Raw genomic sequence first — 45,392 nt, 5'->3', positions numbered from 1 at the left:
GGCTACGGCCCTCCGGGGCAGCAGCCCCCGTACGGTCAACCCCCCTACGGCTACCCGCAGCCCATCCCGCCCCAGCAGCCGCAGGCAGGCGGCGGCCCGGGTGGGCGGAAGGTCAACTCCCAGCTGGTCATCATCGTCGCGGCCGTCGCCGCCATCGCGCTGATCATCGGCGGTGGAGTCTGGTACGCCTCCTCCAGCGGCAAGGACGACGACAACAAGAACAACTCCGCCGACTCCGGCGGCACCGACGGCGGCGGCAACGGCACCGGCGGCACGTCCGGCGGCGGGGACACCGACGCCCAGGAGAAGGTGCCGTCCAGCACCGGCGCCGAGGTCCTGTTCCAGCTGCCCGCGCCGGACGTCAAGGAACGGACGCAGGTCGACAGCATCAAGGGCTCCTGGCTCACCGATTCGGTGTACGCCAAGGGCGGTGTCTACAAGATCGTGGGCTACGACCCCGACAGCGGCAAGGCCAAGTGGACGCTCCCGCTGGACGGTCAGACCTGCGCGGCCTCCCGTGAGGTCAGCGACGACGGGGTCGCCGTGATCGTGCACGAGGAGAAGAAGCGGGGCAGCAAGGCCGCCGCCGTCCAGCCCTGCAACAAGGTCACCGCCTTCCGGGTCGACGACGGCAAGAAGCTGTGGACGAAGAGCGCGGAGATCAGCGGCTCGGCCGTGACCTTCACCCAGGTGACCATCTCCGGCTCCACGGTGGCCGTGGGCGGCGTCTACGGAGGCGCCGCCTTCGACGCGGACACCGGCAAGTCCCTGTGGGCGCCGAAGGCGGGCGAGTGCGTGGACGTCGGCTACGCCGGCGGCTCCCAGCTGGTCGCGGTCCGCAAGTGCGGACAGTTCGGCGACGAGAAGTACGAGGTCCAGCTCCTCGACCCGAAGACGGGCTCCAGCAAGTGGAGCTACAAGCTGCCCGCCGGTATCGACAACGCCAAGCTGATCTCCACCAAGCCGGTCGTCTTCGGTGTGGACTCGGGCGAGATCACCGCCACCGGCTTCACCGACGTCTTCTCACTCGACGACAACGGCAAGCTCCGTACGAAGATCACGACGCCTAAGGGCAAGTACAAGTCCGACTGCGAGGTCAACGACGTCTGGAACTGCAAGGGCGTCACGGTCGGCAACGACAAGCTGTACGTGCCGACCGAGGAGCACGACGGCAGCGGGTACGCCCAGACCAACGAGATCGTGTCCTTCTCGCTGGCCACCGGCAAGCCCACCGGTGAGCGCGTCGACGCGGGCGACGGCTACGCGCTGTTCCCGATCCGCATGGACGGGCCGAACATCATCGCCTTCAAGGACGGCCCGTACAACAAGGGCGCCCAGGTCGTCTCCGTCGACACCTCCACGCTGAAGACCACCAAGCTCCTGGAGACCCCGGCCACCCGGGACGTGCTCACCGCGATCAGCAGCATGGTCCCGGACTCGGCCGAGATGCTCTACGCCGACGGGCGGCTCTTCATGAGCAAACAACTGGTCGGCAAGGCGTACTCACCCGACGAGAAGAGGTACGCGGCGCTCGCCTTCGGCGCGAAGTGATCCTCATTCGGCGCCGAGTAACCCCATGCGCCCCCGGGCCCCCTCAAAACGGCCCCGTCCCTGCTCAGGGGCGGGGCCGTGCACTTACCCCTCATCACTCTCGAATGGGAGGGATTTCGGTAATCCGGGGCACTTCTCCCGCAGAGGGGAAGCGCAACGTCGAACAAGCGTGTAGCTTCCGGGGGCATGAAGAGCGGGGGCGTCAAGGGGGATCTGTCCGTGGGGACCAATGGGCAGCCATAGTGGTGCATCCATTGGGGGGACTGGGGGGTTGGCTCGATGGGAGTGCGGCTCATGGTGGTCGACGACCACCGTTTGCTCGCCGAGGCACTGGCCTCGGCACTCAAGCTGCGCGGGCACAGGGTGCTCGCCGCGGCGGCGCCCGCCGCGGGGGCGGCGGAGCTGGTGATCACCCGGGCACCGGAGGTGTGCCTGTTCGGTACGGCGGCACCCGCCGAGCCGGGAATCTTCGATCCGGTGGTGCGGATCAAGCGGGAGCGTCCACAGGTGGCGGTCCTGGTCCTCGGGCCGGTGCCGAACCCGCGCGGCATCGCGGCCGCGTTCGCCTCGGGCGCGTCGGGCTACGTACGGCACGACGAGCGCATCGAGGGTGTCGAGCGCGCGATCATGAAGGCGAGGGCGGGTGAGTCCGCGGTGGCTCCCGCCCTCCTCCAGGGCGCCTTCAGCGAACTGCTCAACCCGGCGGCCCAGCCCGACGACGAGGGCCAGCGCCTGCTCCAGATGCTGACCCCGCGTGAGGTCGAGGTCCTGGTCCGGGTGGCCGACGGCGAGGACACCCGCCTGATCGCCGCCGGCATGGGCATCGCCCCGTCCACGGCCCGCACCCACGTCCAGCGCGTCCTGATGAAGCTCGGCGTCGGCTCCCGCCTGGAAGCGGCGGCCCTGGCGGCCCGCACGGGGTTGCTGGACAGGGCGGGCCCGCTGGCGCGCGCGACGGAGGGCCTGGAGGCGAGCCCCGATAGGGGCGCGGGGAACTGCGCGACCAGCCACAACAAACCCGCAGCCGACCAACAACAGAAAGTCCCGAGCTCTACGACCTCACCCGAACGTCAGCTTCGTCGTAGCCCACTCACTAGCCGCACTGATCACAGCGGTCCCCGCACCCAACGTCGCCGCCCCACCCTTGTGGAACTTGACGGTGCCGTCACTCGCCAGAGCCCAGATGTCGGGAATCCCGTCACCCGTGACGTCGGGCGAGCCGAAGACGTGGGTCGCGGGCACCGTGGCCGCGGGCCACCCCTCGGCGTACACCTCGTCCGCACCCGTCTTCGAGTTCGCCGCGGCCGACAGGGAGGCGAGGGTCGAGCCGCCAGCGCTGTCCTCGACACCGAAGCGGATGTAGAGCCGGCTGGAGGCACCGGAGCGCCACACCAGGTCGGGCGCGTCGTCCGTGTCGTGGGTGCCGACGGAGACCAGGTCACGCTCCGTCCACGCCGCCGAGGCCATCTTGGTGGCGGAGAGGAAGGTGACGCCCGTGTAGCCCTCGAAGGCCCACAGGGCGCCCGAGGCGTCGGTGGCGAACAGGTCCGCGCGGCCGTCGGAGTCGTAGTCGCCGACGATGATCTGGGTGAGGGTCGACGGGTCGGGTGCGCCCGAGGGCATCCTGACCTTCATACGGCCGGAGATGTCCACGCTGCCGTAGCCGTCGCCCGGGTACACGTACAGCTCGCCGTCCGGCATACGGGCGAACAGGTCACCGACCCCGTCCGCACCCGTCGCGTCGCCGCCGTGCGCGATCAGCGCCGGTTTGCCGTCCGCGCCCATCCAGTAGCCCGGCTTGTGGTCCTCGCCGTCCTCGTCGGGGTCGGCGAGAAGCGCGGTGCCGTTGTCGTGGGCGGCCTCCATGCCGGCGTGCAGGTCGCCGCTCGCGACCGCCGGGTACAGGTTCAGGTTGCCCGCGGACGTGATCGCGAACAGGTCCGGTACGGCGTCACCCGTGACGTCGCCCGGCTTGTCACCGGTGTCGCGGGGCGTGACGTAGAAGAGGTACTTCGTGCCGAGCGAGGGATTGCCCGCGCTGTCCACCGCCCGGACGTACAGCACGTTCGGGCCCGCGTTGGGCGTCTTCAGGGACAGCGTCAGGGAGGCACCCGCGGCGACCGCCTTGTTGCTCGCGTACGTCGTGGTGTTGAACGACCACTCGAACTTCGTGATGTCGGTGTCCTCGTCCGGCGCGAACGTGAAGTTCCCGGCCGTGCCGAACTTCACCTTCGACCACACCGAGCCGTCCTCGTCCGCCGCCGGGTAGTCGGTGGAGGCGACGATCGGTTCGTTCGGGACGCTGCTGTCGAAGATGAAGCGGCAGACGCCCGGATCGGCGGTGGGCGCGTAAGGGGAGGCCGCGCCGCTGGAGTCGATGGCGCGCACCCGCCAGGAGTACTGGTGGCCGTTGGTGAACTTGGACTTGGCGATGGTGGCGGAGGCCTTGCCCGCGCTGGTCACGGTGACGTTCTTGTCGAGGATCTTGTCGTCGCCGTACCCCGTGCGCCACAGCTCGAAGTCCAGGTACTCCAGGTCCTTCCGGGTGGAGGTGTCGTCCGCGTCGGAGGAGGCGGCCGACAGCGTCAGGTCGCGCTTGCCGACGTGGATGTACGGCGAGGTGCGGTCGCAGCCGCCGCCCGGCGCCTGGGCGAGCGAACTCGGCGTCTTCGGCTTGCGGTTGTAGACCAGGGTCAGCTTCGGCGCGCTCTCGCCCTCCGCCCGGAACTTCTTCCACGAGTACGCCGAGTCCTCGGTGCTGGCCTGCAGCCCGATCGTGAACTCCTTCCAGCCGCCGTCGGCCGCGTCCTGGGCGACCGACTTCGCGTCGTAGGTCACGTACGCGTCGGGGCAGGACGAGTTGTAGCCGTGCGAGAAGGACTTGGCGCCGATCTCCGCCTTCTTGTCGGGCTGGTTGTTCCAGGTGGTCTTTGAGGAGATGCCGCCGGTGTGGAACAGCTTCATCTCACGGGCCTGGCAGGACCAGGAGTACGTCTCGCGCAGCCGGATGGACGCGGACGACACATGGGCGCCCTTGATGCTGGTGGACCAGCCGAGCCGGAAGTAGGAGCGGGACAGGCCCCAACTGGTGGACTCGTAGCCGACCCGCGCCTCGGTGGTGCCGCTGTTGTAGTTGGCGCCGTCGTAGAAGCTGGAGTTCGGGTACTTCTTGTACGCCGTGGTCCAGTTCTTGGACTTGCCGTAGATCGTGGGGTCGATGAAGACCGGGTAGACCGTGTCCTTGTCCCCCAGGAGGTCGGCGTCGGGGACGAGGGACAGGCCGGTGGAGCCGGTGCCGGGCGCGCTCAGCTCGGCGTCGGCGAGGGCCAGATGGGTGCCGGGGTCGGCGCCCGCGAGACCGGGGAGGTCGAAGACCTCGTCGTCGGTCAGGGCGGTGGTCAGGGCGGTGGTCAGGCCGGTCCGCACCGCGCGGGTGCCCGCGTGCGCGGCCCGGGCGAGAGAGCCGTTCCCCTTCGACACGCTGCGGTACGCGGCCGGGTCGGCGGACGCCTCGGCGGGCGCGTCGGTGTCCAGCCCGTCCTCGGGCGCCGCGCTCTCCTCACCGGGCTCCGCGCCGGGCTCCTCGGAGTACGACGGCGCGGGCTCGGCGTCCTCCTCGGTCGGCTCCGGATCGTCGCCCTCGGTGACCGCGAACTTCCCGGCCGAGTCCCACAGGTAGGGGGTGGGGGAGACGGCGATGTCCTCGCCGTCGCGGTTCCGGCCGGTGACGACCTTCGTCACCGGGTCGAGGCGGAAGGTCAGATCCGGTGAGGACAGTCCGTACGACAGCTTCGTGAGCGCCGGGTCCGCCGCGGCCTCGGCGCTGTGCACGATCAGTACGTGGCTGAAGCCGCTGGCCTGCGCCGTCAGCAGCAGGTCGACGCCGTCGAACACGTTCCGGTACAGGGCGCTCGCCCCGCTGATCACCGGCTCGGGCAGCTCTCCCGGCCAGCTCAGCGTGACCTCGTGGCCGCCGCTGTTGAGGACGGCCAGTTCGGTGTAGTCCTCGGCGTCCGCGGCGGTCCGCACCGTACGCCCGTCGTTCGCGACGGTGTACACGGCGCTTCGGACACCACCCGTGTCGGTGGTGCCGGTGGACGCCTTGCGCGCCGAGGAACCTCCGCCGATCGCGCCGTCCCCGCCCTCCGAGAAGACCACGGGATCCGCGGCCGCCTTCGGGGCCCAGCCGCCGTCGACCTCGACGAGCTCGGTGTCGATGGGCTTCCAGGCGCCGTTCACCTTCGCCCGCACGGGAGCGCCGTACGCGACCAGCTCGAAGCGGCCGTCCGGGCGGGCGTACGTCGTGGAGGTCTCGTCGTGCAGCGCGGTCACCGCGACGCGCTTGCCGGAGGAGACCGCCCGCTCCAGCGCCGTGTCCTGGTCCACCGGCCGTGAGGCGGACTTCTTCGTGTCGGCCCGGGGGTCGGAGGGATCCGGATCGGCGAGGAGGGGAACGGTGAGCAGCCCGAGGCCCAGTGCGCCCGCGATGAGGGCGGCGACCCCCGCCCGGGCGCGTCTGGACGCGGGCATGCCGAAGCGACTTCGTTGCATGGTGCTGGGTCCCCTCCCCCTGAATCCCCGAGAACCGAGAATTCTGTGCATCCCCTTGAAATCTCTGCGCGGCCGGGCGTGGCGTGGCGTGGCCCGGGAAGGCGCGGACCAGAGCATGACCCATGCATGGGGATTGCGCCAGAGATTCCGGACTCTTTACCCGGCCCGGCCCGGTGAACGGATTGCCTGGCTCCGTTCGTACATCTATCTGTGCGCGGCCGCGGACGGGAGAGCTGCAGGAGTGAGCCGGGAGGTGCGAAGTGGGTACAGAGCGTCAAATCCCCCTCATTCGCGTCGACTTGACGGGCGTTTGACTCCCCTTTGACTTGATCGGCCAGAAATGATCATGTCTGACTGTCCTGTGGAAATAGCCTCCCAATAAACCCTGAACCCCGCTTCGCAGCAGAATTGCGCAATTGGCGAAGTGAGGTAAATCACCACCCTTTGGTGGCTTGTTGACTTTCCGTGAAGACGTGCCGGAGAGTTCGTGCTCGTCAAATGCAGAGAGCGGGGGGCCGCGCTATGTGGGGAACGCTGTCGTGGTGCGGCCGGGGACGGCTCGCGGGGAAACGTGCCGAGCGCCGGAGACGGGCGCGGCTGCGCGCCGGAGTGGTCGGCGCCGTCGCCGTCGCGCTCCTGGTCGGCGTCGTACCCGGTGCCTCCGCGCTGCCGCCCGACGACGACCGCAGCGGTGTCGACCTGGTCGACCTGCCCGCCTCCGACAAGGCCGAGGGCGAGAACGGCGGAAAGCTCGCCGAACTGACCACGGCCGAGGCCGAGGACCCGGCGGAGTACGACCCGGCCAAGGTCACCGCCCCCGCCGGCGGCACGGTGACGGAGAACCTCTCCGGTCTCACCCCCGGCGAGCTGGTGCCGGTCAGCCAGGACGGTGTGGACCTCCCCGTCGAGGTCGGCGCCCCCGAGGACGCCACCGCCACCGAGGCCGCCGCACTGGAGGGCGAGTGGCAGGTCTCCCTCGCGGGCCAGGACGAGCTCGCCGACACCGCCATCGAGGGCATGGCGCTCACGGTCACCCCGCCCGCCGAGGCAACCGGCGACGCCGTGATCGCCCTCGACTACACCGACTTCTCGGAGCTGTACGGCGCCAACTGGGCCGACCGGCTGTCCTTCGCCCAGTACCCGTCCTGCTTCCTGACCACCCCGGACACCGAGGGCTGCTCCGAGCCCACCGAGGTCAGCACCGACAACGTGGTCGACCAGACCGGCACCGACAGCGACGGCAAGCCGGTGTACGAGCGCCGCATCCTCGCCACCATGGACGTCGAGGCCCTGGCGGCCGGCGGCACCTCCACCGAGTCCTCCACGGATGCCTCCACCGCCTCCGCCTCTGACAAGGGCACGGTCAGCGACGCCGTGTACCGCGACGAACCCCAGGCACGCCTGGCCACCCTGGCCGCCGCCACCGCCGACGGCTCGGGCTCCTCCGTCCTGCTCGCCACCGACTCCGGCAGCGGCTCGAAGGGTGACTTCGGCGCGACCCCGCTGGTCAGCGCCGGTTCATGGTCGGCCGGCGGCAACTCGGGCGGCTTCACGTACTCGTACACGCTGCAGACCCCGACCGTCCCCGGCGGCCCCTCACCGTCCGTCTCCTTCGGCTACAACTCGCAGGGTGTGGACGGCCGTACGTCCGCCTCCAACAACCAGCCCTCCTGGATCGGCGACGGCTGGGAGTACAACGCGGGCTCCATCACCCGCACGTACAAGTCCTGCCGCGACGACCGGACGGACGGCAACAACACCAAGAAGACCAGCGACCAGTGCTGGGGCTCGTACAACGCGGTCATGACCCTCGGTGGCCAGACGACCGAACTGGTCCTGCCCGACGGCGCCGACCCCACGAGCGACAAGTGGGTCACCGCCAACGGCGACGGCTCCCGCGTCGAACTGCTGAAGAACACCGACCTCGGCAACGGTGACGCCGACGGCGAGTACTGGCGTGTCACCACCCGCGACGGCACCCAGTACTACTTCGGCCGCCACAAGCTGCCCGGCTGGGCGAGCGGCGACCCGACGACGAACTCCGTCCTCGCCGCCCCCGTCGCCGGCAACCAGAGCGGCGAACCCTGCTACAAGTCCGGTGACTTCGCCGGTTCCTTCTGCGACCAGGCATGGCGCTGGAACCTCGACTACGTCGTCGACACCGACGGCAACGCGATGACGCTGTGGTGGGAGAAGGAGACCAACTACTACGCCAAGAACGAGAAGTTCAAGGCGTCCGTCGCCTACGACCGCGGCGGCTACCTGACGAAGATCGAGTACGGCCTGCGCACCGGCGCCCTGTTCGCCGCCCCCATCGCCAAGGTCACCTTCGACGTCGACGAGCGCTGCTTCAAGGAGGGCGAACTCGCCTGCACCGAGGACAACTTCACCTCGGGCGACTTCGGCAAGAACCGCATCTGGTACGACACGCCGGCCGACCTGTACTGCGCCAAGGGCAAGGAGTGCTACGTCCCCGTCCCCACCTTCTGGTCGCGCAAGCGCCTCTCCCAGGTGACGACGTGGGCACAGCGCACCCAGGGCTCGACGGCCCTGGCCAAGGTGGACAGCTTCAAGCTCCAGCAGTCCCTGCCCGCCGACCTCACCGACGAGGGTGTGGCGCTGTGGCTGGAGTCGATCACCCGTACCGGCTACGACACCGAGAGCGAGGCGATCGCTCTCAACCCGGTCCGCTTCCTCGCCAACAGCCAGCCGATGCCGAACCGCGTCAAGGAGGGCTCGAACGACCCGAACCCCGCCTTCGACCGCCTGCGCATCACCCGGATCGTCAGCGAGTACGGCGGCGAGACCGACATCACGTACAAGTCGCCGGAGGGCGCCTGCAAGACGGGCAGCGGCTTCCCGGACGTCGAGGACAACAAGGGCCTCTGCTACCCGGTTTACTGGAACCCGGACCCCGACAAGGAGACCATCGACTGGTTCCACAAGTACGTCGTCGAGAAGGTCCAGGAACTGCCGGCCCTCACCGGGGTCGACGCGGTCACGACCGAGTACGACTACCTGGACGGCGCGGCCTGGGCGCTGAACCAGGCGGAGTTCAGCAAGAAGAAGACGCGCACGTACGACCAGTGGCGCGGCTTCTCCCGGGTCCGGACCTACACGGGCGCGGACTCCTCCACCGCCTACATGTCCACCGAGCGCGGCATGACGGAGACCCGCTACTTCCGCGGTATGCACGGCGACAAGCTGCCGGGCGACCAGGGCACCCGCGAGGTCACGGTCACCGACTCCAACGGCTCGACGATCGCGCTCGACAAGGAGCCCTTCGCGGGCCGGGTCGCCGAGACGATGACGTACACGAAGAAGGGCGGCTCCCTTCTGACCCGTGACGTCGACTACCCGACGGCCACGGTCCTCGCCACCCGTACCCGCTCCGGCGGCATCCCGGCCCTCAAGGCCTACCGCGTCCTGGACGGCCACAGCATCTCGGTGACCAACTCCTCGGGCACGGGAGACGACAAGCGCACCTGGCGCGTGCTGAAGACGTCCACCACGTACGAGGACACGTACGGCCTGCCCGTCAAGGTCGAGTCGCTCGGCGACACCGACAAGGGCGGGGACGAGACGTGCACCGAGATGAGCTACGTCCACAACACGGACAAGCACCTGATCGGCCTGCCCAAGCAGACGCTGACCACCGCCGGTGACTGTGGGGAGACCCCCACGGCCGAGGACTGGATGGACGGCTCGCGGGTCGCCTACGACAACGGCGCGTACGGCGACACCCCGGCCTCGGGCTCGGCGACGACGACCTGGGCGGTCAGCGGCAACGGCGGCAGCTGGACGCAGGACGGGAAGGTCGCGTACGACGACTACGGCCGCACCACGTCCACGACGGACGCGGCGGGCAACGTCGACAAGACCGCCTACACCCCCTCCACCGGCCAGGTGTACGAGGTCAGGACGACCAACGCGCTCGACCAGAGCGAGACGACCGTCCTGGAGCCGGCCCGCGGCGTGTCCCTGAAGGAGACGGACGCCAACGGCAAGACGACCACCTTCACCTACGACGCGCTCGGCCGCACCATGCAGGCCTGGGCCCCGACCCGGTCCACGTCCAAGTCCCCGTCGGCGAAGTTCACGTACGACACCACGATCGGCCAGCCGGTCTCGGTGACGACGGAGGCGCTGACCAAGGAGGGCGACTACGAGACCTCCACCGTCATCTACGACGGCCTGGGCCGCGAACGCCAGAAGCAGGAACCGGCGGTCGGCAAGGGCCGCCTGATCACGGACGTCCTCTACAGCGCCAACGGCACGATCGCCCAGACGAACAACGCGTACTACGCCACGGGCGACGCCTCGACGACGCTGTTCGAGCTGGACTCGGACTACCAGGTCCCCAACGCCACGCTGTACTCGTACGACGGCCTGGGCCGCACCCTGACGGAGACGCCGTACCTGCACGGCACCGAGAGCACGGCCAAGCAGACGCGTTACGCGTACGGGGACGACTACTCCACGGTGATCCCGCCGTCGGGTGGCGCGGTGCAGCGCAGCTACTCGGACGCGCAGGGCCGCACGACCCGGGTGGACACCTTCACGAACGCTGCCCGCACCGAGTACCGGTCGACGCGCTACACGTACGACTGGCGCGGGGACCGCGTGAAGGCGGAGGACTCCGAGGGGAACGAGTGGACCTGGCAGTACGACGCGCGCGGCCGTGAGGTCGAGGCGGTCGACCCGGACACGGGGACGACGTCCACGACGTACGACGTCCTGAACCGGCCGGAGACGGTCACCGACGAGAACGCCACGGTGTGGACGAAGTACGACAAGCTGTCCCGCCCGGTCGAGCAGCGCGAGAACTCCTCGACCGGCACGCTCCTGGCGTCCACGGAGTACGACACGCTGATCGGCGGCACGGGCCTGCCCACGTCGCAGACCCGCTACACGGACGGGCTGGCGTTCACGACGTCGGTGACGGGCTACACGGCGGACTACCAGCCGCTGGGCAAGCGCATCACGATCCCCGAGTCCGTCGCGACCGCGACCGGCCTGCAGAAGGAGTACGCCTACAGCTTCGACTACTCGGACTCGGGCCAACTGGAGTCGGTGAACCTGCCGTCGGTGGGCACCCTGCCCTCCGAGAAGCTGGTCATCCGCTACAACGAGGACGGTCTGCCGGTCTCGACGTCGGGCCTGGAGTGGTACACGGCGCAGACCTCGTACTCCCCGTACGGTCAGGTGCTGCGCACGGCCAGCGGTGAGCACCCCAACCGGGTTTGGACGACGAACCTGTTCGACGAGGCGACGGGTGAGCTGCAGCGGAGCATCGTCGACCGCGAGTCGACCAGCGACACGACGGCGGTGACGGGCCACCGGGTCAACTCCCGTGCGTACGCCTACGACCCGGCCGGCAACGTCACGTCGATCGCGGACACCTCGAACTCGGTGACGGACCGCCAGTGCTTCACGTACGACGCGCTGGGCCAGCTGACGGAGGCATGGACGGCGCCGTCGGCCTGCACGGCTTCCGGCAAGTCGACGGCGGCCCCGAAGTACGACGACGGCACGACCAACGTCACGGCGGCGAACGCGGGTTACTGGCAGACGTACGAGTACGACGCGCTGGGCAACCGCAAGAAGCTGGTCGAGCACGACCCGGGTCTGGACACGTCGAAGGACGCGACGACGACGTACACGTACGGGGCGTCGGACGGCACCCAGCCGCACACCCTCACGGGCATGTCCTCGACGTACAAGGCGGATTCGGGGGCGCAGGTCACCAAGGCGACGACGCTGGAGTACGACGACGCGGGCAACACGACGAAGCGGACGTACGACGGCGACGAGCAGGCGCTGACGTGGACGTGGGACGGCCAGGTCGACAAGGTCACGGGCTTCGGTGAGAACGGTTCGGGCGCGTGGAAGGGCCTGGCGAACAAGTGCCTGGACCTGGCGGGCGGTCTGACGACGGCGGGTACGGCGCTGCAGCTGTACACCTGCAACGGCACGAAGGCGCAGAAGCTGCGGATCGACGCGCCGGCGGGGGCGTCGGACCGTTCGACGGGCGCGCTGAAGATCATGGGCAAGTGCGCGGTGCCGTCGGCCGGCGCCACGGCGAACGGCACGCCGGTGGTGATCGCGGACTGCACGGGCGCGGACGCCCAGAAGTGGACGACGACCTCGACGGGCGCCCTGAAGCACGTGTCGTCGGGCAAGTGCCTGAATGTTCCGTCCGCGAACTCGGCGGACGGTACGGACCTTCAGCTGTACACGTGTGACGGTTCGGCGGGTCAGTCGTGGGTGCCGGACACGGTGACGCGGTACATCTACGGCGGTGACGGCACCCGTCTGATGGCCCTGTCGGCGACTGAGCGCACCCTGTATCTGGGTGAGGCGACGATCTCGCTGAACGCCAACAAGACGCCCGCGTTCACGGAGCGGTACTACTCGCAGCCGGGCGCGCCGACCGTGATGCGGCATGCGATCGGTTCGGGTGCGGCGGAGCTGTCGGCGCAGGTGTCGGACCAGAACGGCACGGCGTACGTCAACGTGAAGCTCGGCTCGGGCAACAACGTGAAGTTCTCCAAGACCGACCCGTTCGGTGTGGAGCGCTCGGAGAGTACGAGTTGGCGTTCGCACCGCAGTTATGTGGGCGGCGACGACGACGCGGCCGGCGGCCTGGTGCACCTGGGCGCGAGGGAGTACGACCCGACGACGGGCCGCTTCCTGTCCGCGGACCCGGTCCTGGACCTGGCCGACCCGGTCCAGATGAACGGCTACGTGTACTGCGAGAACAACCCGGTGACGTTCGCGGACCCTTCGGGTCTGGCGTCGGAGGGCGGCAACGGCGGCGGCTACGGCGGCCCGTCGGCCTCGGCGGAGTCGTGGGCGAAGAAGACGCTGAACACGTCCATCGCGGACGTCATCATGTCGGTCGGCTGGGCGGCCCTGAAGGACTTCGTCGGCTGGAACGACCTGGTCGGCTGCTTCTCCCGGGGCGACCTGTGGGCCTGCGGCAGCATGGTCGTCGGCGCGATCCCGTGGACGAAGCTGGGCAAGATCCCGGGTGTCCTGAAGGCGGCGGCGAAGATCGCGAGCGCGGTCAGCGCCCTGATGAAGGCCAAGGAAAAGGCCCGCAAGATCATCGAAATGGCCAAGAAGGCGCGGGAGTTGGCGCGCAAGGCCAAGGAGGCGAAGAAGCGAGCGGCGGCGAAGGCCGCGCAACTGAGGAAGAAGGCCCAGGAAGCAGCCACCCGGAAGGCGAAACGGGCGGCACAGAAGACCGGCAACACGGTCCAGAAGACTCAGAAGGCGGCAGCGAAGAAGGCGGAGCCGAAGCCGCGGCAAGCCAGGGCGAAGGAGGAGTCGTCGTCAGGAGGAGGTGGCGGCGGTAGCTGCTCCAAGGACGAGGCCAACAGCTTCACCCCCGGCACCCCGGTCTTGATGGCGGATGGCACCACCAAGCCGATCGAGAAGGTCAAGAACGGCGACAAGGTCCTGGCCACCGACCCGAAGACGGGTGAGACCAGCGTCGAGACGGTCACGGCGGAGATCAAGGGCGAGGGCGTCAAGCACCTGGTCAAGGTCACCATCGCGGTCGGCGACGACGAGAAGAGCGACAAGACCGCTGAGGTGACGGCCACCGATGGACACCCCTTCTGGGTCCCGGAGCTCGGCGAGTGGATCGATGCCAAGGACCTGAAGGCGGGCCAGTGGCTGCGCACCAGCGCCGGCACCTACGTCCAGGTCACGGCGATCGAGCGCTGGACAGCAGCTTCGACCACGGTCCACAACCTCACCGTCAGCGACCTCCACACGTACTATGTGCTGGCGGGAGCCACGCCGGTCCTCGTCCACAACTGCGGCGAGGTGGCAGTCGACACGAATGCTGTGACGGATGCGCTGTCTGGCGCCAGGACTGCTGAAGTGGACACTGCCTTGGCAGGGCGTGCACCCGTCCTTTCCCCGACGGCTCATCGCGAACTGCTCGAAGGCGGCCACTCGGCTGAGGACATCGGTGCCTGGCTGTCTGCGCGAGGAGGGCGAATGGGACCTGCTGCCACTAGCGAGGGTGTTGCTTCCCTGCAAGCTCGCCTCAAGGCCATGTGGAAGGGCAAGTCCTTCAATCCAATGATCGCTGATGATGATGCCGCGGTCTTGCATTCAGCGATACAGGACGGATTGTCTATCATCACCAACGACAAGAGGTTCTACAAGAATATCGAGAGGCTTGGGTATTCGAGTGAGCGATATTAGTAGGGCGTGAAGTGAGGGTGGCGCATTGATCGCTCGTGTGTCACCCTCAAGTGAGTAAGTGCGCCAGTAGAAGGTGGCTGTTGTATGCGTGAAGATGAGCTTGAAGAAATCCAGGATCTCTGCTCTGCAGCTACTCCGGGGCCTTGGTTCGTCAGGGCCTTGGATGATGACTCTGCCATGAATCTCGTCGCGGTAAGTGTCACTCCCGATACTGGTCGAGCCGAGAGGTGGCCGGAATTCGATCACCGGGAAATGGTGGCTGCGACGCTGGTGCAACATCCGCGCTATGTCGACTCTGGCGATGAGCGTTGGGATGAAAACGCAGCCTTCATTGCAATGGCGCGAGAGGCTGTACCGCGCCTCGTGGCTGAGGTTAGGCATCTTCGGGCTTTGTTGGCGGACCGGTGATGCGTTCGAGAATCCTGAAACCGTCGATCTTCTGTCGGCAGTCCGGCTTGCCATGAACCAGGGCCTCGAAGCGCGCTGAGTAATTTCTCCATGTACAGGTGATATCGGAGTCGCAGCCAGAAGGCTCCGCGTGAACCTGGGGTTGCTGGACGGGGAACACGTCGAATAGGTGCCCCGGAATCGGTAGGCGGGAATGGCCACAGATCTTGGGATGAGACACGGCAGGCGAGGAGCAAGCGTGCGTCGGCTGTGGGTGCAAGCGGCGGTCGCTTCATGCGTGTTGGTGTCCGCGTGCGATGTGACGAGCGGTGGTGGGGGTGGCGGCGACGGGCTGAACCTGAAGTCGCCGCAGCAGGCGAGTGCCAGCCCGGGTGCTGAAGCCGCGGGGCTGGGTGAGGCGGCTCTCGGGGGCGGGGATGCGAAGGGTTTTTCCGTGGCCGTACCCGCTGCCGGTGATGCGCTTGGGCAGCGGGACGTGCGGGTCACGGAGAACACCTGTGCGCCGGTGGCCTACGTCCTGTCGGGCACGGTTGTCGGGGGGCTGACGTCCATGGTGGTGCGTGAGGCGTCCGGCGAGGACGCTGCCGTGACCGTCGTGCTCGCGCAGTACGAGGGGGAGCGGGCACAGAGCGCGATGGACGACCTCAGCACGGCCGTCGCCGAGTGCGCCGGCGGCTTCACCGTGACCGTGGACGGTGACGAGCGGACGGTCGGGAAAGTCGCCCCGGAGATCGCGCCGCCGGGCGCCGATCAGGCGATGGCGCTGGGAGCGGTCGTCGAGTCGGGTGGGGTGAAGGCGCCGGTGAAGGTGGTCGTGTTCCGCAAGGGCGCCACGGTCGGCTACATCAGCGCCGTGCCGACGGGCAAGGCCGGCAAGGACTTCGCTGTTCCTCACGCCGTGGTCGATGCCCAGCTCGCCAAGCTCCAGTGATCTGACTTGGCTGTCTTCCTGTCAGTCTTGGCTCCGGGATGCCCGGAGCCGACTCCGTTTGAAGGCAAGTATCGAGGACCATCCTTGCCCAGAAGCACCCTCCACATCGTCGTGTCGGGCCTCCTGGCCCTGTCGTCTCCTTCCGCGTCGCGGCGGATGATGCTCACTGCAGCCGGAGCAGCCATGTCGCCACCGACCTGGTCGAGCAGCACATGGCTTCCTATGAACTCCAGATCACGGCAGGTCAACGACGTCACCGGTCACCGCCCCATGTGCTGTTCGCCGAAGGTGATGCGGCACGTGGATCGGGGCCAGTACGCCCGAGCTGTGGGCGCAGGTGTCGGATGGGTGAAAGGATGTTCAGTTCGTGATTGATATCAATGAGGCTGTCGAGCGGGCATCTGTACGAGAGACGGATGACCTTCAACGCGTGGGCGCATTGCTCCTGGTGAGGTACTGCAGCTTCTACCAGGACCCCAAGTTTTCCCCGTGGTTCGAACAGAGCCGCATGGCTCTGGCGAGCGTGGTGGAGGCGGCGAGGTCCATTCTCAGCCAGGGCGGCGGCAGCATCGACCTGGAGGAGATCAAGGATTCTCTGAGCGAGGTCCTTGAGGGCAGCGACCCTGACGGTCCGCCCTTCGAGACTGAAATCTTCGATCACCTGGTGTTCGCCGACGAGGTGCTTGAGTTCCTCCAGACACCGAACCGACCAGCACTTTTGTCCCGCGCCTTCGAGCACGCGGAAGAACTTGCCGAGGCGCACGAGGAGATGGGGCGAGCAGAGTACCCGTCCTCTGACTGGGAGCCCGCGGAGCTCGCAGCCATGGAGGCGGACGCTCGGACGCGCGATATGCAGGAAGACTTTGGCGGAGCCGTCGCCCTGACCAGAAGCGAGGAATTCGCGCAGGCTTACGCCGAGGTGATCGAGAAGTGCTATACGGCGGAGGACGCGGGTTCGGGAGCATGACGCTCGCTCCTGCAGGTAGTTCCTGCGAGAGCCTCTCCGATGGCTCCCCGGAGCCGGTCACCAGGGGCAAGAAGATCACCCTTCCGGGAAGATCACCCGAGCCAACTGGAACACCCGCAAGTGTGCCGGTTACAGCGGTCGCACGGTGAGCCTTCAGTTCCGTGAGAAGGGGGCGAGTTCCTTCACGACCGTCAAGAAGATCACCTCCAGCAGCACCGGCGGCCTCAAGACCACGGTCACCGCCTCCAAGGACGGTGACTGGCGCTGGGCGTACTACGGCAACTCGACCACCGGCAGTGCGAAGAGCGCCACCGACTTCGTCGACGTGCAGTAGTGGTCACGCCTCCGCCGGACACGGTTGGCCGCCGGGGGCACGACGCGGGTGGACAACAAGAACCATCCGCTTCAACCCCGCACAAGAGATGTGGGCGCTGAGTCTCCCGGCGGCTTTGGAAACGCGTGGTCGGCGCGGGCTTCCGTGGGACTCAGCGGACACTTGCTGTCACTGGCCGTGTGTCACGTCATGCGGAGGGTGCGGCGAGCCTGCCGAGTTTTATGCCCAGGAGGAGGCAGGCAAGGGGAGCGGGAGCGGTGGTGACTTCGGTGTGCGGGGTGTCGCTTTCGCGGAGGTGGATGATGCCGGGGGCAGCCGCCAGTTCGACGCAGGTGTTGCCTTCGCCACCACCTGAGAACGAGGACCTTTGCCAGTGCAGGGCGTGGTTCATGGGGCGCCTCACAGCTCCTTCGTCAAGCGGTGGATGAAGTCCCGTGACGCCGTGGGTTCCAGCGACGCTTTCTCCACTTTACGAAAGAGTGTTCGGAGTCGCTCCAACTGTGTTTCTGCATCGATGAACATGGTCCCTGTGGGGGCATCGCGGAGCCCGGTGTCCAGTTGGGGAACGGGACCGCCCATGTACATCATTGAGGCGTCGGACCCAGCGAAGCCGTCCTGGTCGGTCGGGATGACACGTACGGTGACGTGGCCCCGTTCGATCTGATCGAGGATGAGGCGGAGTTGAGTAAGGGATGCCCTGCGGTCGGCCACGCGGACGCGCAAAGCGAACTCATGGATGACCGTCTCGTACGGAGTTGGGCTGTCGCCCTCGATGACGGCGCGACGCTTCATCCGATGTTCGACCCTGGGAGCCAATTCGCTCTCAGGTAGCTCCGGACGCATGTACCTGAAGACCGCGCGCGCATAGTCCGGCGTCTGGAGGAGCCCGGGAACGTGGGTGATGACGACTTCCCGCAGGAACGTCGCATGGTGCTCTGCCTCGGCCACATCCAGGTTCACCTGGGGCAGGGCACCTCGGTACTCGTCCCACCAGCCACGCGTGCGATCGCCCGCCATTGCGACCAGCGCGTCGATCAACGCCTCGTTTGAACAGGCGTAATGGGCGGCGAGACGACGGATACGTTCCGCGCTGACGGCTGCGATGCCCGCTTCCACCTGACTCATCTGGCCCGACGTCGAGTTCAGAAACGCTGCCACCTCACGTGCCTTCAGCCCTGCGGCCTCGCGCAGCTTGCGCAGCTCGGTCCCCAGCCGCATCTGTCGCGCAGTCGGATGACTCCTTGGTGCCATGTGTCTCCCGTCCTCAACACCTCTGCTCCCGTGCCACGTTCGGGTGTCAGATTACGGCAGCAGGTTGCTGAGGCATAAATTGCTGCCCTACTGTCGGTGATGCGACGCACACACTGCGGAACGCCGGGATCCCGGAAGCGCACCACTCCGTCCTGCCATGACGGCTGCGGCAATGCCACCGCCCACGACCGCCGTACTCGACATCCGAGATCCCTCTTCCTGAACGGAGCTGCCCCATGCCCGAAACCGAGTCCCCCCAGCTGACCGGCGCCCCCTGGGAGTACTGGCTGCACATCCCCAACGACCCCCGTGCTGTCACCATCAGCCGCCGCACGCTTCGCCTGATCCTGACCATGCACGGCCTCATCCGCCTCGTCGACACCGCCGAACTGCTCGCCACTGAGCTGGTTTCCAACGCCGTACGCCACACCAAAGGCCCCGCAGCCCTCCGCGTGCTCTGGGCGGACGGCGTCCTGCGGATCGGCGCCTGGGACACGGACCCCGAACCGCCAGAACCTCCCTGCCGGGTGGATCAGCTCGCCGACCTGGATCTGGAGGATGGGCGCGGACTGGCTCTCGTCCGCTCCTGCGCCGACCTGTGGGGCTGGGAGCTTCTGTCCAGAGGCGGCAGCCGGGGCAAGTACGTGTGGTGTGACCTGGCAGCCGTAGCGAGCTGATCACGTCGGAGCCGGTCACGACTCGGTTCTGGACGCGCCGAGGAATGCGATGACGAGGCACTCGTACGGTCAGGAGGACGGCTCCAGACCCCACGTGCTGACGGGGGCGTGGGACGTCCAGGTCGAGAAGATCATGGGCTTGGTCCAGATGGCCCGGCATGTGTTCGCGGCCTGTGGGCTCCCTGCCACTGACCGGAACGGCGCCGTTCGCCCGGGTCGGATCGTCTGCCTGGCCAGCCTGTACGCGTCGACGGTTCCGCTGGACCCTGGCGGATCTGTCCGGTTGGATCTCGCGCGGGGAAGAGCGGGGGCGCTGGCGGATGACTGGGGAGTTCCTGGCGGAGTACGAGCATGAGCTCCTGGGAGAACGACACTATGCTGGTAGCCGTGACTGAGAGACGCAGTGGGACGACTGTCCCGGCTTCAGGTATAGGAGACACCTGTAGCCCCGGACGTACTGGTCACCCGGGTGCTTGCCTACGTCGTGCGGAGGCCCGGACCCAAAACGATGAGCATGACTCTGCGGGTCTCCGCTGGGCTCCGGCCCGCGAGCAGTTGCCGTGTGGTCTTGTTGAGCTGCGAGGGCCGGTCGCGGGCACGGTTGAGCTGCCGTTGCATGTGGCATGGTCGGGCCTGCGCAGCTTTGATCTCGCGGACGAGAAGTTGCTGCTGGGGATGTACCGGCTGGTCCTCGCCAACGGCCGCCATGACGACTTCGTCCAGTACCTCAATGGGGAGCTGCTGGCCTCGTACTGGCCGGTCCTGCGCAGGATGCTCGGTCGTGGCGTACGCACTGTCTGGGAAGACGCTCTACCCGAGCTGCGGAGCAGCGCCGCGTAATGCCGCTGCGGATGCCTGAGTACCATCGCCGTCTGCTGGAGGACGCGCTCGCCGTTGGGCGTCCCTTTGGACTCGCGCTGATGGGAGGATACGCGGTTCAGGCGCACGGCATCGTCAGCCGTCCCAGCCAGGATCTCGACTTCGCCACCGAGCACCGGGCGACGCTGGAGGAGATCATTGGCTCTCTGACAGGCGGGCTCAGCGCTCGTGGCTGGCAGATCACCCTCATCGACGTGACACCGCTGAAGGCCCGGTTCATCGCCGCGGACTCAGCAACCGGTGAGGCCTGTGAGGTGGATGTGTTGAAAGAAGTGTTGTGGCGTCCGCCGGTAGCGCTCCTGGACATCGGTCCAGTACTCGATCTCGAAGACTTGGTGGGTACCAAGGTGTGCGCGCTCGGCGACCGGGGGCTTGCACGGGACGCTGTGGATGTCCACGCGGCACGACACCTGTACAGCACTGCGGATATGGAGCGGCTGGGCGCCCGTCGCCCTGACGGGTTCGACTTGCAGGAGCTTCACGACCGTCTGGAGAGTATCGAGTGGATCAGCGACGCCGAGTTCGAGGCATACGGACTCGATGCCACGCGAATCCGCGAGCTGCGTTCCTGGGCCCAGGAATGGCTCGACGACCTTGCCCAGCGTCTGGCTGCGCAGTACGAGGAGCCGGACCCGGACTGATCACTTTCAGCGGTCATCCCCGGCACGGCGCAGAAGTTCCGTATCGATGCGGCAGTGGGCTCGGGTAGTGCGGTGACGGTTGCGGGTGAGTGCGTGCTCTTGGCCGACGGTGGCGCGGTCCGGGACCTCCGCCGCTTCCCGTGAGAGCAGCGCAGCTTCTCGGACGCGCTCGGCCGTACGGTCCGGGTGGACACGTTCACGAACGCGGCCCGTACGGAGTGCCGCTCGCCGCGCTACTCGTACGACTGGCGCGAGGACCGTGTAAGGACGGAGGACTCCGGGGGCAACGAGTGGACGTGGCAGTTCGACGCGCGCGGCCGTGAGGTCGAGGCGGTCTACCCGGAGAACGGGGCGACGACCACGAGTACGCGTACAGCTTCGAATACTCGGAGTCGGGCCAACTGCCGTCGGTGGACACGTTGTCGGCCGAGAAGCTGGTCGAGCACGACCCGGGCCTGGACACGTCGAAGGACGCGACGACGACGTACACGTACGGGGCGTCGGACGGCACCCAGCCGCACACCCTCACGGGCATGTCGTCGACGTACAAGGCGGATTCGGGGGCGCAGGTCACCAAGGCGACGACGCTGGAGTACGACGACGCGGGCAACACGACGAAGCGCGTGTACGACGGTGACGAGCAGGCGCTGACGTGGACGTGGGACGGCCAGGTCGACAAGGTCACGGGCTTCGGTGAGAACGGTTCGGGCGCGTGGAAGGGCCTGGCGAACAAGTGCCTGGACCTGGCGGGCGGTCTGACGACGGCGGGTACGGCGCTGCAGCTGTACACCTGCAACGGCACGAAGGCGCAGAAGCTGCGGATCGACGCGCCGGCGGGGGCGTCGGACCGTTCGACGGGCGCGCTGAAGATCATGGGCAAGTGCGCGGTGCCGTCGGGCGGCGCCACGGCGAACGGCACGGCGGTGGTGATCGCGGACTGCACGGGCGCGGATGCCCAGAAGTGGACGACGACCTCGACGGGCGCCCTGAAGCACGTGTCGTCGGGCAAGTGCCTGAATGTTCCGTCCGCGAACTCGGCGGACGGTACGGACCTTCAGCTGTACACGTGTGACGGTTCGGCGGGTCAGTCGTGGGTGCCGGACACGGTGACGCGGTACATCTACGGCGGTGACGGCACCCGTCTGATGGCCCTGTCGGCGACCGAGCGCACCCTGTATCTGGGTGAGGCGACGATCTCGCTGAACGCCAACAAGACGCCCGCGTTCACGGAGCGGTACTACTCGCAGCCGGGCGCGCCGACGGTGATGCGGCATGCGATCGGTTCGGGTGCGGCGGAGCTGTCGGCGCAGGTGTCGGACCAGAACGGCACGGCGTACGTCAACGTCAAGCTGGGCTCGGGCAACAACGTGAAGTTCTCCAAGACCGACCCGTTCGGTGTGGAGCGCTCGGAGAGTACGAGTTGGCGTTCGCACCGCAGTTATGTGGGCGGCGACGACGACGCGGCCGGCGGCCTGGTGCACCTGGGCGCGAGGGAGTACGACCCGACGACGGGCCGCTTCCTGTCCGCGGACCCGGTCCTGGACCTGGCCGACCCGGTCCAGATGAACGGCTACGTGTACTGCGAGAACAACCCGGTGACGTTCGCGGACCCGTCGGGTCTGGCGTCGGAGGGCGGCAACGGCGGCGGCTACGGCGGCCCGTCGGCCTCGGCGGAGTCGTGGGCGAAGAAGACGCTGAACACGTCCATCGCGGACGTCATCATGTCGGTCGGCTGGGCGGCCCTGAAGGACTTCGTCGGCTGGAACGACCTGGTCGGCTGCTTCTCCCGGGGCGACCTGTGGGCCTGCGGCAGCATGGTCGTCGGCGCGATCCCGTGGACGAAGCTGGGCAAGATCCCGGGTGTCCTGAAGGCGGCGGCGAAGATCGCGAGCGCGGTCAGCGCCCTGATGAAGGCCAAGGAAAAGGCCCGCAAGATCATCGAAATGGCCAAGAAGGCGCGGGAGTTGGCGCGCAAGGCCAAGGAGGCGAAGAAGCGAGCGGCTGAACGGGCGGCCCAGCTGAAGAAGAAGGCCAAGGAAGCAGCCACCCGACAGGCGAAACGGGCGGCACAGAAGACCGGCAATACGGTCCAGAAGACTCAGAAGGCCGCAGCGAAGAAGGCGGAGGCCCCCAGACCGCAGACAAAACAGTCCAAGGCGAAGTCGTCCAGCGGCAATGGTGGCCAGGGGAAGGTTGACCCGGAGTGCAATAGCTTCGCCTCAGGCACCATGGTCCTGATGGCTGACGGCACCACCAAGCCGATCGAGGACGTCAAGAACGGCGACAAGGTTAGGGCCACCGACCCGAAGACGGGCGAGACCGCGGTCGAGACGGTCACCGCCGAGATCAAGGGTGAGGGCGTCAAGCACCTGGTCAAGGTCACCATCAGCACCGGTGACGACAAGGACGCGAAGATGGCAACGGTCACCGCGACCGACGGGCACCCGTTCTGGGTACCGGAGTTGGGTGAGTGGATCGACGCCACCGACCTGAAGTCGGGCCAGTGGCTGCGCACCAGCGCCGGCACCTACGTCCAGATCACGGCGATCGAACGCTGGACGGCCACCTCGGCCACGGTCCACAACCTCACCGTCAGCGACCTTCACACGTACTACGTGCTGGCTGGGGCAGCACCTGTCCTGGTTCACAACTGCACGACGAGTAATCCGCAGGACGGTTCCGGGCTCTCGGACGATGAACTTCTGGCAGCGGCGCAGGGCGAAAGGGACCGTTTTGCCAGGGAAGTCGGAGCAATGCCTACCAATAAGCGGCCTGCAGTAGTGACAGCTGGCTACAATACGGAAACACGGCAGTTCGCGGCCGCCGCCAACGCATGGAATGGGGCATGTGCCGAGGCGTGCGTCGTGAGTGCGCTTGGAGGCGACCCGAGCAAGATTGTCTTCACTTCTGCGGTGCGCCCAAGGAAGGCGCCGACGCTCCTCAAGCAGGTGAAAATCTGCACCTCGTGTGAAATCAGATACGGGCGTGACGCGTTCCCGGAGGCCGGTACAGAGTTCAAAACCGACACCCTTAGACTCTTCGACTGACCAGAGAGGAAGAGAGCGTGAAAGTCGAGATCGCAAGGCATGCTTGGGGTTCGCTGAAGAGCCTGGGTGGCGAGGATTCGCTAATCCTGCGTGCGGCGCTCTGTGACCTGTGTGAAGCAGCCTCCGACGGTGATGTGGACCTGGCCATTCAGCGGATCGAGGATGAGGCTGTCACACAGGGACTCCTGTCGGAATCATCGGCTGCCGCGGCTCGGTGTCTCGTTCATGGGCTGTATACCCTCACCGGTTATGCCTTGGCCAGGTCCTTGGAGACGTTGGCCGCCATCGCGTCGGGAAGCCCTGCGCCAGCTCAAACGGCGGCGCGAACGATTTCCGAGAGGTGCCTGAAGGAGGCATCCCTAGGGTTTCCCGCATATTGCGAGATATTGGAAACCTCAAGGGATATCGATTGCCGGAGTGCGGCCATTGATCTGATCCTCATGTGCGGATTGTATGATCCTTATTTGAGGCCCGCTGCCAGGTTTGCTCTGCAGTCTGCGATCTCCTCCGGAAGCCTGACGGAGCTGGATGACCTGATGGCTGCCTCACTAGCGGAGCTGGATCAGGTATAGCTGAAGGCTGCAAAAATTGAGAGCGCATCCGGAGTGACGATGGTCTCTCCTGCGCAATCCAGGGGGTTCGAATTGAAGGAAGCCGGTGTGGTGTGCCGTCTTTCGCTTGGCGGGGTGGCCGTACTGTGCGCCTTGGTGTCCGCGTGTGACGTGGCGAGCGGCGGTGGCGGCAGCGGCGACGGGCTGAACCTGAAGGCGGCGCCGCAGGCGAGCGCGAGCGCGGCGGCCGGAGCCGGAGGGCTGAGCAAGGCGGCCCTTGAGGGCGGGAACGCGAAGGGTTTCTCCGTTGCTGTACCCGCCGTTGGCGATGCCGTGGGCCAGGAGGACGTGCGCGTCACGGAGAACGCCTGCATGCCGGTGGCCTACGTCCTGTCGGGCACGGCTGTCGGGAGTCCGGCGTCCACGGTGGTGCGGGAGGCGTCAGGCGAGGACACTGTCGTGACCGTCGTGCTCGCGGAGTACGACGGGGAGCGGGCACAGCGCGTGATGGACGACCTCAGCACGGCCGTCGGCGAGTGCAGCGGCGGGTTTGCTGTGACGGTGGACGGTGACGAGCGGACGGTGGGGAAGGTCGCCCCGGAGATCGCTCCGCAAGGTGCGGATCAGGCGATGGCGCTGGGTGCCGTCGTCGAGTCGGGTGGGGTGAAGGCGCCGGTGAAGGTGGTCGTGTTCCGCAAGGGTGCCACGGTCGGTTACCTGAGCGCCGTACCCACGGGCAGGGCCGACAAGGACTTCGCTGTTCCGTCCGCTGTGGTCGATGCCCAGCTCGCCAAGCTCAGCTGACGAGGAAGCGTATGCCTCTTCAGTGCGAGGTAGCGGATCTGGTCGCCGCGGGTCCCTTTCCTGCCGAGGATGCCGAGGTCGAGGCGATCGAGGAAACACAGCGGCTGCTCGAACGTGTTCCGAAACCGGTGACGGATGAGGAGGCGCGGGCGCTGGCCACTCTCTTCGGGCCTGACAACTGCTTCGGGCTTGCGTGGACATTGCTGCACCTGATCGAGACCGCACCCGGCGCCGGCACCGCGCGGTATACGGAGCGTCTCGACAACGAGTGGGTGCAGATGCTCAACGCGCGAATTGAGGTCGGCCGTCAGAGTCACGGCGGAGATCAAGGGCGACGGTGTCAAGCACCTGGTCAAGGTCACCATCGCTCTTGGTGAGGGCGAAGAGACCGCCCAGGTCACGGAGACCGAGGGCCATCCGTCAGGCCACGGTCCACACCGTCAGCGATCTCCACACCTAGTGGAATCGAACCTCGAAGCCTTGGACGGCAAGGGGGACATCATCGAGGGATGCTTTGGAAGACGTAGCCGTGTCACATGAATCGCTCAGTCGTCTGCTCTCCGAGGCGGATGAGGACGCGGCGCTCATTTCTGGCGGGATGTGCGTCTACCGGGTGTTGCCGGTCCTGTCCTGGGACGCGCCACCTGAGCTGTACGGCTCTCTGACGGAGCCCAGCGAATGGAACCCCGAGACGTTGCCGCGCAGGCTGCGAGAAATCCTCGAAGGGCTGCGCGACGGGATCGATGCGGAGCGCTTCGAGGAGGCTCCCGAGGAGATCGCCGAACTGTATGCGATGGCCTCGGAGATGGTCCTCAGATTCTTTGGTGATGATGGAGCCGAGATCGCCGAGTGGTCTGATTGGTGCTCCTCACTTGCTCTCGACATCCACCAACAACTGGATGGCTTCCTGGAGGACGATGACGCGAGTTCCGGACCTGTGTTCATTACCGCGGGTACCCAGCCCGCACTGACCCCCTTGGAAGAGGCGGAACTCGGGGACCAGATCTCGACACTGGTGCGGCTCGGCAGCTCTGATCACATCGTGCGACGTTCCGTTGTCGAGATTGCGGAGCAGGGAAACGCACGTACGCGTTCGACACTGGAGCGGGTCGCCGCGTCCTTGTGAGGCCGACCGCAAAGGGTGGGTGAGCGCCGACAAGGCGTACGCCTCCCGCAAGAACCGCGCCACAAGCTCGCGGTCCGCTACGAGGCAACCGTACTCGCAACGGCCATCAACGAGTGGCTGTGACCAGCCCATTCGGCACACGCCCTCATGCGAACGCCTGATGGCCCCCGCACCCATCCTGCCCCGGTGCCGGGGCCTGACGGTTCATGAGTGACTACACCGACGGGATTGGGACTGCCGTGGCGGAGGAATCACTCCATACGCTGGTTGTGTATCAGAAGCGTGCCCAACAGCGCTTCGGCGCAGGGGGATGTTGGTGAGACAGTGGACAAGCCTTTTCCCGTTCCACCCGGAGACGCACATCGGTCGGCATGGTCCGTACTCGACGAGTATCTGTGGCACACCTGCGACATCCTCGCCGACTTCGTCGAGGGCCGACTCGACCAGCGCCCTCTGGTCGCCACCTCCGCGAAGCTGGAACCCGGCGATCGCGCGCTCGCCTCGGGGCCTGCCCAGCGCCTGACCTGGCGGGCCTTGGGAGACGGTACGTTCACACAGAGCGATCTCGTCGCGTTCGGTGACACCACGTTCGTGCTCAGCAGCATGGTCGGCAATGCCCTCGGCAACGCGGCCCGTCGCAGGAGCGCCGCGCTGAACGCCCAGCCGCGATGGGTCCCCGACGGGACCGGCGAGATCGCGCTCACCCTGCGGAAGATCCACTTCGTCCATCCGGTCTGCGGGATCGAACTCGGTTGGACCAGCCTGGAAACGATCGACCTCGTCGCCCCGGACATCTTTCAGGCCAGCTTTCCCAATGACCGCACCGAGAACGGCGTCCCGCACATCATCATGCAGTTCCAGACACCGTGGGCATCGCTGCTGTTCGTCCTCGCGGCCCTCGCCGGGTTCCCCGCCCATCCGCGGCTGCTCGGCCGCGGCTGGCTCCCTTCCGACTTCGAACAGCGATGCGTCATCCTGGGCCGACCATTACGCCCGACGACCCAACTCGTGCTGAACATGGGGACCGGTGGACCCGGTTCCGGGCAGCACAACCCATCCTGATCCTTCGCAATTGCCCACCAGCCGTCGAGTGGGGCGGGAAGCGCCGCCACTGCTGCTGTGAAGGGCGGCCCCACGGCCTGTACTCCTCGGGCATGTTCCGCCACGGATTCCCGCTACGGGATGCCGGCACGGGATGCCGCCACGGACCCGGAACCGTTCCGAGATCCACTTCCGAGGCACGCCCTAGTCGCCGCACCTCATCTCCTCCACCTTGGAGTCCTCCAGCTCCCGGCACGGGAGGAAGCCCTGGCCCTCCAGGAGTTTGGACACTCCTCGGCTGCGCAGGAAGTCGAGGAAGTCGCGGGTCAGGCCGGAGGCGCCCTCGCGGGTGTAGAGGATCTCGGAGGCCCAGAAGGGGTAGTCGCCATCGAGGACGTTCTCCTTGGTCGGGGCGGTGCCGTTGATCGGTACGGTCCGTACGTTGGGGAAGAAGGGCAGGGCGTCGGCCTCCGCGTAACCGATGGCGTTCGTCGTACGGTTCACGTAGTCGAGCAGTTCCATGGTGGACGTCACGGAGCAGACTCCGGTCGAGCCGGTGGTGCAGGGAGGGGCGGATGTCGTGCCCTTTCCGCCGGTCACCCTCTTCTCGAAGGCGTCCCTGGTGCCCGATCCGTCGGCGCGGACCACCGCCACAGGTGTTTCGGCGAGGCGCCCGTCCTCGTTGCGGAAGCCGCCTCCGGTGAAGATCTGGCCCAGCTGGTCCTGGGTCAGGCCCCGGTCCCAGAGCGTCTGGCCGGGGCCCAGGTCCTTCGCGAGCGACTGGTTGGCCACGACGGCGAAGACGATCACGCCGACGTGGTGGGCGTCGAGGCCCTTCTCCGGCTCCTGTCCCGCCACGGTGTCCACCATGGCGATGGTCTCCGCGGCCGTGTTCGAGCGGAGTTGCTCCAGTCCCTTGCGGCTGCCGGTCGCCTCCAGTACCACGTCGGTCTCGGGGCACTGCTCCTCGTACGACTCCTTGACCTGGTGGGCGAGGGGGGAGAAGGCGGTCGAGCCCGTCACCGTGAGCCGGCGGGCCTGGGAGCAGGTCGCGTCCAGCTTGAGGCTCTCGTTGTTCGCGTAGACGCCGGCGCCGAGGCCCAGGGACGCGACGAGCGTCACGATGACGGCGGTGGCCCACCGGCGCCTGGCCCGCCCGGCGGTCCGCTTGATACGGCCGCCCTTCACCTTTCCGCCCGAGGTGATCTTGGGAGACTTCGCCGCCGAGCCCGCCCCGTCGTCCTCCAGCAGTACCAGGAGCCGGAAGCGCTCACGCCGGTTGAGGGTGAAGGGCGGCAGGGTGATCGTGTCGGTCTGCTGACCTGTTGTCCGGACCGTGGCCTGCCTCACCGCCGAGCCCACCTCGTCGGCGGGCTCGGCGGCGGCAGGGGCGGGTACCTGCGGACGCAGGGCCGCCTCCAGCGGTTCGTTGGCGTCGCGCACCTTGAAGTGCACGACCTTCCTGCCCGTGAACGTGAAGGTGACCGGGCCGGCGAAGTGCTCCGGTTCGAGCGTCTGCACACCGGAGTTGCGCACCTCCAGCATGACCAGACTGCCGTCGAGTATCCGGCGGCCCTGCCAGTGGATGTCCCACATGCCGGGCGGTGGCTGGTTGTTGATGTGCTTGTTGATGGGACCGTTGTAGATCTCGCTCCAGCTGATGCGCCGCCACCCCTGGTAGCGGTCCAGCCAGAACGCCACCAGCCCGGCGGGCAGGGCACATATCAGGGCGCCCGCCCACAACTGCCCGTTGCTCAGCCCGCCGAGGAAGTCGGCGATGGTCTCGAACATCTCAAGTCCCCCTGCTCGAGTGTCGAATCAAGGGGAACAGATGGTCGGTGGTGGAGACTTCAACCGTATGAGGGGCCGCTGTCCCCCACGTGAACGTGATACGAACTGAGCGTCAGCAGGTTCGGCGGAGGTAGCCGTCCGAGCCCTCGGCCACGACATCCTGGTCGCGGCGGACCACGCTCAGCGTGCTGCCCCAGCCGGAGCACGCCTTCGACATCCCCTTCGCCGTGTACTCGACCACGAACACGTTGTTGTCGAACGCTTCGGCGAACGCGCCGCACTCATCCCACCGTCCGCACTCCTCCACCACGGCGAAGTCCAGGCCCACGGACGCACGGTAGGCCAGGAGCTCGGCGGTGTTCTTCTGGGCGACGGCGAGGCCCTTCTCGTGGGCGTGCGCCACCAGCAGCTTCATGAATGCCTTGGCCTGGTCGGCCGTGAGGTACTTCGGGAAGCGGGTGAAGGAGTCGTAGTTGTCGGGCTCGACGGCCTTGAAGCCCTTCTCCGCGCAGTCGTCGATCCAGGCGTTCACCTCGGCGGCGATGCGCTGCCGCTTCGCGCCCGTACGGATGTCCAGGACCGCCTCGTCCCAGTCCTTGTCGTGGACGACATCCCCGCCCGCGTCGCGCAGCAGCAGGTCGGAGTCCCAGTCGCCCTCCGCGCCCTGCTGCACCTGGAAGGCGTTGATGTTGCAGATGTTGTACGCACCCGGCGCGGGCGCGTCTCCGTGGTCGCGGCTGACCACCCGCACACCGGTCGGCAGCGGGTACGTGCCGCCGATCTGGTAGTCCCACGGGACGTGCTTCGGCGGGAGCGTCACCGCGGAGGGGGATGCGGACGCCGGTGCGGACGCCTTCTCGGGCGCGGTGGACGGTTGGGGAGCGTCGTCGCTCGACGCGATGTTCACGGCCACGAAGCTCAGTCCGGCGACGGCCAGGGCGGCGAGGAGGCCGACGAGGACGCGACGCCCTCGGGGTCTTCGACCGGCGCGGGTCCCGTCCGTTCCCCCTTCCCCAGGGGCGGTGGGCGTGCCCGGGGGGACGGGCCGAGCGGGGGAGACCGGGCGGCTGGTCTCCGCCGGCCCGCCCTCTCTCCCTGCTGGCGGGACACTCGTACGGACATCCGCCTCGCCGGAAATCCCGCCGGAATCCGGCAAGGCCCGGAACAGACCCTGCAGTTCGGCGAGCGAGGGCCGGGCGGCCGGGTCCTTGTCCAGGCAGCGTTCGGCGATGCTCCGGAGCGGTTCGGCGACTCCGTCCAGGACCGGCGCCTCGTACATCACCTGATAGCCCGTCAAGTACGGGCTGGCTCCGTCGAAGGGACGGTTGCCGGTGGCCGCGTACACCAGCAGCGACCCCAGCGAGAACACGTCCGAGGCGGCGGTGACGTCCCGCGGCGCGGCGAACTGCTCGGGGGACATGAAGGGCGGGGTGCCGATCAGCCGCCCGGTGACGGTGAGGGCCTGGTTGTCGACGGCGTGCGAGATGCCGAAGTCGATGACGCGGGGACCGTCCTCGGCCATCAGCACATTGCTCGGCTTCAGGTCCCGGTGCACCACGCCCACGCGGTGGATGTCCCGCAGCGCCTCGACGAGCCCCAGCGCCAGCGTGCGCAACTCCCGCCCGCGCAGCGGCCCTTCCTTGGACACGATGTCGGACAGCGTACGGCCCGGCACGTACAGCGTTGCCATCCACGGCTGTTCGGCGTCCGGATCGGCGTCCACGACCGGGGCGGTGAACGCGCCGCTCACCCTGCGGGCCGCCGCGACCTCCTGCCGGAAGCGCGTCCGGAACTCCTCGTCCTGCGCGTACTGCGCGTGGATGACCTTGACCGCGACCCGCCGCCCCGAGTCCGAGTGACCCAGGTAGACAACGCCCATGCCGCCACTGCCGAGCCGGTCGACCAGCGCGTAGCCGCCTATGGACTCCAGATCGCCGGGATTCAGCGACATCGCCGGTCACCTTTCCCGTTCGGCTGTGCTCCGGAAGTCGTACAGGGGCATCAGAGTAGTACGAGAGCCCAGGAGCGTAGGCCCGTCCAGCAGGTGCGCGAGGCGGGGCGGCGGTGGTGGTGAGTTCGGGGGATGCGGTGGACGAAGAACTCGCTCGCATGCGCGGTGAGTTGTGTGGGTCGGGTGGGTGGACCGTGAATGCGCTTGGTCTCTGTTGCCTACTGACCGGTCACCTTTTAGACCTTCGATCAAGGACTCGAACAGAGTTCGTCAACAGCGCATCACCGAAAGGGTGGTCCCAACCACCATGAAGCCCCCCACGAACAAACTCCTCCGCACCGGACTCGCCCTCGCCCTCACCGGCGCCGCCACAGCCCTCCCACTCGCCGGCACCGCGAACGCGTCCCCGCAATGGCCCGGGTACGCACAACGCACCGTCACCACCGCCGACGGCCAGGACTTCCACCTGAAGCTGGCCGCCGGGCCGGTCACTCTCCCCGCCTCCGGCGGCACCGTCCACGTCGCCGGTACCGGATACAACCGCGCCCAGGGCATCTTCCTGGCCTTCTGCGTGATCCCGGACGGCGTGAAGGTCGGTGACCCGTCCACCTACACCACCCTCCCCGGCCCCTGCCTCGGTGGGCGCGAGGCTCAGGACGGGTCGTCGCGGCGGATCACCGACACGGGTACGGGCACGCCCGGGATCACCATCCCGTACGCGCGACACGGCTCCTTCCGTACGACCCTCGAGAACGTCCGCCCCGAGATCACCGAAGGCAAGGTGTGCGGCGAGAACGTGCGCTGCGCGGTCGTGACGCGCGCCGACTTCACCGCCACGAACGAGCGGCTGTACGACCAGTACCTGGAGGTTCGGTTCACGTGACGGACTCGGGGCCGCGGCCGCCTACGGCACACGGCTACGGCGACCGCGGCCCCGTACGAGCCTCACTCCACCGTTGGCTCCTCCGGCGGTACCGGCGCCTGCTTCAGCGGCCGGAGCCACAGCCACCCCAGGAAGAACACCCCCAGGGCCAGCATCCCCAGCCCCGTCCACAGGTTGATGTTGACGCCCTCGGCCTTGTCGAGGTCGGCGTCGGAGGCTGTGATGCCCGCCAGCGTGACGATGACGCCGTAGACGACGAACAGGCCGCCGATGATGCGGCGTACGTCGAACAGGCGGGCCGCCGTGGCCGACTTGCTCTCCAGTTCCGTGACCTCGCGATGGACGTTGTGCTCGGACATGGTTGATCAGCCCCTCGACGGTCAGAACGAGAACGGGACGTAGCAGGCGGCGGCCAGGATCACCGCACCCCAGCCCAGCAGCGCCGGCTTGCGGTACCACGCGTCGTCGCCCTCGGCGGGCGGCTCGGCCATGCCGGGGGAGCGCGTGCCGTAGACCAGGCCCTGGAGCGCCTCCTCCGGCTTCGGCGCGGTGAACAGCGACACCGCCACCATCACCACCGCGCCCGCGACGAAGCCCGCGATCGCCGAGACGAAGTTGGCGCCCTGGTCGGAGGGGATGTCGACGATGCCCTGCTTGTAGAGGACGAAGTAGTTGATCATCGCGGCCGTCGTGCCCGCCAGCAGACCCCAGAAGCCCGACTTCATCGACGCCCGCCGCCAGAACATGCCGATGATGAAGACCACGAACATGGGGACGTTGAAGAAGGAGAAGAGTGTCTGCAGGTAGCTCATGATGTTCGAGAAGCTCGACGCAAGGAACGCCGTGCCTATCGAGGCCAGTACGCCGATCGCCGTGATGAGGCGGCCGAAGCGTACGTAGTACTCGTCCTCCCGGTCCCTCACCACGTACTTCGCCCAGATGTCGCTGGTGAACACCGTGTTGAAGGACGAGATGTTCGCCGCCATGCCCGCCATGAACGCCGCCAGCAGTCCCGTCACCGCGATGCCCAGGACGCCGTTGGGGAGCAGTTGCTCCATGAGGTACGGGATCGCGTCGTTGTACTGGAGGTCCGAGCCCGATGTGCCGATCTTCGGGACCAGGACCGCGGCCGCCAGGCCCGGGATCATCACCAGGAAGACGATGAAGATCTTCGGGAAGGCCGCGATGAGCGGGGTGCGCTGGGCTGCGGACAGGTTCTTCGCGGACAGCGCGCGCTGCACCTCCGCGAAGTTCGTCGTCCAGTAGCCGAAGGAGAGGACGAAGCCGAGGCCGAGCACGATGGTCAGCCAGTTCGCGCCCAGCGGGTTCGCGTCGCCGATGCCGGTGCCGCCCCAGGCGGTGACGAAGTCGGCGCCGTGGGCCTTGGTGAGGGAGTCCGTGAGGCCGTCCCAGCCGCCGACCTTCTTGAGGGACAGCACCGTGATGGGTATGAGTGCCGCGAGGATCACGAAGAACTGGAGGACCTCGTTGTAGATCGCGGAGGAGAGGCCGCCGAGCGTGATGTACGCCAGGACGAAGAAGCCCGCGACGACGATGGCGACCCACTGCGGCCAGCCCAGCAGGGCCTCGACGACGATCGCCAGGGCGTACAGGTTCACGCCGGCGATCAGGACGGCGGCGAAGGCGAACAGCGCCGAACTGAGCAGATGCGCCCCCTTGTCGAAGCGCAGCAGCAGGAACTCGGGGACCGAGCGGACCTTGCTGCCGTAGTAGAAGGGCATCATCACCAGGCCGAGGAAGACCATGGCCGGGATGGCGCCGACCCAGTACCAGTGCACGGTGTACGCGCCGTACTGCGCGCTGTTGGCGGCCATCCCGAGGATCTCGGTGGCGGCCAGGTTGGCGGAGACGAAGGCCAGACCGGTGACCCAGGCGGGCAGGGAGCGGCCGGAGAGGAAGAAGTCCAGGCTGGTCTTCACGGAGCGGCGGGCCGCGAAGCCGATACCCAGGACGACGACGAAGTAGATCGCCAGAATCGTGTAGTCGAGCCAGTTGGTGGGGAGCCGCAGCTCCGCGGCGAGGCTTGTGGGGGGCTGCTCTGCGAGGTATGGGGGGATTCGCATTCAGAGCTCACTTCGCTCACATCGGCTGGTGATCTTTGTTGGATTGTGATGGTGACGGGCGTGGGGATTTGTGGTTTGATGTGTTCGGTTCTGTTGGATGGTTCATTCGTGTGATCGGGTACGGATTTGGAGTCCGCCGTGAAGAAGACCTCGACCCGGCTGGCCGACGGTCGTGAGCTGATCTACTACGACCTGCGCGACGACTCGGTGCGCGACGCCGTGGACCGGCGACCGCTGGAGCGGACGGTCACCACGTCGGAAGTGCGCCAGGACGTGCTGCTCGGCGACTCCGTCGCCATCGCCTCGCACCGCCAGGGCCGCACCTACCACCCGCCCGCCGACCAGTGCCCCCTGTGCCCGACCGAGGGCGACCGCCTGAGCGAGATCCCGGACTCCTCGTACGACGTGGTCGTCTTCGAGAACCGTTTCCCCTCGCTCGCCGGGGACTCCGGCCGCTGCGAGGTGGTCTGCTTCACCTCCGACCACAACGCCGCCTTCAAGGACCTCACCGAGGAGCAGGCGCGTCTTGTCCTGGAGGCCTGGACCGACCGCACCGCCGAGCTGTCGCATCTCCCCTCCGTGGAGCAGGTGTTCTGCTTCGAGAACCGCGGCGCCGAGATCGGCGTGACCCTCGGACATCCGCACGGGCAGATCTACGCCTACCCCTTCACCACCCCTCGCACCGCCCTGATGCTGCGCTCACTCGCAACGCACAAGGAGGCCACGGGCGGTGAGAACCTCTTCGACGCCGTCCTGGAGCGCGAGCTCGCCGACGAGCGCGTCGTGCTGCGGACCGAGCACTGGGTCGCCTTCGTGCCGTACGCGGCGCACTGGCCGTACGAGGTCCACCTCTACCCGCGCCGCCGGGTGCCGGACCTGCTCGGGCTGGACGAGGACGCGCGCACAGAATTCCCCCAGGTCTATCTGGAACTCTTGAAGCGCTTCGACCGGATATTCGGCGAAGGTGAGCCTCCGACGCCCTACATCGCGGCCTGGCACCAGGCACCGTTCGGCGCGCTGGAGGAGTTCGACGGGGTCGTGCGCGAGGACTTCGCACTTCACCTCGAGCTTTTCACCATCCGCCGCACTTCCGGCAAGCTGAAGTTCCTCGCGGGTTCCGAGTCCGGCATGAACGTGTTCATCAACGACGTGCCGCCGGAGCGCGCGGCCGAGCGACTGCGAGAGGTAGCGAGTTCATGAGCGGTAAGTACCTGGTCACCGGTGGCGCGGGCTACGTCGGCAGCGTGGTCGCCCAGCATCTGCTGGAGGCGGGCCACGAGGTCGTCGTGCTCGACAACCTCTCGACCGGCTTCCGCGAGGGGGTGCCCGCGGGCGCCTCCTTCATCGAGGGCGACATCCGCGACGCCGCCAAGTGGGTGGATTCCTCCTTCGACGCCGTGCTCCACTTCGCCGCGAGCTCCCAGGTCGGCGAGTCGGTCGTCAAGCCCGAGAAGTACTGGGACAACAACGTCGGCGGCACGATGGCGCTGCTCGCCGCCCTGCGCTCGGCGGGCGTCCGCAAGCTCGTCTTCTCCTCCACGGCGGCCACGTACGGCGAACCCGAGACGACCCCCATCGTCGAGTCCGCGCCGACGTCCCCGACCAACCCCTACGGCGCCTCCAAGCTCGCCGTCGACCACATGATCACCGGCGAGGCGGCGGCCCACGGCCTGGGCGCGGTCAGCCTGCGCTACTTCAACGTGGCGGGCGCGTACGGGGCGTACGGCGAGCGCCACGACCCCGAGTCGCACCTCATCCCGCTGGTGCTCCAGGTAGCGCAGGGCAAGCGCGAGGCCATCTCCGTCTTCGGCGACGACTACCCCACCCCGGACGGCACCTGCGTCCGGGACTACATCCACGTCGCGGACCTGGCCGAGGCCCACCTGCTGGCGCTGGACGCGGCCGAGGCCGGCGAGCACCTGATCTGCAACCTCGGCAACGGCAACGGCTTCTCGGTCCGCGAGGTCATCGAGACGGTGCGCCAGGTCACCGGGCACCCGATCCCGGAGGTCGTGGCCCCGCGCCGCGGCGGCGACCCTGCGGTGCTGGTCGCGTCCGCGCGGGCGGCCCGGGAGCGGCTGGGCTGGAACCCGTCGCGCGCGGACCTCGCGGGGATCGTGGCGGACGCGTGGGAGTTCGCGCAGCAGCGCGACAAGTAGTTTTGAGGGCTGGAGTTCGAGATCCAGTCCCGTACGAAAGGTCAGGGGTCAGGGGATGAGCGAGGCTGTTGAGGCTCGCGCTGCCGCGGTCGCGGAGCGGTTCACGGAGTTGTACGGGGCCGAGCCGGAGGGAGTGTGGGCGGCGCCGGGCCGGGTCAATCTGATCGGTGAGCACACCGACTACAACGACGGCTTCGTCATGCCCTTCGCGCTGCCGCACACGGCGGTCGCGGCCGTCGCACGCCGCACCGACGGTGTCCTGCGGCTGCACTCGGCGGACATCGAGGGCGGGGCCGTGGAGCTGACGCTCGACGCCCTGGCCCCGGAGTCCGACCGGAACTGGACGGCGTACCCGGCGGGCGTGGTCTGGGCCCTGCGCGAGGCGGGCCACACGGCGATCACGGGCGCGGACGTCCATCTGACCTCGACGGTCCCGACGGGCGCGGGCCTGTCGTCGTCGGCGGCCCTGGAGGTCGTCGTCGCCCTCGCGCTGAACGACCTGTACGAGCTCGGCCTGAAGGGCTGGCAGCTGGCCCGCCTGTGCCAGCGCGCCGAGAACGTCTACGTGGGCGCCCCCACCGGGATCATGGACCAGACCGCCTCGGCGTGCTGCGAGGCGGGCCATGCCCTGTTCCTGGACACCCGGGACCTCTCCCAGAAGCAGATCCCCTTCGACCTGGCCGCCGAGGGCATGCGCCTGCTGGTCGTCGACACCCAGGTCAAGCACGCCCACAGCGACGGCGAGTACGGCAAGCGCCGCGCGGGCTGCGAGAAGGGCGCGGCACTGCTGGGCGTGGACGCGCTCCGGGACGTGCCGTACGCCGGACTGGACGCGGCCCTGGCCGGCCTCGGCGACGAGGAGGAGGTCCGCCGCCTGGTCCGCCACATCGTCACGGAGAACGAGCGGGTGGAGCGGGTCGTGTCCCTGCTGGAGGCGGGCGACACCCGGGCGATCGGCCCGGTCCTGGTCGAGGGCCACGCGTCCCTCCGCGACGACTTCCGCATCTCCTGCCCGGAGCTGGACCTCGTCGTCGACACGGCGCTGGCCGCCGGTGCGGTGGGCGCCCGTATGACGGGCGGCGGCTTCGGCGGCTCGGCCATCGTGCTGGTCGAGGCCGCCGACGAGGAGACGGTCACCAAGGCGGTGGCGGACGCCTTCGCGGCCGCCGGCTACACGGCACCCCGCGTGTTCGCCGCGGTGCCCGCACCGGGGGCACGCCGACTGGTGTGACCCCAGACGTCATCCCAGTCGTACCCCAGTCGTACCCCAGACGTCACCCCAGTCGTTTCGTGAGGGTGTACTCCGTGATCCCCGGCGGATAGCCGGGGATCACCCCCACCACCTCGTAGCCCTGTTTCGTGTAGAAGTCCGGCGCCTGGAAGTCCCAGGTCTCCAGACGGGAACCACGGCAGTCGCGCTCGGCCGACGCCGTGCGCTCCGCCTCGGCCAGCAGGCGGGAGCCCAGCCCCGCTCCCCGGCACCGTTCGTCCACCCACAGATAGGTCACGTGGAGCCAGGTCGCCCACGTGTGACCGACGAGTCCGCCCGCGAGACCGCCCGCCGCGTCCAGCGCCCACACCTGGAGCGGGACCTCACGGGCACCCGGTGTTCCCCGCAGGGCGCGCAGCACCGGGGAAGCCGAACTGTTCGCCTCCCGTAGTCGGGAACGCAGCAATTGGCTACGCTCTTTGTCGACTTCTGTCTCAATCCGAAACATACGGCTCACCATAAACGCGCTGGCCAATCAGTTCTGCAAATTGCCTTCCGCTCTGAGCGCCCGGCCTTACTCTGATGAACAGCACCGGTGGGGGCCGGTGCCGATCAGGGGGCGAGACAGTCGGGTACGACGCCCGAAGTGGGGGTAGCAGTTGCAGCACGGCGGCGGCCGTGCGCTTGTGGCAGCCCCGTCCCAGGTGGAGAACCGGGGAGTACTTCGGGCGTTGTGCCTGCGCCGGTCGTCCCCCGACCAGTGGGGGTTTCTGTGGTTCGCATCCGAGTTCTGGTCGTCGACGACCACCGCATCTTCGCCGAGTCGCTCGCCGCAGCCCTGGCCGCCGAGCCCGACGTCGACGTGTCCGCGGCCGGCAGCGGCCCCGCCGCGCTGCGCTGCCTGGACCGCGCGGCGGCGGAAGGCCGCAGGTTCGACGTGCTGCTGGTCGACGCCGACCTGGGGGGCACAGCCCCCGGCGCGCGACCGGCCGCCGTGCCCGTGCAGGACGGCAACGAGGACGGGCTCGTCGACGGCATCTCGCTCGTCGCGGGCGTCCGCTCCGGGCAGCCGGGCGTACGGACCGTCGTCCTCGCCGAGAAGGACGACCCGCGCCGCGCCGCGCTCGCCCTGCAAGCGGGGGCGTCCGGCTGGGTCGCCAAGGACTGCTCGCTGTCCCGGCTCCTCACCGTCATACGGGGTGTGCTGCGCGACGAGACGCATCTGCCGCCCGCCCTGCTCACCGGCGTCCTGCGCGAGCTCACCGCCGCCCGCAAGCACCGCACGGAGAGTGAGCGGCTCGTCGAGTCCCTCACACCGCGTGAGCGGGAGGTGTTGCGGTGCATGGTGGCGGGACTGGGGCGCAAGGCCGTCGCCGAGCGCCTGTTCCTGTCCCCGCACACCGTCCGCACGCACATGCAGAACGTCCTCGGGAAGCTCGGCGTGCACTCCACCCTCGCCGCCGTCGCGCTCGCCCGCCGTGCCGGGGTCGGACCCGTCGACCTAACCGGGGATGTTGTCGAACGGGGCGGTCAACTGGCGTAGCAGCCCGGCCAGTTCACCCCGCTGGGCGCGCGACAGCTCCGCGAGGATCGCGCGCTCCTGGTCGAGGAGGCCGGCCAGCGCCTGGTCCGCCCTGTCCCGCCCCTCGTCGGTCAGACGCACCAGGACGCCCCGGCGGTCGCTCGGGTCGGGCAGCCGCTCCACCAGGCCCTTCTTGGCCAGCCGGTCGATACGGTTCGTCATCGTGCCCGAGGTGACGAGGGTCTGCGTCAGCAGCTGACCGGGGGAGAGCTGGTACGGCGTCCCCGCGCGCCTGAGCGCGGTCAGCACATCGAACTCCCACGGCTCCAACTGGTGCTCGGAGAACGCCAGACGGCGTGCCCGGTCCAGGTGCCGGGCCAGTCTGCTCACCCGGCTGAGCACTTCCAGCGGCTCCACGTCGAGGTCCGGGCGCTCCCGGCGCCACGATGCGACCAGCCGATCGACCTCGTCCTCCATGACGATCAGTGTAGTGGTTGTGTCGATGTGAAGTCTCTTGATGTCGAGCTTATTTGCAGTAAGTTTCTTGACTTCGAGATACCTGCGCTGTCACGGTGAGGGGGCGACTTGAGCCACTTGGCCACTACAGCCACTTGGCCACTTGAGCCCCAAGGAGGTACGCCCATGTCCCCCACCGCCCCCGTCTGGGATCCGCACCAGTACCTGCGCCACTCCGGCCACCGCGCCCGCGCCTTCGTCGACCTGCTGGCCCACGTGCCCGAGCTCCCCGCCGAGACTCCCGCGGGGCGCCCCCGTATCGCCGACCTCGGCTGCGGCCCCGGCAACGTCACCCGCCTGCTCGCCGACCGGTGGCCCGACGCGCACATCACGGGCCTCGACAACTCCCCGGAGATGCTCGCCGAGGCCGCACCCCTGACCGGCCCCACGCCCGGCGGCGGCCACCTCGACTTCGCACCCGCCGACGTCACGACATGGGCGCCCACGGAGCCGTACGAGCTGATCGTCAGCAACGCGACCCTCCAGTGGGTGCCCGGCCACGTCACGCGTTTCCCCGTCTGGGTGGAGGGCCTCGCCCCCGGCGGCGTCCTCGCCTTCCAGGTGCCGGGCAACTTCGACTCGCCCAGCCACCGGCTCATGCGCGAACTCGCCCAGTCCGCGCGCTGGAAGGACCGGCTCGGCGAGACGCTCCGCCACGACGACGCGGTGCGGACCCCGGCCGCGTACCTCCACGACCTGGCCGGCCTCGGCTGCGAGGTGGATGCCTGGGAGACGACGTACACGCACGTGCTCCAGGGCGAGGACGCCGTGCTCGACTGGGTGAAGGGCACCGGACTGCGGCCGGTCCTCACCGCGCTCGGCGACGACGCCGAACCCTTCGTCACCGAGTACCGCGCCGCCCTGCGCGAGGCGTACCCGGCGACGGCCCACGGCACGCTCTTCCCGTTCCGCCGCGTGTTCGTCGTGGCCCGGAAGCCGGGACAGCGGTGATCGCCGCCCTCGACCATGTGCAGCTCGCCGCCCCACCCGGCTCGGAGGAACAGCTGCGCTCGTACTACGTCGGCGTCCTCGGCATGACCGAGGTGCCCAAGCCGCCGGTCCTGGCCGCTCGCGGGGGCTGCTGGTTCGAGGCCGGGGACGTGCGGCTGCACCTGGGGATCGAGACAAGCTTTCGGCCGGCCAGGAAGGCCCACCCGGGGCTGCGGGTGCGGGACATCGACGCCTACGCGGACCGGCTGCACGCGCACGGGGCGCCGGTGACCTGGGACGACGACCTCCCGGGCCACCGCCGCTTCTACTCCGAGGACTCCGTGGGCAACCGGCTGGAGTTCCTGGAGCCGAACGGCTGAGTCGGCCGGGTCGGCTGAGTCGCGACCCCCGGCTCGGGAAATGTTGTGCAGAACATTGACGGCTGACAGATGCGCGCCTACTTTCGCGGTGTTCCTCCCCGCACAAGGGAGTCCCAAGGGAGTCCCCGATGACCAGTGTTCGCAGGTGAGGAGCGCGTACGGCCGTCCGCCCCTCCCCTGACGGACGGCCGTACGCTTGACCGCTGTGGAGGACGGGACCCTGGACACGAACGGCACCGACACGGGCTTGCGCCCGCAGTCCCTCGTGCTGACCTTCTTCGGCAACCACGTGTTGGAGCAGGGCGACGTCGGCGTGTACTCGGGCAGCATCATCGACGTGCTGGGCCGGGTCGGTACGGGCGAGCAGGCCGTGCGGTCCACGCTGACGCGGATGGTCAACCGGGGGCTGCTGCGACGGCAGCGCGAGGGCCGCAGGATGTTCTTCGGGCTGACTCCCACGGCCCAGGACGTCCTGCGGGACGGCGGCCGGCGCATCTGGGACGAGGGCGCGGTCAACGAGGACTGGGACGGCACCTGGACCCTCCTCGGGTTCTCCCTCCCCGAATCCTGGCAGCGCCAACGGCACGACCTGCGGTCCCGGCTCACCTGGTCCGGGTTCGGCGCCCTGTACAGCGGCCTGTGGATCGCACCGGGCCACGCGGACGTACGGGGCATCGTCTCCGAACTCGGCCTCGACGCCCACGTCAAGGTCTTCCACGCGCGGGCCGACGACTTCACCGACGTGGGGATGATGATCCGGGAGAGCTGGGATCTGGAGACGCTGGCGGCGCGGTACGTGGCGTTCGACGAGCGGTGGAATGCCGTCGAGGTGGCCTCCGGCGACCCTCTCGCCACCCGGTTGCGGCTGGTTGCCGAGTGGCTGCGCGTCATCCGGGACGATCCGCGGCTTCCTGTTCAGCATCTGCCGCCGGAGTGGCCTGCCCGACCGGCACAGGAGACGTTCCGTCGCATCGCCGAGCAGACCGCGGGGCCGGCTCGGCTGGCAGCACGGGCAGTACTGGAGACCACACCGCTACGGATGTGATCTACGGTGTCCGGCCGAGGTGGGTGACGAGGATGTGGATCACTTCGTCGTCGATGACGTACAGGACGCGGTAGTCGCCCACGCGCAGGCGCCGGATGTCGACGCCGTAGGCGGTGGAGTTCGCGGGGCGTGGTGCTTCGGCCAGCGCGTCGACTGCTTCGTAGACGGCGGCGAGCCCGGCCGGGTCTTCCTTGAGGAACCGTACGGCCGCATCCGTCGCGGGCGGTTCCCAGATGATGCGGTAGGTCACGGACGCAGCCCCAGCATGCGTCCGACCTCTTCGTGCGGGATGCCCTCGCCGAGCGTTCCCTCCGCCTTGCGCCGCTGATAGTCCGAAAGGGCCAGGGCGTCTTCGAGATCCTCTATCACCTGCGGCGAGACGAGCAGCGCGGCCACGTGACCGTGGTCGGTGAGGGCGATGGTCTCGCGGCCATGGGCCGCACGGCGGACCAAGTCGCCGAGCTGGGAACGGGCCGCGCTGATCGCAATCTCAGTCATGTGCGCATGGTTCCACAAGGTTGATCTCGTGGTCTATTGGTTCACCCCTTCGGGTGGCCTCAGCTCTTTCGGCGCCCTATCAAGTGCGGCTTCGCCTCCAAGCCGTCCAGGCCGTGCCAGGCCAGGTTCACCAGGTGGGCCGCCACCTCGGCCTTCTTCGGGCGGCGGACGTCCAGCCACCACTGGCCCGTGAGCGCGACCATGCCGACCAGGGCCTGGGCGTACAACGGCGCCAGCTTCGGGTCGAAGCCTCGGCTCTTGAACTCGCGGCCCAGGATGTCCTCCACCTGGGTCGCGATGTCGGAGATCAGGGACGCGAAGGAACCCGTCGACTGGGGGATGGGGGAGTCACGGACCAGGATGCGGAAACCGTCCGTGTACTCCTCGATGTAGTCCAGGAGAGCGAAGGCCGCCTGCTCGCAGAGTTCGCGGGGGTGCCCGGCCGTCAGGGAGCTGGTCACCATGTCCAGGAGGCAGCGCATCTCGCGGTCCACCACGACCGCGTACAGGCCCTCCTTGCCGCCGAAGTGCTCGTACACCACCGGCTTGGAGACCCCGGCCTTGGCCGCGATCTCCTCCACCGACGTGCCCTCGAAGCCCTTGGTGGCGAAGAGCGTGCGACCGATCTCGAGGAGCTGCTGACGTCTCTCCGCACCCGTCATCCGGGTTCGGCGAGGGCGCCGCTGCTTGTCGCTGCTGGAGGTACTGCTCGAGTCGGTCGCCACGCGTCAATCATGCCGCCTCGGCGGTCTCCTTCTTGCGTCGGGAGCCGTCCTGCCCGGTGTTCCGGCGGGAATCGATACGTGAGCGTGACGGCCAGCGCACGTCGTACGCCCAACCGAGCTGCTCGAACCAACGGATCAGCCGCGCCGAGGAGTCCAGCTGGCCCCGCTCCACACCGTGCCGCGCCGAGGTCGGGTCGGCGTGGTGGAGGTTGTGCCAGGACTCACCGCACGACAGGACCGCCAGCCACCACACGTTGCCCGAACGGTCACGCGACTTGAAGGGACGCTTGCCCACCGCGTGGCAGATCGAGTTGATCGACCAGGTCACGTGGTGCAGAAGGGCCACCCGGACGAGCGACCCCCAGAAGAACGCCGTGAACGCACCCCACCACGACATGGTCACCAGGCCGCCGATCATCGCGGGCAGAGCCAGCGAGAGCATCGTCCAGTAGATGAACTGGCGGCTGATCGCACGGATCGCCCCGTCCTTGATCAGGTCCGGCGCGTACTTCTCCTGCGGCGTCTGCTCCTCGTCGAACAACCATCCGATGTGCGCCCACCACAGGCCCTTCATCAGAGCCGGGAGCGTCTCCCCGAACCGCCACGGCGAGTGCGGGTCGCCCTCCGCGTCCGAGAACTTGTGGTGCTTGCGGTGGTCCGCCACCCAGCGCACCAGCGGACCCTCGACCGCCATGGAACCCGCGACCGCCAGCGCGATCCTCAACGGCCGCTTGGCCTTGAACGAACCATGCGTGAAGTAGCGGTGGAAGCCGATCGTGATGCCGTGGCAGCTCAGGTAGTAGAAGAAGACCATCAGACCGAGGTCCAGCCAGCTCACCCCCCAGCCCCAGGCCAGCGGCACCGCCGCGATCAGCGCCAGGAACGGGACGATGATGAAGAGGAGCAGCGCGATCTGCTCGATCGAACGCTTCTGCTCGCCGCCCAGCGTGGCCGAGGGCTGTGCGGTGTCGGTCGCCGTGGTTCCTTTGGAATCGTCCGCCTGCGGGGCGTCTTCGATCACATCGGAGCTTGTGGTCATGGGGCGTCCCCTGTGGGGTTCGAGGGTGGAGGCAGATGCCTGCGGCAACGGTCTGTGGGGGACAGGTTGTGTTCCCTACGGTTCCGTAACCTACGGCATCGTAAGTATGGCAGCGCGGCGCCCGGCGGCAAGAGCCCGACGGTCTGCGCGTCCGCATGGACACCTATCCTTGGAATCGGTCGGACAGCGCGGTCCGCTCTGATTTCTGCCCGGGTGACCGGTCCCCGAAGCGGCCATGACCCGTCCGTGGTCCAGCCGCCCGGCGAACATCCGGGTTCCCTCCCAGAGAAGCTTCAACACTGCAAGGAGCCGCACCTGTGAGCAGTGCCGACGACCATGGCCAGACGGTCACGACAACAAGTCCGGCGCTCCGCGCCGACATCCGGCGCCTCGGCGACCTGCTGGGCGAGACCCTCGTCCGGCAGGAGGGCCCCGAGCTCCTGGAGCTGGTCGAACGGGTCCGCCGCCTGACCCGCGAGGACGGCGAGGCCGCCGCCGAGCTGCTGCGCGGCACCGAACTGGAGACCGCGGCCAAGCTGGTCCGCGCCTTCTCCACCTACTTCCACCTGGCCAACGTCACCGAACAGGTCCACCGCGGCCGCGAACTGCGCGCCAAGCGCTCCGCCGAGGGCGGCCTCCTCGCCCGTACCGCCGACCGGCTCAAGGACGCCGACCCCGAGCACCTGCGCGCCACCGTCAGGAACCTCAACGTACGGCCCGTCTTCACCGCCCACCCGACCGAGGCCGCCCGCCGCTCCGTACTGAACAAGCTGCGCAGGATCGCCGCGCTGCTGGAGACCCCGGTCATCGAGTCGGACCGGCGCCGCTACGACATCCGTCTGGCCGAGAACATCGACCTCGTATGGCAGACGGACGAGCTCCGCGTCGTCCGCCCCGAACCCGCCGACGAGGCCCGCAACGCCATCTACTACCTCGACGAACTCCACGCCAACGCCGTCGGCGACGTCCTGGAGGACCTCACCGCCGAACTCGACCGCGTCGGCTTCACCCTCCCGGACGACACCCGTCCGCTGACCTTCGGCACCTGGATCGGCGGCGACCGCGACGGCAACCCCAACGTCACCCCGCAGGTCACCTGGGACGTGCTGATCCTCCAGCACGAACACGGCATCAACGACGCCCTCGACCTCATCGACGAACTCCGCGGCTTCCTCTCCAACTCCATCCGCTACACCGGCGCCACGGAAGAACTGCTGTCCTCGCTCCAGTCCGACCTGGAGGCACTCCCCGAGATCAGCCCCCGCTACAAGCGCCTCAACGCCGAGGAGCCCTACCGGCTCAAGGCCACCTGCATCCGGCAGAAGCTGGAGAACACCAAGCAGCGCCTCGCCAAGGGCACCTCGCACGAGCCGGGCCGCGACTACCTCGGCACCACCGAGCTCCTCGGGGACCTCACCCTGATCCAGACCTCCCTGCGCGAGCACCGCGGCGCCCTCTTCGCCGACGGCCGCATGAACCGCACCATCCGCACCCTCGCCGCCTTCGGCCTCCAGCTCGCCACCATGGACGTCCGCGAACACGCCGACGCCCACCACCACGCCCTCGGCCAGCTCTTCGACCGGCTCGGCGAGGAGTCCTGGCGCTACGAGGACATGCCCCGCGAGTACCGCCACAAGCTCCTCGCCAAGGAACTCAGGTCCCGGCGGCCCCTCGCCC

At 68.1% G+C, this 45,392-nt stretch carries 36 protein-coding genes and 2 pseudogenes; 25 read left to right on the top strand and 13 right to left on the bottom strand.

Annotated elements, in window-relative coordinates; translation table 11 throughout:
- Window positions 1–1,551 (top strand): outer membrane protein assembly factor BamB family protein (locus FNH08_RS06400; RefSeq protein WP_228033937.1); only part of this gene is annotated, 1,551 nt, incomplete at its 5' end.
- Between the two features lie 279 nt (window positions 1,552–1,830).
- Window positions 1,831–2,520 (top strand): annotated as a pseudogene (locus FNH08_RS06395) (helix-turn-helix transcriptional regulator); the annotation flags it as partial.
- A 90-nt stretch (window positions 2,521–2,610) separates the two neighbouring features.
- On the opposite strand, the gene FNH08_RS06390 reads toward FNH08_RS06395, so the two are convergent.
- Complete coding sequence (locus FNH08_RS06390; protein ID WP_152770257.1) at window positions 2,611–6,081, bottom strand: DNRLRE domain-containing protein; 3,471 nt, start codon at window positions 6,079–6,081, stop codon at window positions 2,611–2,613.
- A gap of 543 nt (window positions 6,082–6,624) precedes the next feature.
- Here FNH08_RS06390 and FNH08_RS06385 point away from each other — a divergent pair.
- From FNH08_RS06385 to FNH08_RS51640, 5 genes and pseudogenes are all read left to right on the top strand, one after another.
- Window positions 6,625–14,325, top strand: a complete 7,701-nt coding sequence (locus FNH08_RS06385; protein ID WP_194238394.1) for a ricin-type beta-trefoil lectin domain protein — start codon at window positions 6,625–6,627, stop codon at window positions 14,323–14,325.
- Window positions 14,326–14,409: 84 nt separating this feature from the next.
- The gene (locus FNH08_RS06380) at window positions 14,410–14,733 is read left to right on the top strand and encodes a hypothetical protein (protein WP_152770256.1); all 324 of its coding nucleotides are present in this window, start codon (window positions 14,410–14,412) and stop codon (window positions 14,731–14,733) included.
- Window positions 14,734–15,166: 433 nt separating this feature from the next.
- Window positions 15,167–15,664: a hypothetical protein gene (locus FNH08_RS06375; protein ID WP_152770255.1), complete on the top strand. Its 498-nt coding sequence runs from the start codon at window positions 15,167–15,169 to the stop codon at window positions 15,662–15,664.
- 367 nt (window positions 15,665–16,031) lie between these two features.
- On the top strand, window positions 16,032–16,631 hold the full coding sequence (locus tag FNH08_RS06370; RefSeq protein WP_152770254.1) for a hypothetical protein: 600 nt from the start codon (window positions 16,032–16,034) through the stop codon (window positions 16,629–16,631).
- Between the two features lie 38 nt (window positions 16,632–16,669).
- Window positions 16,670–16,965 (top strand): annotated as a pseudogene (locus FNH08_RS51640) (hypothetical protein); the annotation flags it as partial.
- Window positions 16,966–17,152: 187 nt separating this feature from the next.
- On the opposite strand, the gene FNH08_RS06360 reads toward FNH08_RS51640, so the two are convergent.
- Both FNH08_RS06360 and FNH08_RS06355 read right to left on the bottom strand, forming a co-directional pair.
- Entirely contained in the window at window positions 17,153–17,356 is a 204-nt protein-coding gene (locus FNH08_RS06360) for a DUF397 domain-containing protein (RefSeq protein ID WP_152770252.1), read from the bottom strand.
- Between the two features lie 8 nt (window positions 17,357–17,364).
- The gene (locus FNH08_RS06355; RefSeq protein ID WP_152770251.1) at window positions 17,365–18,216 is read right to left on the bottom strand and encodes a helix-turn-helix domain-containing protein; all 852 of its coding nucleotides are present in this window, start codon (window positions 18,214–18,216) and stop codon (window positions 17,365–17,367) included.
- Window positions 18,217–18,452: 236 nt separating this feature from the next.
- Between FNH08_RS06355 and FNH08_RS06350 the strand changes: the two genes are divergently transcribed.
- The 9 genes from FNH08_RS06350 (at window position 18,453) to FNH08_RS06310 (ending at window position 27,003) form a co-directional block, all read left to right on the top strand.
- Window positions 18,453–18,893, top strand: a complete 441-nt coding sequence (locus FNH08_RS06350) for an ATP-binding protein (RefSeq protein WP_152770250.1) — start codon at window positions 18,453–18,455, stop codon at window positions 18,891–18,893.
- A gap of 618 nt (window positions 18,894–19,511) precedes the next feature.
- On the top strand, window positions 19,512–19,733 hold the full coding sequence (locus tag FNH08_RS06345; RefSeq protein WP_322723850.1) for a hypothetical protein: 222 nt from the start codon (window positions 19,512–19,514) through the stop codon (window positions 19,731–19,733).
- A gap of 5 nt (window positions 19,734–19,738) precedes the next feature.
- Entirely contained in the window at window positions 19,739–20,413 is a 675-nt protein-coding gene (locus tag FNH08_RS06340) for a nucleotidyl transferase AbiEii/AbiGii toxin family protein (protein WP_152770263.1), read from the top strand.
- 410 nt (window positions 20,414–20,823) lie between these two features.
- Entirely contained in the window at window positions 20,824–23,460 is a 2,637-nt protein-coding gene (locus FNH08_RS06335; RefSeq protein ID WP_322723845.1) for a ricin-type beta-trefoil lectin domain protein, read from the top strand.
- A gap of 17 nt (window positions 23,461–23,477) precedes the next feature.
- A complete protein-coding gene (locus FNH08_RS06330; RefSeq protein WP_152770248.1) occupies window positions 23,478–24,032 on the top strand; it encodes a hypothetical protein in 555 nt (184 codons plus the stop codon).
- Between the two features lie 135 nt (window positions 24,033–24,167).
- Window positions 24,168–24,815: a hypothetical protein gene (locus FNH08_RS06325; RefSeq protein ID WP_152770247.1), complete on the top strand. Its 648-nt coding sequence runs from the start codon at window positions 24,168–24,170 to the stop codon at window positions 24,813–24,815.
- A gap of 11 nt (window positions 24,816–24,826) precedes the next feature.
- Window positions 24,827–25,192 (top strand): hypothetical protein, encoded by a 366-nt coding sequence (locus FNH08_RS06320; protein ID WP_152770246.1) that lies wholly within the window; start codon window positions 24,827–24,829, stop codon window positions 25,190–25,192.
- 152 nt (window positions 25,193–25,344) lie between these two features.
- The gene (locus FNH08_RS06315) at window positions 25,345–25,941 is read left to right on the top strand and encodes a hypothetical protein (protein WP_152770245.1); all 597 of its coding nucleotides are present in this window, start codon (window positions 25,345–25,347) and stop codon (window positions 25,939–25,941) included.
- Window positions 25,942–26,265: 324 nt separating this feature from the next.
- Window positions 26,266–27,003: a hypothetical protein gene (locus FNH08_RS06310; protein WP_152770244.1), complete on the top strand. Its 738-nt coding sequence runs from the start codon at window positions 26,266–26,268 to the stop codon at window positions 27,001–27,003.
- Between the two features lie 183 nt (window positions 27,004–27,186).
- Here the strand turns inward: FNH08_RS06310 and FNH08_RS06305 are convergent, their stop codons facing one another.
- Both FNH08_RS06305 and FNH08_RS50620 read right to left on the bottom strand, forming a co-directional pair.
- The gene (locus tag FNH08_RS06305; protein ID WP_152770243.1) at window positions 27,187–28,773 is read right to left on the bottom strand and encodes a substrate-binding domain-containing protein; all 1,587 of its coding nucleotides are present in this window, start codon (window positions 28,771–28,773) and stop codon (window positions 27,187–27,189) included.
- A gap of 112 nt (window positions 28,774–28,885) precedes the next feature.
- Window positions 28,886–30,724, bottom strand: coding sequence for an endo alpha-1,4 polygalactosaminidase (locus FNH08_RS50620; RefSeq protein ID WP_194238393.1), 1,839 nt, complete (start codon window positions 30,722–30,724; stop codon window positions 28,886–28,888).
- 307 nt (window positions 30,725–31,031) lie between these two features.
- Between FNH08_RS50620 and FNH08_RS06295 the strand changes: the two genes are divergently transcribed.
- The gene (locus FNH08_RS06295; protein ID WP_152770242.1) at window positions 31,032–31,607 is read left to right on the top strand and encodes a hypothetical protein; all 576 of its coding nucleotides are present in this window, start codon (window positions 31,032–31,034) and stop codon (window positions 31,605–31,607) included.
- 62 nt (window positions 31,608–31,669) lie between these two features.
- Here the strand turns inward: FNH08_RS06295 and FNH08_RS06290 are convergent, their stop codons facing one another.
- Both FNH08_RS06290 and FNH08_RS06285 read right to left on the bottom strand, forming a co-directional pair.
- A complete protein-coding gene (locus FNH08_RS06290; protein WP_152770241.1) occupies window positions 31,670–31,966 on the bottom strand; it encodes a hypothetical protein in 297 nt (98 codons plus the stop codon).
- A gap of 21 nt (window positions 31,967–31,987) precedes the next feature.
- Window positions 31,988–33,691: a sodium:solute symporter family protein gene (locus tag FNH08_RS06285; protein ID WP_152770240.1), complete on the bottom strand. Its 1,704-nt coding sequence runs from the start codon at window positions 33,689–33,691 to the stop codon at window positions 31,988–31,990.
- A 138-nt stretch (window positions 33,692–33,829) separates the two neighbouring features.
- On the opposite strand from FNH08_RS06285, the gene galT reads away from it, so the two are divergent.
- Genes galT through galK form a run of 3 tightly spaced genes read left to right on the top strand, consistent with a single transcriptional unit; the run spans window position 33,830 to window position 37,081 of the window.
- Window positions 33,830–34,891, top strand: coding sequence for a galactose-1-phosphate uridylyltransferase (galT, locus tag FNH08_RS06280; protein WP_322723842.1), 1,062 nt, complete (start codon window positions 33,830–33,832; stop codon window positions 34,889–34,891).
- Window positions 34,888–35,850, top strand: coding sequence for a UDP-glucose 4-epimerase GalE (galE, locus tag FNH08_RS06275; RefSeq protein ID WP_152770238.1), 963 nt, complete (start codon window positions 34,888–34,890; stop codon window positions 35,848–35,850). The genes galT and galE overlap by 4 nt, the downstream gene beginning before the upstream one ends.
- 55 nt (window positions 35,851–35,905) lie before the next feature.
- On the top strand, window positions 35,906–37,081 hold the full coding sequence (gene galK, locus FNH08_RS06270; protein WP_152770237.1) for a galactokinase: 1,176 nt from the start codon (window positions 35,906–35,908) through the stop codon (window positions 37,079–37,081).
- A gap of 43 nt (window positions 37,082–37,124) precedes the next feature.
- Here the strand turns inward: galK and FNH08_RS06265 are convergent, their stop codons facing one another.
- Entirely contained in the window at window positions 37,125–37,580 is a 456-nt protein-coding gene (locus FNH08_RS06265) for a GNAT family N-acetyltransferase (protein ID WP_152770236.1), read from the bottom strand.
- A gap of 252 nt (window positions 37,581–37,832) precedes the next feature.
- Here FNH08_RS06265 and FNH08_RS06260 point away from each other — a divergent pair, with 252 nt between their 5' ends.
- Window positions 37,833–38,603 (top strand): response regulator transcription factor, encoded by a 771-nt coding sequence (locus FNH08_RS06260; RefSeq protein WP_322723840.1) that lies wholly within the window; start codon window positions 37,833–37,835, stop codon window positions 38,601–38,603.
- Here the strand turns inward: FNH08_RS06260 and tamR are convergent.
- Window positions 38,562–39,059 (bottom strand): MarR family transcriptional regulator TamR, encoded by a 498-nt coding sequence (tamR, locus tag FNH08_RS06255; protein ID WP_152770235.1) that lies wholly within the window; start codon window positions 39,057–39,059, stop codon window positions 38,562–38,564. The two genes, FNH08_RS06260 and tamR, sit on opposite strands and share 42 nt — an antisense overlap.
- Before the next feature lie 165 nt (window positions 39,060–39,224).
- On the opposite strand from tamR, the gene FNH08_RS06250 reads away from it, so the two are divergent.
- From FNH08_RS06250 to FNH08_RS06240, 3 genes are all read left to right on the top strand, one after another.
- Window positions 39,225–40,049, top strand: a complete 825-nt coding sequence (locus tag FNH08_RS06250) for a trans-aconitate 2-methyltransferase (protein WP_152770234.1) — start codon at window positions 39,225–39,227, stop codon at window positions 40,047–40,049.
- On the top strand, window positions 40,046–40,408 hold the full coding sequence (locus FNH08_RS06245; RefSeq protein ID WP_322723838.1) for a VOC family protein: 363 nt from the start codon (window positions 40,046–40,048) through the stop codon (window positions 40,406–40,408). Before FNH08_RS06250 ends, FNH08_RS06245 begins: the two co-directional genes overlap by 4 nt.
- A 205-nt stretch (window positions 40,409–40,613) precedes the next feature.
- Window positions 40,614–41,453, top strand: a complete 840-nt coding sequence (locus FNH08_RS06240) for a PaaX family transcriptional regulator (protein ID WP_322723848.1) — start codon at window positions 40,614–40,616, stop codon at window positions 41,451–41,453.
- A 1-nt stretch (window position 41,454) separates the two neighbouring features.
- Here the strand turns inward: FNH08_RS06240 and FNH08_RS06235 are convergent, their stop codons facing one another.
- Genes FNH08_RS06235 through FNH08_RS06220 form a run of 4 tightly spaced genes read right to left on the bottom strand, consistent with a single transcriptional unit; the run spans window position 41,455 to window position 43,715 of the window.
- A complete protein-coding gene (locus FNH08_RS06235) occupies window positions 41,455–41,703 on the bottom strand; it encodes a type II toxin-antitoxin system RelE family toxin (protein WP_322723837.1) in 249 nt (82 codons plus the stop codon).
- A complete protein-coding gene (locus FNH08_RS06230; RefSeq protein WP_152770233.1) occupies window positions 41,700–41,951 on the bottom strand; it encodes a type II toxin-antitoxin system Phd/YefM family antitoxin in 252 nt (83 codons plus the stop codon). Before FNH08_RS06230 ends, FNH08_RS06235 begins: the two co-directional genes overlap by 4 nt.
- 59 nt (window positions 41,952–42,010) lie before the next feature.
- Window positions 42,011–42,676, bottom strand: coding sequence for a TetR/AcrR family transcriptional regulator (locus tag FNH08_RS06225; RefSeq protein ID WP_322723836.1), 666 nt, complete (start codon window positions 42,674–42,676; stop codon window positions 42,011–42,013).
- A gap of 7 nt (window positions 42,677–42,683) precedes the next feature.
- Window positions 42,684–43,715, bottom strand: a complete 1,032-nt coding sequence (locus FNH08_RS06220; RefSeq protein WP_152770232.1) for an acyl-CoA desaturase — start codon at window positions 43,713–43,715, stop codon at window positions 42,684–42,686.
- A 317-nt stretch (window positions 43,716–44,032) separates the two neighbouring features.
- Here FNH08_RS06220 and FNH08_RS06215 point away from each other — a divergent pair.
- A partial coding sequence (locus FNH08_RS06215; RefSeq protein WP_322723835.1) for a phosphoenolpyruvate carboxylase occupies window positions 44,033–45,392 on the top strand: 1,360 nt, incomplete at its 3' end.

Source organism: Streptomyces spongiae (genome assembly GCF_009377185.1).
GTDB lineage: Bacteria > Actinomycetota > Actinomycetes > Streptomycetales > Streptomycetaceae > Streptomyces > Streptomyces spongiae.
This window is presented reverse-complemented; position numbering and strand designations above follow the sequence as displayed.

Coding starts and splice junctions, on each gene's coding strand:
- tamR (WP_152770235.1), bottom strand. CDS start 39,059: ATGGAGGACGAGGTCGATCGGCTGGTCGCATCGTGGCGCCGGGAGCGC.
- FNH08_RS06220 (WP_152770232.1), bottom strand. CDS start 43,715: ATGACCACAAGCTCCGATGTGATCGAAGACGCCCCGCAGGCGGACGAT.
- FNH08_RS06285 (WP_152770240.1), bottom strand. CDS start 33,691: ATGCGAATCCCCCCATACCTCGCAGAGCAGCCCCCCACAAGCCTCGCC.
- FNH08_RS06250 (WP_152770234.1), top strand. CDS start 39,225: ATGTCCCCCACCGCCCCCGTCTGGGATCCGCACCAGTACCTGCGCCAC.
- galK (WP_152770237.1), top strand. CDS start 35,906: ATGAGCGAGGCTGTTGAGGCTCGCGCTGCCGCGGTCGCGGAGCGGTTC.
- FNH08_RS06265 (WP_152770236.1), bottom strand. CDS start 37,580: ATGGTGAGCCGTATGTTTCGGATTGAGACAGAAGTCGACAAAGAGCGT.
- FNH08_RS50620 (WP_194238393.1), bottom strand. CDS start 30,724: ATGTCGCTGAATCCCGGCGATCTGGAGTCCATAGGCGGCTACGCGCTG.
- FNH08_RS06290 (WP_152770241.1), bottom strand. CDS start 31,966: ATGTCCGAGCACAACGTCCATCGCGAGGTCACGGAACTGGAGAGCAAG.
- FNH08_RS06380 (WP_152770256.1), top strand. CDS start 14,410: ATGCGTGAAGATGAGCTTGAAGAAATCCAGGATCTCTGCTCTGCAGCT.
- FNH08_RS06295 (WP_152770242.1), top strand. CDS start 31,032: ATGAAGCCCCCCACGAACAAACTCCTCCGCACCGGACTCGCCCTCGCC.
- FNH08_RS06230 (WP_152770233.1), bottom strand. CDS start 41,951: ATGACTGAGATTGCGATCAGCGCGGCCCGTTCCCAGCTCGGCGACTTG.
- galE (WP_152770238.1), top strand. CDS start 34,888: ATGAGCGGTAAGTACCTGGTCACCGGTGGCGCGGGCTACGTCGGCAGC.
- FNH08_RS06350 (WP_152770250.1), top strand. CDS start 18,453: ATGCCCGAAACCGAGTCCCCCCAGCTGACCGGCGCCCCCTGGGAGTAC.
- FNH08_RS06320 (WP_152770246.1), top strand. CDS start 24,827: ATGCCTCTTCAGTGCGAGGTAGCGGATCTGGTCGCCGCGGGTCCCTTT.
- FNH08_RS06355 (WP_152770251.1), bottom strand. CDS start 18,216: ATGGCACCAAGGAGTCATCCGACTGCGCGACAGATGCGGCTGGGGACC.
- FNH08_RS06360 (WP_152770252.1), bottom strand. CDS start 17,356: ATGAACCACGCCCTGCACTGGCAAAGGTCCTCGTTCTCAGGTGGTGGC.
- FNH08_RS06390 (WP_152770257.1), bottom strand. CDS start 6,081: ATGCCCGCGTCCAGACGCGCCCGGGCGGGGGTCGCCGCCCTCATCGCG.
- FNH08_RS06305 (WP_152770243.1), bottom strand. CDS start 28,773: ATGTTCGAGACCATCGCCGACTTCCTCGGCGGGCTGAGCAACGGGCAG.
- FNH08_RS06385 (WP_194238394.1), top strand. CDS start 6,625: ATGTGGGGAACGCTGTCGTGGTGCGGCCGGGGACGGCTCGCGGGGAAA.